Source organism: uncultured Oxalicibacterium sp. (genome assembly GCF_913776015.1).
Taxonomy (GTDB): domain Bacteria; phylum Pseudomonadota; class Gammaproteobacteria; order Burkholderiales; family Burkholderiaceae_D; genus Oxalicibacterium.
Genome location: NZ_CAJYMD010000082.1, coordinates 1 through 50,787 on the forward strand (window position 1 = coordinate 1; position 50,787 = coordinate 50,787).

Sequence of the window (50,787 nt, forward strand, 5' to 3'; positions counted from 1 at the left end):
TTCCGTCATGCGGTCGTGCAGCAGCGCCTGCACCTGTTCGATGGCTTCCGGCGACAGCGTTTTTTCGCCGCCCAGCAAACCGGTTTTCATCTGGATACGGTAGCTGATCCCGCGCTCGATGCGGCGAATGTGCTGCATGCCACAATTGTGCGCGATATCGGTGGCCTTGCTGGCCCAAGGCGAGATCGTGCCAAAACGCGGAATCACCACGAATTCTTCGCCTTCTCCACTGGCGTTAAATGGCTCGCCATAGGTGAGCAAACCGTCCAGGCGCTTCTGATCGTCTTCACTGATTGGCGCGGAAGAGTCGACAAAATGTAGAAAACGGCCACTAATATCGGCGATCGAGCCGTCGATCTGGTGAAGTTGTTGCAGCAGACGTTGGGTACGGAAGGCAGACAGGGCGTTGGAGCCTGGCAGAATGAGCATGGCGAGAAGATGGTTGATGCAGGCGTTCATGAACGTCCGCCCGCGTTGAATCAGAAAGCAGAATTATACCGTGACGCCGCTCTGCCCGCGAACAAAAGCCGGCCTGTGTGCGACCTGTATTTAGCCGGCTTGTGGTCTGTTATTCACGACAGTGAGCACACCGCGACGCCTGCGCGCGAGCGCGGCAATAGTGAAAGCGGAATCGGCCCGGACTTCAGTTCCAGCGGCCGCCACGACCACCGATGCTGAAGCGCCCTGCCCCAAGCAAAACGATTGCCAGCGCCGTGAACAGGAACATGCCCTGCAATTCAAGCGACCAGCCGCCTGTCGAATTCAAGGTCCACAACTGCTTCATGTGAACGAGAAAAACGGCAAAAACCATATTACCGGCGATGATAAGCGCGGCCAGACGTGACCAGACACCGAAGATCAACAGCACCGGTGCCAGCACTTCACCGACATAGACCAGATAGCCAACCGCCGCCGGCAGCCCGGCACTGGTGGCAGCACCGATCACGAAACTCGGCCCGCTCAAGATCTTCGCGACACCGTGCAAGAGAATCATGACGCCGAGCGCTACGCGCAGCAGCAGTTTGCCGAGATCGTCCGTATTGTTCATGGCTGGCTCCTTGGAAAGTGGATGCGATGCCGATGGCACTTGCGGCACATCGATGCATTCTGGCTCGCCATCATACGCTGCAAGCTCGCAATGGCAAGGGGTTAGCCAAATCAAGGAAACGACTATCCCGCGCGTCTACTCCCCAAGCAGTTCGGATACGCCATGAAGCTCTTCTACATGATCGGAAACCACCTTGATGATGAAAATCAGTGGAATGCTGAGCAGCATGCCCCAGATGCCCCACAGCCAGGTCCAGAATAATAGCGAAACGAAAACCGCTGCCGCATTCATCTTTGCCATGCGACCTGTCATCCAGGTGGTCACGAAGGTGCCGATGATGGTGGAAATCACCAGCGTCGCGGCCGACACGGCGAGAATCGAGGAGATGGTTTCAAACTGCATGAATGCCGTCAGGCTCATGGCGACGATGATCAGCACCGTGCCGAAGTACGGAATGATGTGCAGCAGAGCAGCAGCTACCGCCCAGGCTCCGGCATTTTCCAGCCCGATCAGTTGCAATGCACCCCACATCAGCAAACCGAACAGCACATTGGTCACCAGCAGAATCAGCATGTAATTCTGGATCGATGCATTGATGGCATCAAGAATTTGAACCGTGATCTTGCGCGAAGACAGCGAACGACCACTGATGCGTACGATCTTGCGCTTGAACAAATCACCAGAGAGCAAAAAGAAAAACACCAGAAAGATCACGATGGTGGCTTGCCCCACAAATGCCACTGCGCCCATCGAACCGGCCCACAGCCATTGCGTGATGTTGAATACCGATTGATCGGTCAGCGACTTTTTGGGCATGGCGCGCATGCCGGCAACCTGATTGGTCGCCTTCTCGATTTCGGCTGCCGCCGCCTGCATTTGCTGGAAGGTACTGACTTCGCCGTTTTGCGCCTCCTTGAGCGAACGCGAAATCTTTTGCGTGGCTTCAGGCAAATCTTTGAGAATCGAATTGAATTCATCGCGCAGGTTATAGGCACCCGCCAGCGTGCCGCAAACGATGGTAGACAGCACCAAACAGGTTCCGATCAGACGCGGGATGTGGATGCGCTCCAGCCATTGCACCAGCGGGTTAAGCGTGTAGGCGAGGAAAATGCCGAAGACCAGCGGAATGAAAAAACTGTGCCCGGCAGAAAGCGCCACGATCACTGCTACCGTGGCAAGGATCTTCAGGCTCAGGCCACGCGCATCCACGGGAAAATGCATCATTGGCGTGCGCGCATTACCAGCGGTGGCAGTCGCTGGTTCTTGTGTCGAATTCCGCGCTGCTACACTTCCCGCTACCGGGCTCTTTTCTGATTTTTCTTTTGACATGTTGTACTCGAATTGGCGATGTCCACACCTGTCATCGCTGTTAGATAATGCGCCTATGGCAACTGCAATAATGTTCGCTAACGTACAGATTGCAACAGGATCACGGCGATAGACTGGTTTCCAATCTGAAAGGATGTCTATGCATTTCTTCAGATGCACGCCGCCTTCGGACGAGTTGCTTGAAACGGTTTTTTGGTTATCCAGAAGGTCACTTCAAGCCCTTGGGAACGATGGCGCATTCAGGGAAATAACAACCAGGAAAGGAATCGCCATGCTCTACACCATTGCTGTCGTACTGCTGATCCTCTGGCTGCTCGGTTTGGTCAGTTCCTATACCATCGGCGGCTTTATTCATATTCTGCTGGTCATTGCGATCGTGCTGGTTCTGCTGCGCATCATCAGCGGCCGCAAGCCCATGTAGACGGGGTATCTGCTCCTGACAAAAAGCCGCCTTCGGGCGGCTTTTGTTTTGGCTGAAACGTTTATGGAAATACCGACGTATAGAGGGTTCGAATCCCTCCGTCTGATCCAAAGTGCATTCTCAGCTCCTGCACAATCGCGACAGTTGTTGCCATAACGCCCGAAACGGATCGTGGATGACAGACATTGTGCAAAAATTTCCCAACAGCTACTGCGCATCGCGTCCCGGCTTGGTAACATGGCGCCTTGTTTTCAGGAAGGATGTACATGCAGGTCGCGGTTATCGGTGCAGGTGTCGTTGGCGTATGTACCGCTTATTTTCTCGCCGAAGCCGGTCACGAAGTCGTGGTCATGGAGCGCCGCAATCATGTGGCCGAAGAAGCCAGCTTTGGTGATGCGGGCCTGCTCGCCTGCGATGCGGTCGCGCCACTGGCTGCACCAGGCATGCCGGCATCGGCGCTTTCGCTCCTGCGCAAAGCCAATTCGCCCTTCCTGATCTCGCACAAATGGGATACCAGCGTCTGGCGCTGGCTACGGCAGTGGGCACGGGAAACGGATCTCGCGCACTACCAGATCAACCGCGAACGCATGCATCGACTGGCAGCCTATAGCCACCAGTTGATGTTGCAGTTGCGTGAACATTACCAACTGGATTACGAGCAGAACGCCGGCCTGCTGCAGGTATTTCGCAGCGAGCAGGAATGGCAACAGGCACGCATCGCCATCGATTTCCTGCAAGCCGCAGGCGTGGCGCATAGCGCGCTTTCTGCCGAACAGACTCGCGCACTCGAACCGGGACTGCATGCGCATACACCGCTAGCCGGTGCCTTGCATCTGCCCGATGCAGAATCAGGCAATTGCCCCTTGTTTGCACGCCAAATGCGCCAATTGGCGCAAAAGCTGGGCGTGGAATTTCATTTCGGCTGCAATGTACGCAGCATCCGGCAATCGCATCGTGGCGTCATGCTCGAAGTCGATAGCGCACATTATTCAGCGGACGCCGTCGTTCTTGCCACGGGTGCCGATAGCGGGACGCTACTGCGCTCACTCAAACTGTCCGTACCGATAATTAGCGCCCGATATCATGCCGCCACGGCAACGATCCGTAATTTCGATGCCCTGCCCCTGAACGCCTTGATGGATGAACACCATAAGGTCTCGATCACGCGCCTTGGCAACCGACTGCGCGTAGCCGGAATGGCCGAACTCGGCAAACGTAACGACAAGGCACGCGACACAGCCATCAATACCTTGCTCAAGGTTGCCTACGACTGGTTTCCCGATGCCAGCAACTACAACGCAGCGACATTCTGGAGCGGCAGCAGCCTGACGCTGCCCGACGGCGTACCACTGTTGGGTGCCTGCAATGTGCGCAATGTCTTCCTCAATATCGGCCACGGGTCTGCCGGTTGGACCATGGCTGCCGGTGCAGGCAAGCTGGTTGCCGATAGCATCTCCCAGCGCGCCACGGATATCGATGCGGACGGATTGACCGCCTTGCGTTACGCAGGCTGAAAAAGCAACTCGGCTAGAATCAACTAACGGCATTGCATCTGTTTCATTCACCAGCTATGCCCATCTGCCCAAAGTGAGTGCAGTATGCGGGCAGGACAGCCGCTCTCCATTCCGTCGTGCACGAGTTTTCATGATGCCTATTCAAACGCTTTATCCGGTCGGCGCTATTCGACGTATCGAAGAAGCCGCCCTGCGCAGCTTGCCGCCTTTCAGCCTCATGCAGCGTGCCGGCGCTGCCGGCGCACAACTCGCGCTGGAAATAGTGAGCGAACGCATGCAGGGCGCGCAGCGTCCTCCCAACATTCTCATTCTGGCCGGCCCCGGCAACAATGGTGGCGATGCGCTGGAAGCCGCCCATCTGCTGGCTTCGTCCTGCGAAGTCTCGGTAATGCTGCTGGGCGCCGCCGACACACTACCGGCCGATGCGCAAATCGCCTTGCAACGCGCCAACGCCAGTCATCTGCATTGGCTGGAGGCAGACGCACTGCACATCACGGACCAGAAATGGGACCTGATCATCGACGGCGTGTTCGGCATCGGCCTCGCGCGGCCGATCACCGGAACGATTGCCGCATTGATCAATCACGTCAATGCCAGTAATGTGCCTGTACTCTCGCTTGATGTACCGAGCGGGCTCGATGCCGACACCGGCAATGTGGTCGGGAAGGAGAATGGTTGCGCCGTGCATGCCACCGTTACGCTGACGTTCATCGGCGACAAGCCCGGCCTGCATACCGGAGATGGGCGCGATCATGCAGGCGAGGTACGTGTCGCTTCCCTCGATATCGATCCTGCCTACTTGCACGCAACCCGCATGCAAGTAGGCAGCATTGCGCATTTCAGCGAGCAGCTCAAACCGCGTCGGCATAACAGCCACAAAGGTACGTATGGCGATGTCGTCATTCTTGGTGGTGCGCCGGGCATGCTGGGTGCGGCGGTACTGGCTGCACGTACGGCGGCCAAACTCGGTGCCGGGCGCGTTTACATGGCGACGCTGGACCCGCAATTCGCGCTGGACGTGCAACAGCCCGAAATCATGTGTCGTTCTGCAGAGGAACTGACGCTGGACCAACATGCCCTGATCGTCGGCCCCGGTCTTGGCACCACGCGCGCCGCGCAAACCATCGTTGCCAAGGCCTTGCAGGCGAACAGCCCGCTGGTACTCGATGCTGACGCTCTGAACCTGCTCGCCCTTGAACCCGGTTTGCAAAAAAAACTGGGCGTTCGCCATCAGCCAACAATCTTCACGCCGCATCCACTCGAAGCAGCACGCCTGCTCGATTGCGACACGGCCGCCATCCAGGCAGACCGTATTTCTGCCGCACGCACATTGGCTTCGCGCCTGCATGCGACAGTCATTCTCAAGGGTTCTGGTTCGATCACTGCGGAACCGGGTGAAGGCCGCATCGTCATCAATCCGACGGGCAATCCGGCATTGGCAACCGCAGGCGCTGGCGATGTCTTGTCAGGTGTGTGCGGTGCCCTGCTCGCGCAGAACTGGCCCGCCTGGCAGGCTGCCGTTGCGGCCGCCTGGTTGCATGGTCATGCTGCAGATCAGCTGGTGGCGCGCGGCATTGGCCCGATTGGCTTGACCGCAAGTGAACTGATTCCAGAAATCCGTCTTGCACTCAACCAATTGATCGCCACGCAAGGACGTGATTACTCCATCAATCGCTCAGACCAGTCGTCCGGCTGAAATCGTGATGGTGCGTTTGCACAATGCGGCAATCGAAGTATCGTGCGTCACCAGCACCAGCGTCGATTTACGCTCGTGATTCAACTCGAACATCAGATTGATGACGGCCTCGCCGGTTGCCGCATCGAGACTGCCGGTCGGTTCGTCGGCAAATAGCAGAGGGGGTTCGCTGACGAATGCGCGAGCCAGTGCGACACGCTGCTGTTCGCCACCCGACAGATATTTGGGGTAGTGCCGTAGTCGAGACGACAAACCTACGCGTCCCAGCATGGCCTCCGCCTTTGCCTTGGCATTCGGGTCGCCGCGTAACTCAAGCGGCAGCATGACGTTTTCCAATGCGGTCAAATGCCCCAGCAACTGGAAGGACTGAAAGACGAACCCCAGTTGGTTTTTGCGCAAACCTGCGCGGCCATCTTCATCCAGTTCGAAAATATCCGTTCCCGCCAGTCGAACTGTTCCGGCCGATGGTGTATCCAACCCTGCAAGTAGACCAAGCAAGGTCGACTTGCCGGAACCGGAGGCGCCGACGATGGCCAGCGTGTCACCCGCCTCGACGGTAAAATCGACACCACTCAGAATGGTCAATTCGCCGGTCGCATCGGCTACACGTTTGGTCAGATTGATCGCTTCGATTGCAGGAACTTGAGAAGAAAGAAAGGATTCAGGCATGCGTCACAAGATTGGTCGATATTTCTCGATGAAGGAATGGCTGTGCAGCGGTTTGCTGGTAGCGATGATGACACTGTCGATGCATGCCCATTCTGCATCAAAAGTCGTGCTCGTGCTTGGTGACAGCCTGTCTGCCGAATACGGCCTGGCGCGCGGTGAAGGTTGGGTGAGTCTGATGGAAAAGCGCATGGCAACCGAAAAGGTGCCAGCCACCGTCGTTAATGCCAGCATCAGCGGTGAAACCACGAGTGGCGGACGGGCACGGCTGCAAACTCTGCTGGAGCGTCACAAACCGAATGTCGTGGTGATCGAACTCGGTGCCAACGACGCCTTGCGCGGCCTGTCGCTCCCGGCCACACGCGAGAACCTGTTGGCCATGACGCGTAGCGCACAAGCCATCAAGGCCAAGGTGGTGTTGGTCGGCATGCAAATTCCACCGAACTACGGCGGCGACTACACGCGCCAGTTTGCAGCCGTCTTCCCTGCTGTCGCCAAGGAAACCAATGCCGTCTTGGTGCCGTTCATGCTCAAGGGCGTGGCTGAAAAACCGGAACTGTTTCAAGCGGACCGCATTCATCCCGCCCCTGCGGCCCACCCGATCATCCTCGACAATATCTGGCCGAAACTCAAACCATTGCTGCGTTAAACGACATGTGAACACATGGATAGCTGGCAGACCCCTGCGCATAGAGAACGTATTGATGTTCCCCGCACAGTTATCCTGGTTTAGCTAGCCATTGCCGCAATTCATTTGACTGCACAACCCCGAAAACAAAAAGCCGCGTCGAAACGCGGCTTTTTTATGATCTGATCAATCGCGAGTCACGATCGATCATTCGCTTTCGCTGGCCTTCGCCTTGATCGGCTTCACGATCTTCACCTTCGAACGATCTTTCAGTACATCGATGTAAGCCAACGTTTCCTCTTGTGCCAGCACTTCAGTGATCTGCTGCTTCTCAGCCTCACGCTTGGCCTTGTCGATCGTGGTTGGCTGCATCACACGCGTCACACGCACAACGCTATAACCATTCGGCGCTTCGACGCCAACATATGCCGGCAGCTTGCTGGTATCGGCTTTCATCACGGCCAGGAACAAGGTCGGATTCACATTCTGGCTCTTGGCACGCGAGAAGGTCTGCGATGCACTGAAGCCACTGCCATCGTCATGCCCTTTCAGCGATGCCAATTTGGCCTCGCCTGCTTTCTTCGCCAAAGCCATCGCCTCGGCCTGCACGACACGTTCACGGACTTGTGCTTTCACTTCCTCGAACGGACGCTTGCTGGCAGGTTTGTGCTCGGCCACACGACCGGCGATCAGCGTATTCGGTGCAATCTCGACGGCTTCGGTATTGCGCTTGTTACGCAAGGTATCGTCGGAGAACAATGCCGAGAGGAAGCGCTGGTTGTTGTATGGCGCATCGGCTCCCGCAGCCTGGTTGCCCTGACGCGTCAAACCGCTGGCCGACTGGATCGACAGTTGCAGCTTTTCGGCAACCGGTTTCAGGCTTTCGGATTGCTCGTAGACGGTGTTACCAAACACTTCAGCGGTTTCGGCAAATTTCTTGGCAACCAGTTGCTTCTTGATTTCCTTGGTGATCTCGCCCTTCACTTCCGCCAAAGGACGTGCGGATGCGGCCTTGATGCCCGTCACCTTGATAATGTGAAAGCCGAAATCCGATTGCACCAAAGGACTGATCTCGTCCTGCTTCAGTTTGAAAGCGGCATCTTCAAACGGCTTGACCATCATGCCGCTGCCAAAGAAGCCCAGATCGCCGCCACGTTCCGCAGAACCCGGATCGTCCGAATTCTTCTTGGCCAGTTCGGCGAATTGCTGCGGATTCTGCTTCAGCGTTTCCAGCAGCTTTTCGGCTTTCGCCTTGGCGGCCTGCTTGTCCGCTTCCGGCGCGTTCTTGTCCACCGCAATCAGGATGTGGCTAGCACGACGCTGTTCCGGCACGCCATAGTGCGTTTTGTTCTGCTCGTAATACGACGCGATGTCGGCATCGCTGACATTGACCTGCGAGGCAAGCGCATCGGCACTCAGCACCACGTATTCGATCTTGACCTGCTCCGGCACATTGAAGGCATTGCTCTTGTCGTAATACGACTGCAGCATCTCGTCCGTTACCTTTACCTGCGCAACATACTCGGAAGCCTTGAACAGCAATTGCTGCGCGTCACGCTCCTGCTCGTTCAACTCCGAGAGGCGCTGCGCCAGCGAGACAGGCGCAAAGGCCGTCGTCTGGATCGCCGCATTGACTTGCTGGATCGCCATGTCCTGACGCAGACGTGCTTCGAACATCGCTGGCGTCATGCCTTGCGCAGCCAACAGCGCCTTGTAGCGATCGATGTCGAACTTGCCATCAGGCAGCGTCAAACCGGCCATACCGCCAATCGTCTGTTGCAAACCACGATCCGAGACCGACAAGGCATTGCGACGCGCTTCCGCTGCGAGAACACGACGTGCGATCAGATCATCGAGAATCTCCTGCTTGGCTTCCGGCGTATCGAGCATGCTGGCATCGAACTGTGCGCCGAACATCTGGCGCATACGATCGGCCTGCTCGCGTTGTGCGGCATCCAGTTCCGGCTGCGTGATTTCCTTGCCATCGACCTTGGCAACGGTGTCACGCGCATCGCCCATGCTCATGTAGCTTTCAAGACCGAAAAACGCGAACGAAGGAAAAACGATGAGCAACAAAAGCAGCATCATCAAACGCTGGTGGGAACGGATATATTCAAACATGACTAACCAATCACTGATAAAGCATGATGCATGCGTTGGATGTAAAAAAAGGCGAACTTTCGTTCGCCTTTTCTTTTTCTTGGCGGAGTGGACGGGACTCGAACCCGCGACCCCCGGCGTGACAGGCCGGTATTCTAACCGACTGAACTACCACTCCTGAACTGCTTGAAGATTCCTTGCGAGTCTGACGGAGCGTTGGTGGTGGGTGCTGAGAGGCTCGAACTCCCGACCTACGCCTTGTAAGGGCGCCGCTCTACCAACTGAGCTAAGCACCCAAGCGCTTGACCCGTCAAACATACAGCGTTGTCACCACGCCGCAAAGACAAAAGATTTTACAACAGGACTGCGTAATTTGCACTACGCAAATCGCATTAGTTGACGGCGTCTTTCAGAGCCTTGCCTGGTTTGAACTTAGGCACTTTAGCCGATTTGATTTTGATCGCTTCGCCAGTGCGTGGGTTACGGCCGGTACGAGCAGCGCGTTTGCCAACCGAGAACGTGCCGAAACCAACGAGGGTCACGGTGCCATTCTTTTTCAGCGTGGTCTTGACTGCACCAATGATGGAGTCGAGAGCGCGGGTAGCAGCAGCTTTGGAAATATCGGCGGAACCAGCAATGTGGTCGATCAATTCGGTTTTGTTCACTAACGTCCCCTCAAAAAGGTTGAATGCCGCACATCGCCAAACCAATCAGGAATCACGATCGTGCGGTGGCAGCAAAATCTGCAGCAGGTATTAAACAAGCGGCAACGCCATGTGTCAAGCGGTTTGCCGCAGTTTCTCCTCTGAAAACCCGCATGTTTGCGTTTGTTTTTACATCGATTGCGCACCATGCTTTCCTGTCGGTACGCATGGTCAAAAAAAAAAGCGCTCCGAAGAGCGCTTTTTCAGACACAAGAAATCAATGCTTGATCTGCGGCGACTCCGATGTCTCTGCAGGCTTGGCAACGGCGTTATCCACCGCGCTGACTTCCTCTTCCGACAAGGGCTGTGGCGCACGTTCCAAGGCAATTTCCAACACCTTGTCAATCCAGCGCACAGGCACGATTTCGAGCTTGTTCTTCACGTTATCGGGGATCTCTGCCAGATCCTTGACGTTCTGCTCGGGAATCAGCACGGTCTTGATGCCGCCACGATGCGCTGCCAACAGTTTCTCTTTCAAACCGCCGATCGGCAATACTTCGCCACGCAAGGTGATCTCACCTGTCATCGCCACATCAGCACGCACGGGAATACCGGTGAAAACCGATACCATCGCCAGCGTCATCGCAATACCGGCAGATGGGCCATCTTTCGGTGTTGCGCCTTCGGGCACGTGAATGTGGATATCATTCTTCTCGAAAGCTTCCGGCTTGATACCCAGCTTCTTCGCACGACTGCGCACCACCGTACGCGCTGCTTCGATCGACTCCTTCATCACATCGCCCAGCGTACCAGTGCGAATGATGTTGCCCTTGCCCGGCATGCTGACCGATTCGATCGTCAACAAATCGCCACCGACTTCGGTCCACGCTAGGCCGACCACCTGACCGATCTGGTTTTCCTTTTCGGCTACGCCGAAATCGAACAGCCGTACACCGAGGAACTTGTCGATATTCTTCGGCGTGACACTGATCTTGCGATCCTGCTTTTTCAGCAGCAGCATCTTCACGACCTTGCGGCAGATTTTCGAGATTTCACGCTCGAGCGAACGCACACCCGCTTCGCGCGTGTAGTAACGAATGATGTCGCGAATCGCTGCCTCGCTGACGCTGATCTCGTCTTCCTTCAGACCATTGTTCTTGATCTGTTTCGGCAACAGATAGCGCTGCGCAATGCTGGTCTTTTCATCTTCGGTGTAACCCGACAGACGAATCACTTCCATACGATCCAGCAATGCAGGCGGAATGTTGTACGAGTTCGAAGTCGCCACGAACATGACGTCCGACAGATCGAAATCAACTTCCACGTAGTGATCCGAGAACGTATGGTTCTGTTCAGGATCCAGCACTTCCAGCAAGGCCGACGATGGGTCGCCACGAAAATCCATGCCGAGCTTGTCGATCTCGTCCAGCAAGAACAGTGGATTGCGCACACCAACCTTGCTCAGGCTTTGCAAAATCTTGCCCGGCATTGAACCAATATAGGTACGACGATGGCCGCGAATCTCGGCTTCATCGCGCACACCACCCAAAGCCATGCGGACGAACTTGCGGTTCGTGGCACGCGCGATCGATTGCCCGAGCGATGTTTTACCCACACCTGGAGGACCGACAAAGCACAGAATTGGCGCTTTCACCTTGTCAACACGCTGTTGCACGGCCAGATATTCAAGGATACGTTCTTTGATCTTGTCCAACCCGTAGTGATCCGATTCGAGCACTTTCTCTGCATTCGACAAATCGTTGTTAACCTTGGATTTCTTCTTCCACGGCAAACCGATCAGGGTATCGATAAAGTTGCGTACGACGGTCGCTTCGGCAGACATCGGAGACATCAGCTTGAGCTTCTTGAGTTCGCTCTGTGCCTTGGCCAAGGCTTCTTTTGGCATTTTGGCAGCAGCGATTTTCTTCTCAAGTTCTTCGAGATCGGCACCATCTTCGCCCTCACCCAACTCTTTCTGGATGGCCTTGACCTGCTCGTTCAGGTAGTACTCGCGCTGCGATTTTTCCATCTGGCGCTTGACGCGACCACGGATACGCTTCTCGACTTGCAGGATATCCAGTTCGCCTTCGAGCTGACCAAGCAAATGTTCGTAACGCTTTGCAACGTCAAAAATTTCTAGAATGACCTGCTTCTGTTCCAACTTGAGTGGCAAATGCGCGGCGATTGTATCGGCCAGACGACCTGCGTCATCAATGCCGGCCAGCGAAGTCAGAATCTCTGGCGGAATTTTCTTGTTGAGTTTGACGTATTGATCGAACTGCTGAACGATCGCGCGGCGCATCGCCTCGACTTCGGACTCGTCACCCGCTTCGGATTCGATCGGCGTCAAGTCGGCAACGAAATGCGTATCGAGCTCGCTGATGTGATGAATGCGTGCGCGCTGCGCGCCTTCGACCAGCACTTTCACAGTGCCGTCAGGTAGCTTCAGCATTTGCAGAATGTTGGCAACGCAACCGATTTCGTAGATATCGGCAGCGGAAGGTTCGTCCTTGGCAGCCGCCTTCTGGGCCGCAAGCATGATGCTCTTGCCTTGCTCCATCGCAGCTTCCAGTGCCTTGATGGACTTGGGACGACCGACAAATAGCGGTATCACCATGTGCGGAAAGACAACGACATCCCGCAGTGGCAATAACGGCAATTGGGTTTGTTCGAGAGTAGTAGTAGTCGTCATGGCGAGCCTTATCGATAAACGTGTTGATGATGTTGGCGCGAATAGCCCAAACACAAGCCCGGACAGCAAACAAAAACGCAATTTTTCCAACAAAAAAGCCACCTACGAAGGGAAATCTTCGAAGTGGCTCTACGATGGAAGCCTAAATTGTCGTTTGCTGGGTTTATTGTACTGCTTTTCAAAAAAAAACAGGCCTTTTCGGCCTGTTTTTCGCAATTTCCACATGCTTTATAAGGATATTGGTTCGTTTCCTATCATTTCGATCCAGAAACCTTCGGCTGCTCGTGATAAATCAACAAAGGTTTCGCACCGTTGGTAATCGTGCCTTCATCAATTACCACCTTAGCGACATCCTGCTCACTCGGCAATTCGAACATCACGTCCAGCAATGCATGCTCAAGAATCGAACGCAAACCACGTGCACCGGTCTTGCGAGCAATGGCTTTTTTAGCAATTGCCTGCAAGGCGGCAGGACGAATTTCCAGTTCCGCACCTTCCATTTGCAGCAGCTTGGTGTACTGCTTGATCAGCGCATTCTTCGGTTCGACCAAAATCTGGATCAGGGCTTCTTCATTCAGCTCTCGCAAAGTAGCGATCACCGGCAGACGACCTACCAGTTCGGGAATGAGGCCGAATTTGACCAAATCTTCCGGTTCGGTATCCATCATCACGGCGCTGGTCGAGCGCTCTTCGCGGCTCTTGACGCTGGCCGAGAAACCGATACCGCTCTTTTCCGAACGTTCCGAAATGATCTTGGCTAGACCATCAAACGCACCGCCACAGATGAACAGAATATTGGTGGTATCGATCTGCACGAAATCCTGATTCGGATGCTTGCGACCACCTTGCGGCGGCACCGATGCCATCGTGCCTTCGATCAGTTTCAGCAAAGCCTGTTGCACACCTTCGCCGGAGACGTCGCGCGTAATGGAAGGATTGTCGGATTTACGCGAAATCTTGTCGATTTCATCAATATAAACAATACCTTTCTGCGCCTTGTCAACTTCGTAGTTGCAGCTTTGCAAAAGCTTTTGAATGATGTTTTCAACGTCTTCGCCGACGTAACCTGCTTCGGTCAACGTCGTCGCATCAGCGATGACGAATGGCACATCCAGCGTACGTGCCAGCGTTTGCGCCAGCAAGGTTTTACCAGAACCAGTCGGGCCTACCAGCAGAATATTGCTCTTGGCGAGTTCGATATCGTCCTTCTTGCCCAGATGCTTCAAACGCTTGTAATGGTTATAGACCGCGACAGACAGGATGCGTTTGGCCGCTTCCTGCCCGATCACATATTGGTCGAGCAGTTCGCACAATTCATGCGGAGTAGGCAGATCGCTGCGTGGCGAGCCACCAACGGTTTCCACACTCGCCGCTTCATCGCGGATGATGTCGTTGCAGAGGTCGATGCATTCGTCGCAAATGAAAACCGACGGACCGGCAATCAATTTTTTCACCTCGTGCTGACTCTTGCCACAGAACGAGCAATACAGCAGTTTCTCGCCGCTGGAAGATTTCTTGTCTGACATGGTGCGCGTTTCTCTGATTAAGTATGGAATCGATATTACCTGCGAATTGGAAATTCGTCACGCAAGCATCGATTGGCGTTGTTCAACAATCCAAACAAAAACGCCCGAACGTCTGCCGTCCGGGCGTTCAAAAGGCAATCCAACCAGCTTATTCGCGATGTGTCAGTACGGCATCGATCATGCCGTATTGCACAGCCGCTTCGGCCGACATGAAATTGTCACGATCCGTATCCTTGCTGATTTCCTCGATCGTCTTGCCCGTGCGTTCTGCCAGGATGCTATTGAGGCGCTCGCGCAGGTACAGAATTTCACGCGCCTGAATTTCGATATCCGAAGCCTGACCCTGCGCACCACCCAGCGGCTGGTGAATCATGATGCGCGAGTTAGGCAGCGAAAAACGTTTACCCTTCTCGCCTGCCGCCAGCAGGAAAGCGCCCATCGAGGCAGCCAGACCGGTGCACAGCGTCGAGACGTTCGGTTTGATGAATTGCATCGTATCGAAAATCGCCATGCCGGCCGAGACCGAACCACCAGGTGAATTGATGTAAAGCGAAATATCCTTGTCAGGATTTTCACTTTCCAAAAACAGCAATTGCGCAACGATCAGATTGGCCATCTGGTCATTGACTGGCCCCACCAGAAAAATGATGCGTTCCTTCAACAGTCTCGAATAGATGTCGTAGGCACGCTCACCGCGACCGCTCTGTTCGATCACCATCGGAACCATACCGAGCATATCGGTATCGAGAGCGGAAGTACGAATCATGCTAGTGGTCATGTGCTTTCCTCAAAGAGCGCACAAGGCGATCAAGCCTGTGCGTTATTGCCCATCAGTTCATCAAAAGCGACGTTCTTTTCCGCCACTTTAGCTTTGCCAAGCACGTAGTTGACGACGTTTTCTTCCAACACAAGGGCTTCCACTTCAGCCAGACGGCTGCGGTCGCTGAAATAGTACTTCAGAACCTGTTGCGGATCTTCGTAGCTCTGCGCGAATTCCTCGACCTGTGCCTTGACCTGTTCAGGCTTGGCTTGCAGATCGTTGGCTTTCACAACTTCAGCCAGAATCAGGCCCAGGCGAACGCGGCGCTCTGCCTGTTCGTTGAACAATTCGCGTGGGAATGGCGTATCGGAAACCTTCATGCCGCGCTGGATCATGTCCTGACGCGTCATTTCCATCAGGCGTTCAACATCCTGATCGACCAGTGCCTTCGGTACATCCAGTTCGCTGACCTTGATCAGCGCGTCCATCACGCTTTCCTTGGTACGTGCCTTGACGCGGCTGCTGACTTCGCGCTGCAAATTGACGCGAATGTCTTCACGCATCTTGCCCAGATCACCATCAGGAATACCGAGCGACTTGGCGAATTCGGCATCGACTTCCGGCAGATGGGCCCATTCGATTTGTTTCAGCGTGACCTTGAATTCAGCGGTTTTGCCAGCGACATCTGCACCGTGGTAATCGGCCGGGAAAGCCAGCGGGAACGTACGCGATTCACCAACCTTCAGACCCAGTGTGCCAGCTTCGAACTCTGGCAGCATGCGGCCTTCGCCCAGCACGAAAGCGTAGTCTTCCGCTTTGCCACCCTGGAATTCCACGCCATCGATCGTACCGACGAAATCGATCGTCACACGGTCACCATTTTGGGCGCTCAGATCGGCACCGCCATCGCCATGCGCGCTTTGCTCACCTTTGACGTGGTAGTGCACGCGTTGCTTGCGCAGGATATCGATGGTTTTGTCGATTTCGGATTCGCTGACTTCGGCAACGGTTTTTTCCACGTCAACGCTCGACAGATCGCCGAGTTTGATTTCAGGATAAATCTCGAAGGTTGCATCGAAAGCGACCGTACCCTCAGCAGCACCTTCTGCCTTGGCTTCGATACGTGGGAAACCGGCTACGCGCAGGTTGTTCTCGGTTGCAGCATCGTTGAATGCCTTGCCGACCTTGTCGTTCAAGACTTCGTTTTCGACTTGATAACCATACTGTGCAGCAACCATCTTCATCGGCACCTTGCCTGGACGGAAACCAGGGGCCTTGGCCGTGCGAGCACGAACCTTGAGGCGCTTTTCCACTTCAGCCTGTACATCAGCCAGTGGCACCGTGATCGTGATACGGCGTTCGAGTTTATCCAGAGTTTCGACTGCAGTTGCCATGTGTATTGTCCAAAAATAAAAATTCTGTGGTGCGAGGAGGGGGACTCGAACCCCCACACCATTGCTGGCGTCAGGACCTAAACCTGGTGCGTCTACCAATTTCGCCATCCTCGCAGGATGTGCCCGGGCATAGATACAAAAGCAAAGGGCGACCGCGAAGTGAAAAAGGGGTCGCCCGTCTTGCCGTATATCGGCTGCTCGACTTCAACACGCGATTTTAACGGATTTTATTTATCTTGCGCTTATTTTTGACAAGATTGGCTTGCTCACCCTGCTTAACAGATGCCCACAGAAAGTCTTCTCCGCACGAATCCAGCCACTTTTCCTTTACCATGCGCACGGCACACTTGCCTCGCCGATTTCCCCAACATGCCTGTCGACCACTACGAAAATTTTCCCGTTGCCTCCATTCTGTTACCCGCGCATTTGCGCCAGCCGGTACAGGTAATTTACGCGTTCGCGCGCAGCGCCGACGATCTGGCAGATGAAGGCGATGCGACACCTGAACAGCGCCTGACAGCGCTGGAAAACTACGAGGCCGAACTCAGCCGTATTGGCGCCGGGCAAATCCCGGTCACACCTCTATTTAATGAATTGGCAAAAGTCATTCGCCAGCATGCCCTGCCCCTGCAACCCTTTCATGACCTGCTGTCGGCATTCAAGCAGGATGTCGTCACCAAACGCTACGCCAGCTTCCCTGCCTTGCTCGATTACTGCCGTCGCTCGGCCGACTCGGTTGGCATCCTGATGCTGCATCTCTATAACGAAAGCAGTACCGATAACCTGCAAGATGCAAGCGCAATTTGTTCCGCCTTGCAATTGATTAACTTTTGGCAAGACGTTGCCCTCGATTGGCACAAGGAACGTATTTACCTACCCGCCGAAGACTGCATACGCTTTGGCGTCGATGCGCAACAGATTGAACAAGGCAACGTCAATCCATCCTGGCAGGCGTTGATGCAATTCGAAATTAGCCGCACACGACAAATGATGCGCGATGGCGCCTCCCTGGCATTGCGTTTGCCGGGGCGTATCGGCTGGGAGTTGCGACTGGTAATACAAGGCGGGCTGCGCATTCTCGAGAAAATCGAAGCCGTGCAGTACGACGTGTTCCACCAGCGCCCTGTGCTGAACAAACTGGATTGGCTGCGCATCGTCTGGCGTGCACTATGCATGCGTCGTACCTGAATTTTTTGCAAGACTTTATTTGTCCTGCATCGTGGAGTCGGCTAGCATAGCGGCTTGTTTTCGCCGAGGCGCGCCGAATTTCCATGTCACCTGACGAATATTGCCAGCAAAAAGCGGCCCAAAGCGGCTCCAGTTTTTATTACAGCTTCCTGTTCCTGCCACCTGAACGCCGCCGCGCGATCACGGCGCTCTACGCGTTCTGTCGCGAAGTGGACGATACCGTCGACGAATGCACCGACGTGTCGATCGCTCGTGCCAAGCTGGCATGGTGGCGCAGCGAAGTCGGCACCATGATCAACAGCACGCCGACGCATCCCGTCACAAAGGCGCTGCAACCGCATCTGACTGTCTATTCACTGGAAGTCACGCATCTTCTCGCCATCATCGACGGCATGGAGATGGACCTCGACCAGACACGTTATCTGGATTTCGCCGGCTTGCGCAAATACTGCTGGCATGTCGCCAGCGTAGTCGGCATCCTTTCGGCAAAAATCTTTGGTGTGACCGATGTACGCACGCTGGAATACGCCGAAAAGCTCGGCCTTGCCTTCCAGCTCACCAACATCATTCGCGATGTTGGCGAAGATGCGCGCAAGGGTCGTATCTATCTGCCGGTCAACGAGCTGCAGCAATTCAACGTCACTGCCGCCGATATTTTGAATGCGCGCCACACCGAGAATTTTGAAAAGCTGATGCAATTCCAGGCCGAGCGTGCACAGCACTGTTACAGCGAAGCGCTGGCCTTGCTGCCAAAGGCGGACCGTCGCACACAACGACCGGGGCTCATCATGGCGGCCATCTACCGTGCACTGCTCGGCGAAATCCAGCGAGACGGCTTTCACGTTCTGAACCAGCGCATTTCCCTGACGCCGATCCGCAAGCTATGGCTTGCCTGGATCACTTACGTACGCGGCTGATCGCCGATGAATGGGCGACAATCGATTGCTGTCATCGGTGCAGGCTGGGCCGGCTGCACTGCAGCGATGGATCTCACCGAAGCCGGTTTTGCCGTCACTCTGTTCGAATCTGCGCGCACATTGGGCGGCCGCGCCCGTACAGTGAAGATTCAAAATACGCTGCTCGATAACGGCCAGCACATCCTGCTAGGCGCTTACACGCAAACCCTGTCGCAATTGCAAAAAGCCGGTGTCGATACCGCACAGGCATTGTTGCGGCTTCCCTTGCAAATGCGTTACCCGCCCAACGACGACGGCATGACATTCGTCACGCCGCCCTTGCCCGCTCCCTTGCACATGCTGGTGGGACTGTGGCGCGCCAGCGGATTGACTCGCGAAGACAAGATGGCCTTGGCGCGCTTTACGACGACAGCGCGCTGGATGGACTGGCAACTTGATGAAGATTGCAGCGTAGCGACATTGCTGGATCGTTTCGATCAAACCGAACGTCTGATCGCACTGATGTGGCGACCGCTTTGCATTGCAGCACTCAACACGCCAATCGAACGTGCCTCCGCACAAGTCTTTCTGAACGTATTGCACGACAGCCTTGGTGCGCGTCGCACGGCCTCCGACATGCTTCTGCCGCGTGTCGATCTTGGTGCGCTGTTGCCTGACTACGCGGCCCGTTACATCACGCAATACGGTGGAAATATTTCTTGCGGCACGACCGTCAAGACACTTCACAGCACCCAACAGGGATGGTCCGTCACATGCAGCGGCGGTCAGACAAGGTCTTTTGACGGCATTGTGGTGGCCACTTCGGCCTCTGCTGCGGTATCACTGCTGAATGATCTCGACGAAATCACATTGTCGGCGCTGGAGTTCGAACCCATTACCACTTGCTACCTGCAATACGCACCAGACATTCGTTTGCCAGATCCGATGTATGCACTCTGTGACGACGCCGACAACCATCGCTGGGGACAATTCGTATTTGACCGCGGTCAATTGCACAGCGATCAGCACGGCTTGCTCGCCGTCGTCATCAGCACCGCGGCCCAGGCCGCCGATGTGGCACAAGACCAACTTGCTGCCATGGTGGCAAGGCAATTGGCACAGGTGTTCGACAGAAGCGAACTTGGCGCTCCGCTGTGGACGCAAGTCATCACGGAAAAGCGTGCGACCTTTGCGTGTACGCCGGCACTGAAACGGGTAAAGGAAGAAACGGTTTACGATAATCTGGTGCTTGCCGGCGATTATCTCGCAAGCCCCTATCCTGCCACGCTCGAATCGGCAGTACGGAGCGGCCAACAAGCTGCACGATTGCTGACGGAACATTTTTCCTGACACTCAGAATCGCAACCCGAATCTTCCGGCAGGACAATTCAATAAAAAAAACGCCACAACAAATAAGTTGTTGTGGCGTTTTCTTTTTTTACTTAAGGCGGTATGAAATGATGTTTTGGATGTTAGGTGTCTGAACGGGATGCCCACTTTCAGTGAAATCGCGTAGCGCTGTTCATCCAATCGTCATTCATATTCTCGAATCCGGTTCAATGCCTCATCGATACGCTCCACACCGATTATCTTCAGACCTTCGATCTGCTGCTTGGGCGCATTGGATTTCGGGATCAGCGCCATCGAAAAACCCAGCTTGGCCGCTTCCCTTAGACGTTCCTGCCCACGCGGTGCCGGACGAATTTCCCCGGCCAATCCGACTTCACCAAACACGACCAACCCGCGCGGCAAAGGTTTGCTGCGCATGGAAGAATGAATCGCTAGCAGCACAGCAAGATCGGCGGCAGGTTCGGTGATCTTGACGCCGCCCACCGCATTGATGAAAACATCCTGATCGAATGCCGCTACGCCGGCATGCCGATGCATGACGGCCAGCAGCATCGCAAGCCGGTTCTGTTCGAGGCCGACCGAAAGACGGCGCGCATTCGGCAAAGGCGATGAATCGACCAGTGCCTGCACCTCCACCAGCAAGGGCCGTGTGCCCTCTTGCGTCACCATCACGCACGAGCCCGGAACGGGATTGTCATGCTGCGAAAGAAACAGCGCGGAAGGATTGGATACACCTTTCAAGCCTTTTTCCGTCATGGCAAAAACGCCCAGCTCATTAACGGCGCCAAAGCGATTCTTGATGGCCCGCACGAGGCGAAAACTCGAATGCGTATCGCCTTCAAAGTACAGCACGGTATCGACGATGTGCTCAAGCACACGCGGCCCGGCTAGTGCGCCCTCCTTCGTCACATGTCCGACCATGATGATGGTAACGCCGCTTTGTTTGGCTGCCCGCGTCAGTTGCGCAGCGCATTCGCGTACCTGTGCGACCGAACCCGGCGCAGAAGTCAAGGCATCCGAATACATGGTCTGGATCGAATCGATGACCGCGACTTCCGGTTTGAGATCGGCCAGTGTTCCCAGGATCTTTTCAAGCTGGATTTCTGCCTGCAGCTTCAGTTCGTGCGCATCGACAGCAAGCCTTTTCGCGCGTAACGCGATTTGCGAACCAGACTCTTCGCCGCTGACGTACAACACTTTCTTGGCCCGCGCCAGATTCGCCAGTGCCTGCAATAACAGCGTCGATTTTCCGATGCCCGGATCGCCACCGATCAGCACCACGCCACCGGAAACCAGTCCTCCACCCAGTACGCGGTCAAATTCCTCAATGCCCGTACCGAAACGTGGCACATCGATGGCTTCGATATCCGCCAGGCTCAAAACCGGCGCTGTTTGCGCCAATCCCTGAGGTTGGCTGGAAAAGCGATTGTTACCCGCACTTTCCACGACCGTTTCGACCAGCGTATTCCATGCAGCACAGGCTGGACATTGGCCCGCCCACTTGTTGCTGATACCGCCACATTCCGTGCAGGTGTAATTGGTCTTTACCTTGGCCATGAATCCATGTCTCTTGTTAGTGGTCCCATTGGCATTCGCCGTGTTTTTTAGTCGGCATCCACCATGCGCACGCGCGGTGCCACGGCACACATCAGTTCATAGCCGACCGTGCCGGCCGCGTTGGCAACCTCATCGATCGGCAAACCCTCGCCCCACAGGGTGACATGGCTGCCGACTCGCGCATTTTTTATCGGGGTCAAATCAACCGTGATCATGTCCATCGATACACGCCCCACCAATCGCGTCCTGATGCCCTCCACCAGAACTGGCGTACCGGCAGGTGCATGCCGCGGATAGCCATCCGCATAACCGCATGCCACTACTCCAATCGTCATCGGACCATCCGCGACGAAACAACTGCCATAACCGACCGCATCGCCGCGCTGGATGCATTGCATGCCAATAATCTCGCTGCGCAATGTCATCGTCGGCCGAAGGTCGAAAGATGCTGCGGATTGCCTGGATGGCGTAGCCCCATACAGCATGATGCCTGGTCGTACCCAGTCAGCCGCACAATCGGCTTGCAAGAGATCGGCGGCCGAATTGGACAGACAGCGTTCGCCATCCAAACCGAGTGTCGCCTGTTTGAAGCGGCGCACTTGCTCAGCCGGCGGCAAAACGGGATTGGCGGCGTCATCGGCATTGGCGAAGTGGGTCATGAATGCAATGCTGCGTACGGCAGGCAGCGCGCGCAACCGTCGATACACATCCGCAACCGCGGCAGGCATGAATCCAAGTCGGTTCATGCCTGAATTGATCTTCAGATGCACATCGAGTGCATCTGATAATGGCGCACTTTCCAGCAAAGACAGCTGTTGCTCGGAATGAACAACGATATCGATGCGATGTTCAACTGCCAGATGCACATCTGCTGCATCAAAGCAGCCTTCGAGAAGCAGGATGCGCTTGCGCCAGCCCAATTCGCGCAACGTGACGACACCTTCCGGCTCGATCAGCCCCAGCCCATCTGCGGCTGCAAAGCCACGAACGGCGCGCGCAAGCCCATGTCCATAGGCATTTGCCTTGACGATGGCCCACGTCCGCGATTGCGGCGCATGCGCTCGGGCGACATCGAGATTGTGCTGCAGGGCGGCGATATCGATGGTTGCAACGAGCGGTCTAGGCATAAAGCGAAGGGAAAATAGTCAATCAGTCAAGGCTGTATTTTACCGGACACATCCTTGTCAGGCGGGACCAATTCAATCCTTTTGCCTCTCCTTTATATGGTATAAAGCTGGACAGAGACAAAGCTTAGAACAAGATCGATCGGATGAATCGCGGTTTTTACACCATCATGGCGGCGCAGTTTTTTTCTTCGCTCGCCGACAACGCCCTACTTATTGCGGCCATTGCCCTTCTCACAGTGATGCAGTCACCCGAGTGGATGACGCCATTGCTGAAATTGTTCTTTGTATTGTCTTATGTACTGCTAGCCGCCTTCGTCGGTGCCTTTGCCGACTCGCTGCCCAAGGGACGGGTGATGTTTGTCACCAATCTCATCAAGATTTTCGGCTGCGCGCTGATGTTCTTTCATGTGCACCCGTTACTCGCCTATGCCATCGTTGGCTTTGGCGCAGCTGCATACTCGCCGGCCAAGTACGGCATCCTCACCGAATTGCTTCCTGCGGAAAAACTGGTTGCCGCCAATGGCTGGATCGAAGGTTTGACGGTTGCATCCATCATCCTGGGCACAGTCATGGGCGGTGCGCTCATCAATCCGAAAGTTTCTGCCTACCTCCTTTCATTCCAAGGCTTTACCATCATCGGCATCGATACGCCCGCCGAAGCGGCACTCTGCATTATCGCCATCGCCTATCTTCTGGCAGCCCTGTTCAATCTGAAAATCCCTGATACAGGAGCGCGCTACCCGCATCAGGAACGCAATCCGATCAAGCTGATCGGCGACTTTGCCGGTTGCTTCAAGACACTCTGGCGCGATCGTCTTGGTCAGATTTCGCTGGCTGTGACTACCTTGTTCTGGGGCGCTGGCGCAACATTGCAATTCATCGTACTCAAATGGGCAGAAAGTGCTTTGGGCATGGCGCTCGACAAGGCAGCCATTCTGCAGGGGATTGTTGCCGTTGGCGTGGCGCTTGGCGCCGTTGCTGCTGCGCGTTTCGTCCCGTTGAAGAAATCGCTGACGGTAATGCCGTTGGGCATCATCATGGGTTTCGTGGTTCTGGCGATGACGATGGTCAAATCGATCTGGCTGGCGTATCCATTGCTCGTGATCATCGGTGCCTTATCCGGCTATTTTGTAGTGCCAATGAATGCCTTGCTGCAGCATCGCGGTCACGTACTGATGAGCGCCGGTCATTCGATCGCCGTGCAAAACTTCAACGAGAATCTCTCTGTGCTAACGATGCTGATGATCTATGCGCTGATGGTCAAACTCGATCTGAACATCAATATCGTGATCGCCATGTTCGGTCTGTTCGTCTCCGGCATCATGTTCCTGATCATGCGCCGGCATGCCGCCAATCAGCGCGAGCACGATTCGCTGTCATTGATCGGCGAACCCAAACACTGATTCAGACCTGATTCAGGAGCGCGGTCGACTCAAGCCAATGCGTTGTCCGGCTCGCGTGCGCCAGTCATCCGGCACCACGAATCCACGCGCGACTTCCCGCGCCGTATCACCAACAACTTCCATGCAGGCGACCATCACCGGCATCGTATCGTCCAAAAACTGCTGCTGTAGCTGCGCCTCCAAGACAGGCAAGGTGATGGTTTCCTCGATGGCACAACACGCTGGTGCCAACCAGGACAGGCGTGGCAACACCATGTAGCGCAAAGCACTTGCATCCCATGTCGTCATTTCCGCGCATGCGCACCAGAAACCACGGCAATGCGCCGGGTGCAGGCCCTCGATAATGCCTGGCGCATCTTCGCTGTGTCGATAGAATAACCAGCCCTTCACCAAGGCCTGCGCCATGGAAACGGGTGCCGGCAAAAATTGCGCTGCCGCAGGATGCGCCGCCAGATGAAGCTGGCGATCAAAAATCTTGTGCATCTTCGCACCCAGCGTATCTGCCAGATTGGGTCCAACGAAGTAATCCGCATCGTGCCCCGCCCCGCTCGATTCAAGCAGATAAAACTTGGTCGCAAATTCCCAATGCACCAGTTGGCCCGCGATCTGCAGCAGAAAATCGAACTCGCCAACGGTGTGATGTTTGTCTCGCACCTGCAAGCCATGCGCAGTCAACCAACCACGGTCGTGCAGATAGAAAGCCAATAGCGATTCCGCATAGCGACCAAGACGCGTGTAGGGAGTAATGTTGAGAGTGGAAATCAACGGCGCTGGATTGGCATCCAGCTTGGCGAGAAACTCGGCAAGTTGGGATGGCTCGATCAAATCGGCCAGACTGGCAACCCTGCCTTGCCACTTTTGCGACGTTGCATCAAGCAGATCCGGCGCGTCCAGCAACCACGCCAAGCCCCTTACATGCGGGTCGAGCAGATGTCCCCAACGTCGATGAAATTCGCGCTGGCTCCGACCATATTCGCTATTCACGTCAGGCGGTCTGGCGGAAGGTTTCCATTGCCAGACACAGATCAGCCCAGGTTTTCCCCTTGTCCCGCATATTGCGCAACAGATAGGCTGGGTGATACGTGACGATCAATGGTTTGCCAGCGTAGCGATGTACACTGCCGCGCAAACGACTCACGGGGGTCGCCGGATCGAGCGCAAGCAGAGACAACGCCGCCGTCTTGCCAAGAGCGATGATGACTGTCGGATTGATCAGTGCAATCTGACGTTCCAGATAAGGCATGCAAGCTGCAGCCTCCTCCTGAGTCGGTGGCCGATCGCGCTTGTTGCCATCGGTAGGACGACATTTAACGATATTAGCGATATAGGTATTGTCACCTCGCCTCAACCCCATCGCCGCCATCATATTGTCGAGCAACTTGCCAGCCGGACCGACAAATGGCAAGCCTTGCATATCTTCATTACGCCCTGGCCCCTCGCCAACAAACAACCAACGCGCTTTTTGGTCACCCGTGCCAAACACGGTTCGCGTTCTGCCGTGGCACAAACCACACGTCTTGCAACCACTGACCATTTCCTGCAAAGGAATCCAGTCAAGTGGGGCAATCGCATTCTCGCTAGCGTGTGCGATGGCTGGCTCGGACGATGCGGGAGAAATATCGACAATTGGCACGACCTCTACAGGCTGCTCGGGCGCAGCACGCCATGCGAGTTCCTCAGCCATTTCCGGCAATGGATTCTCATTATCCTGTGGCATCTCAGTTGCATGATGGTCGCGCCGCACCCATAACGGTGCCAGGCCCATTTCCTGCAAGAAGGCGTGACGGCGCTCTGTCGTACTCATAGAACCAGCTTCATGACGATCGCGTCTTCACGCGTATTATTGGGTGCCGGATAGTATCCCTTGCGAATCCCGATACGATCAAAGCCGTAACGCAGATAGATTTTTGCAGCACGCTCGTTTGATGGACGCACTTCCAGCAACATCGCCTCCAGCCTGCGTTCGACCGCAATCGCTCTTGCCTTGTCCAGCAAGCGCAAACCGATGCCCTTCCCATGCAAACTGGGATGCACGGTGATGTTGAGCAAATGTGCGTCATCTACAGAGAGCATCAAGAGAAAATAACCGTAGAGCACGCCAGTGCCGTCGCGCAAGACCCAGGTTTCGTATTCGCTGCGAATGGAGTCGATGAAATTGCCACGCGTCCAAGGAAAAGGGTAGACCTCGTTCTCGATCTGCACCACATCATCAATGTCGGCAATCTGCATGCGATAAAAGAAAAGTCCGTGCGAGGAAGCCGGCTCAAGCGAACGAATGGGGCTGGGAACAGAACTCATGCTACGGCACGCTCCGCTTTCTCCTGTCGTTCACGCGTCGTCAACGCCACCTTGTTACGCAAATAAAGCGGCTCGGCATGCGCGGCATCGACATGCACGCCCTGCATAAAAAGCCGCTCGCCAAGAATCGCCACCTGCTTGGCATGCGGCATTAGGTCAGGCCAGGCATGCGCATAAAAATCACGTTCCTGAAATGCCGCACTGTACGCTTTCAAGCCATTCCCGCATGCCGTCACAACGCCAAGCGGCGCAACGTCGTTTGGCGCTGAAAGGGCTGGTTCAATGATTACCTGCCATTCCCCCTCGTAACGATATTGTGCCCAATAGACTTCCCCCATACGCGCATCGATGATGGCAAGCACGTCTTTCGCGCTACCTTGCTCATGGCAAGCCTGCGCCAAGGCAAGCAAAGTAACCAGCGGCACAACTGGCAGCTCTGCACCAAAAGCCAGTCCCTGTGCGATACCGCATGCGGTGCGTACCCCAGTAAATGAACCCGGTCCGGCACCGTAGGCAATGGCGTTGCATTCGGCAAGAGGGATTCCGGCTTCGTTCAGGAGCGATTGCACCATGGGCAAAATGGTTTGCGAATGCGTGACAACACCTTCCACTTCGCGCGAAATCAGCGTTCCTTCACGCAATAGTGCTGCCGATGCAGATTCGGCAGAGGTTTCAATGGCAAGAATCGTGGACATGGGCGGTATTTTACCGTGCCCTACCGGACAAGCGTGCGGAACCTTGCATCCTCGTACCGCCCGCCAAATCACCGAAGCGGCTAAAATACCGCCATGCCTAGCCTCGTTCTCGAAGAAAACAACCGCGCCGCCCTGGTGGCGCAAATGACCGACGATACCTGGGTCGTCGCCTGCCTGTGTGCTGCATGGTGCGACGTGTGCACAGCCTATCGGCCAGAATTTGAAGCACTTGCCGCAAACTATCCTGACACGCTTTTTGTGTGGATCGATATCGAGGATCGTGCCGATATGGTGGGCGACTTCGATGTCGAAAATTTTCCGACTATCCTGATTCAACGCGCAGACGAAGTGGTCTTTTACGGCACTACCTTGCCAGATCCACGCATTGCCTTGCGCCTGCTTGCCGCTCAGGCACAACGCGATCCCGCTGAACGCGTAGCCACGGCATCAGGCAATCCGGACTACCAACTTTGGCAAGAAGAGCGCAACTTGCGCAAGGCGCTAAAGAGCTGAGGCAGCCAAGATTTTTGCCCAAAAACTGAAGGAAAAACGACAATAAAAAAGCCCCGGCATTGCCGGGGCTTTTTGCTTTGAATTCTATTCGGCTATTAGATAGCTTGAATGTTCGAAGCTTGCTTGCCTTTAGGGCCGGTCGTCACTTCGAAAGAGACGCGTTGGTTCTCTTGCAGCGATTTGAAGCCGTTCGACTGGATAGCCGAGAAGTGCGCGAACAGATCTTCGCCGCCTTCATCAGGAGTGATGAAGCCGAAGCCTTTCGCGTCGTTGAACCATTTTACGATACCAGTTGCCATTACTATTCCTAATTTCAGTTAAATAGGCTTACGCCCGAGGATCGTTTCAACCAAGACAAGAATACAGGCATACTGCACAACCAGCTCGAATCTCCACGACAATTGATTATAACCGCATAAAAAATAAAAAAGTAATTTCTATTTTGCTTCGAATGTGAGTCATTTCACATTTCTGCATTCATGAGAGGGCCAAACAGGCATATCGCTGCCCGAGAACGAATTTACTTATCAGTCTGACCAGCTTCATTCTCTGCCTTGCGCTTCGCAACTTCGCGCTGCCGTTCCTCCGATTCGCGCACTTTCTCTTCGTAGCGTTCGACATTGCGTGCCCGCTGACGCGCATCGCTCTCTTCCGAGGCTTTGCGCTGACGCTCGCGCTCCGCGCGCTCGGCATTTTTCTCCGCATGTTCCTGTGCACGTGCCGCACGTTGGGCATCAGACAATCCCTGCTGTTGACGCGGCATGTCGTTGATCTCGGGCACCGGTACGCTGGAACGTTCCGCATTCCTGGCTTCGCGTGCCTTGGCGCTCTCTTCCAGACGCCGATCGCGCTCCGCCACACGTGCGTGACGAATATAGGAATTGGCTTCGAGCTCGATTGGACGAATCGCCATCAGATCGACGCGACGTTGCTCCGTCACCTTGTTCAGGCAGGATGTCGTAAAGAACTTTGGATAGCATGCCTGTTGCTGCGCTTCGAACCGCGCTTCGACACGCAAACGGCTTTGCTCCACATCCTTGATTGCCTGATTGGCACGGTCTCCTGATTGGATGGAGCCAGCCGGATAACGCTGAACGACATCTGCAACTGAATAGTCGAGCACCGATGCATCAACCGGCGGTTTCTGTGCCAATGCCAGCGACGCAGAAAATACACAGCCGGCAACCAAAGTCGTTGTAAAAAGAGATTTCATCACTTTATTTCATTCCAAGACAACTTACATTGCGCCACTCGCACGGCGACGTTCAGCTTCCATGTATTCGTCAGATTGCATTTCGATCAGGCGCGACAGTGTACGCTGAAATTCCATTGACAAGCCGCCCACCGTATAGAGTTCATCCATCGGCACCGCTGCCGAGATCAACAACTTTATGCGATGATCGTACAGTACATCGATCAGCCAGATGAAACGACGCGCCTCTGAAGACATCGAAGCCGAAATTGCGGGCACATCGGACAAAATCAGCGTATGAAAGCGACTGGCAAGTTCTAGATAATCGTTCTGCGAACGCGGACCACCGCACAGCGTGTGAAAGTCGAACCATATTACACCGCCAGCCTTGCGCAAGGCACGTACCTCACGCCCTTCGATATTGACCAGCGGATCTTCATCGGCCACTTCGGCTATCCGCATAAACGCCGTGCGTAATGCTTCCGATGCCTGCGCATCAAGGGGCGTATGGTAAGCCGTTACCTGACTCAAGGCGCGCTTGCGGTAATCGAGCCCGCCATCGACGTTCATGATGTCCAGCCGCTCCTTGATCAGATCGATGGCCGGCAAGATGCGATCGCGATGCAAACCGTCCGGATACAAATCGTCGGGCGCAAAATTGGATGTGACAATGAACGACACGCCACGATCGAACAATCCCTTGAACAGATTGTAGAGAATCATGGCATCGGCAATATCCGTGACATGAAATTCGTCGAAGCAGATCAGTCGATATTTTGCCGCAACGCGTTTGGCGACTTCTTCCAAGGGATCCGCAATCTGTTTCAGTTCATCCAGTTGCCGATGCACACTGCGCATGAATTCGTGGAAATGAATGCGCATCTTGCGATCCATCGGTACCACGGAGTAAAAGCTATCCATCAGAAAAGATTTTCCCCGCCCTACACCACCCCACATGTATAAACCGCGCGGCGCGGGCGATTCGCCTAACAGGCGGGTGAAAATATTTTTCTTACGCGCCGCTAGGCTTTCCCATTCTTCATAAGCCTGCTGCAGACGCAAGACGGCACGTCGCTGTGCATCATCGGCAGTAAAACCACGCTCATTCAATGCATGTTCATAAATTTCGGCTACATTCATGCCAATGCCGTCCTCCTGCAAGCGGATTTGTTTTTATACGTGTACTGCGGGCAAAAAAACGGGCGAGTCGTCGCTCGCCCGTCCTGTTTGATTGCATCTATTCTACAGTCTGTTCATGTTGACGATCACGCGCGCCGGGTAATAACCACCGCCCGAACTCACGGGCACACGAAATCCCAGGCCGACACCCACTGCGCCCGTGCCACCGCCCAATCCCAGGCCGACACTCGATCTGGATTGACCAATTGGTGGCAACCTCACCTCTGAGCTGCGATAGCCGACGCGGTTGCAAACGACGCGTAGCTCGCCGCTTGCACTGCCAATGGCAAGTGTGGTTGGTGTGACGATGTTCCAGCTTTGCGCATTGGTGATGACGGTGCAATTTGCACCGGGAAATTCCTGTCCGTTTTCTGCGGTGGCGATATAGACGCGTCCATCGTTTGGGCCGGTGCTTGCGCAAGCAGCAAGTAGCAAGGGAAAGAGCAAAACGACGGCACGCCACATGATCAACCTCCTAGAAATTCAACGCCCGCTTGTCGACGGCCAGCGCCGCTTCCTTCACTGCTTCCGATAATGACGGATGCGCGTGACAGATGCGTGCAATATCTTCCGAAGAAGCGCGGAATGACATTGCGACCACTGCTTCGGCAATCAGTTCCGACGCATTGGGGCCGATAATGTGCACGCCCAGAATTTCGTCCGATTTCGCATCGGCGAGAAACTTGACGAAACCCGTTGTGTCGCCAAGGGCACGTGCGCGTCCATTGGCCAGGAACGGAAACGATCCGGCGCGATAATCGACCTTTGCCTCTTTCAACTGCTGTTCCGTCTTGCCAACCCAGGCAATCTCCGGCGTCGTATAAATGACCCACGGAATCGTGTTGAAGTCGACATGACCATGCTGACCGGCAATCCGCTCGGCGACCGCGACACCTTCTTCTTCCGACTTGTGCGCCAGCATCGGGCCACGCACGACATCGCCGACCGCCCAGATACCCGGCACGTTGGTCCTGCAATCGTCATCGACAGCGATGAAGCCTCGCTCATCGAGCTTGATGCCTGCCGCATCCGCATTCAGTCCCTGCGTATTCGGAACACGGCCGATCGACACCACCAGCCGATCGAAGCGCTCCTTCTGTTCGCTACCTTTTGCATCGGCATAACTGACCGTGACTTCATTCTTGCCAATGTCGATGCCGGCAATCTTGATTCCCAGTTCGATCTGCAAACCAAGCTTGGCGAATTGCTTGCCCGCCTCCGCCGCGATTTGCGTATCTGCGGCACCGAGCAATGCAGGCAGCACTTCAAGAATCTTCACTTCCGAACCAAGACGACGCCACACGCTGCCCATTTCCAGACCGATCACACCCGCACCGATGATGCCGAGACGCTTTGGCACTTCCTGCATGGCCAGTGCACCCGTGTTCGACAGCACAAGCTTTTCATCGAATGGCGCATCGGCCAAGGCGCGTGGAAGCGAACCCGTCGCCACAATCACGTTCTTGGCGGTGATGGTTTCCTCGCTCGAGCCCGTAACGCGAATCTGATGTCCCGATGCATCCGATTTCTCGAACGAACCACGACCGTGGAAGAAGGTCACCTTGTTTTTCTTGAACAGATAAAGAATACCTTCGTTGTTCTGCTTGACCACCGTTGCCTTGCGATCCAGCATTTTCTTGAGATTCAGGCTCAAGGATTTGATCTCGATGCCATGCTCGGCAAAGCCATGACCGGCATGTGCGAAATGCTCGGACGACTGCAACAGCGCCTTGGAAGGAATGCAACCGACATTGGTGCAGGTTCCGCCCAGTGCCGGGCCGCCTTTTTCGTTTTTCCACTCATCGATACAGGCAGTGGACAAACCCAGTTGTGCGGCACGAATGGCAGCCACGTAACCGCCCGGTCCACCGCCGATCACCACTACATCAAAATTCTTCGACATTATCCAGACTCCCGCAGGAAGGCACGCAAGGATGCCTTCCCTATCGTGTTATCAGAGATCCAGCAACAGACGTGCGGGATCTTCCAGTGCCTCTTTCATCGCCACCAGGCCAAGAACGGCTTCGCGGCCGTCAATGATGCGGTGGTCGTAGGAAAGCGCCAGATAGTTCATGGGTCGGATCACGATCTGGCCGTTTTCAACGACCGCGCGATCCTTGGTGGCATGAATGCCGAGAATGGCCGATTGTGGTGGGTTGATGATCGGCGTGGACAGCATCGAGCCGAAAATGCCGCCATTGGAGATCGAGAAGGTGCCGCCCGTAAGATCGTCAAGCGTCAGCTTGCCATCCTTGGCCTTGGCACCGAACTCGCCGATTTTCTTTTCAATATCGGCAATGCTCATCTGATCGGCATCGCGCAGGATGGGCACTACCAGACCACGCGGTGAGCCAACGGCGATGCCGATGTCGAAATAGCCGTGATAGACGATGTCATTGCCATCAACGGATGCATTGATGATCGGATATTTCTTCAATGCCGCCACAGCCGCCTTGACGAAGAAAGACATGAAGCCCAGCTTCACGCCATGTTCCTTTTCGAACTTGTCGCGATACTTGGTGCGCAGATCGATCACGGGCTGCATGTTGACTTCATTGAAGGTCGTCAGAATCGCGTTGGTTTGCTGGGATTGCAGCAAACGTTCTGCCACGCGTGCGCGCAAGCGACTCATCGGCACCCGTTCTTCAGGGCGATTCAGCAAGGCAGGATTACCAGGCACAGGCACTTGCGGCAGGCTGGCCTTGGCCGCCGGCGCCGATGTAGCAGCTGATGCCGCTTCCGGTTTCTTCTCCAGATGATTGATGACATCACCCTTGGTCACGCGACCATCCTTGCCCGATCCCGATACATCACTGGTGTTCAGATTGTTTTCGGACAGCATCTTGGCCGCAGCCGGCATGGCGATATTCGCTGCGCTGCCAGATGTCTCTGCCTTGGCAGCAATCGGGCGCGAACCGGCATCGTCCACCGGCTTGGCGGCAGGCTCTTCCTTCTTCTCTGACGGTGCAGAAGCTGGCTCGGTCTTGCCGGTCGCAGCGGCATCGGTATCGATGAGCGCAATGACCTCACCTGCCGTCACCGTCGCCCCATCTTCCTTGATGAGTTGCTTGATGACACCAGCACCGGGTGCAGGCAATTCCAGCACCACTTTGTCGGTCTCGATATCGATCAGGTTTTCATCACGAGCAACTGCTTCACCCACCTTTTTATGCCATTGCAGCAGCGTTGCTTCTGCAACCGATTCCGACAATTGCGGAACTTTCACCTCAAGAATTGCCATGTAACTCTCCGTTTCGGGTTGTTCATACGGCAAGCCGGCAGCCGACTTGTCGCAGGGTCTTTATTTTGTTTGCACAAAACCTTTTAATTTGGCAAAAGCCGCTTCAACCAATGCCTTCTGCTGCGCATAGTGCTTGTCGTAGTAACCAACTGCCGGTGCAGCACTGGCCGGACGTCCTGAATAAGCCAGCTTCTGTCCTTCCGCCATGTTTTCCAGAATGTTGTGTTGAATCTGGAACCATGCACCCTGGTTTTGCGGTTCATCCTGCGCCCAGACAAGTTCAGTGACATTCGGAAACTTCCGAAGTTCGGCAGCGAAGGACTTGTGCGGGAACGGATACAACTGCTCGAGACGAATGATGGCGACATCGTTCTGGTTACGCTCCTTGCGAGCGGCCGCCAAATCGTAATAGACACGGCCCGAGCAGGCGATGATGCGCTTGACCTTCTTCGGATCGATCTTGTCATCAACCTCGCCGATCACGGTCTGGAACGATCCCTTCGCCAGTTCGCTCAGCGGCGAACCGGCATCCTTGTTCCGCAACAGCGATTTCGGCGTCATGATGACCAACGGCTTGCGGAACAGGCGAATCATCTGACGACGCAGCAGATGGAAAATCTGTGCTGCAGTGGTTGGCTGCACGACTTGCATGTTGTTGTCGGCGCACAGTTGCAGGAAGCGCTCGGGACGTGCTGACGAGTGCTCCGGCCCCTGCCCTTCGTAACCGTGCGGCAGCATCATGACGAGGCCGGAGACGCGGCCCCATTTCACTTCGCCCGAACTGATGAATTGGTCGATCACAACCTGCGCACCATTGGCAAAATCGCCGAACTGCGCCTCCCAGATCACCAGCGTGTTCGGCTCTGCCGTCGAATAGCCGTATTCGAACGCAAGCACGGCTTCCTCCGACAGTACCGAATCGATCACACGGAACCATGCCTGCTGATCGGAGACGTTTTGCAACGGGCAATACGTGCCGGCATCCCAGCGCTCGCGATTCTGGTCATGCAGAATCGCGTGGCGATGCACGAACGTACCACGTCCGGAATCCTGCCCCGTCAGACGTACTGCGTAGCCGGAACTGACCAGCGAGGCGTAGGCCAGATGTTCGGCCATGCCCCAGTCCAGATTCATTTCGCCCTTGCCCATCGCACGACGATCTTCGAGTACCTTCTCGACCAGCGGATGCACCTTGAAGTTTTCCGGGATGGTCGTGATGCGTTCCGACAAGCGTTTGAGTTCCGTCATCGGCACAGCCGTATCGGCAGCATCGGTCCACTTGCGATTCAGGAAAGGCAGCCAGTCGACGGCATACTTGCTCTTAAAGTTGGAAATGACCGGATCGATCGTATGCTTGCCCGCATCCATCGCATCGCGGAACGCCTTGACGAGTTCTTCACCATCCTCATCCTTGATCGCGCCCTGTGCCAGCAACTTGTCTGCATACAGTTTGCGGGTGCCCGGCAACTGAGCGATACGCTTGTACATCAGCGGTTGCGTCAAGGCCGGCGTGTCCTGCTCGTTGTGGCCAAGCTTGCGGTAGCAGATGATATCCACCACGATGTCCTTGCGGAATTCGAGACGGTAGTCGAGTGCAATCTGCGCCGCCAATACCACTGCTTCGGGATCGTCGCCATTGACGTGCAATACAGGCGCCTCGATCATCTTCGCCACGTCCGAACAGTACAAGGTGGAGCGCGAATCACGTGGATCGGATGTTGTGAAGCCGATCTGGTTATTGATGATGATGTGTACCGTACCGCCCGTGCCGTAGCCACGCGTTTGCGCCAGATTCAGGGTCTCCATCACGACGCCCTGCCCGGCAAATGCGGCATCGCCATGAATCAGCACCGGCAATACCTGCTGCGATGGATCATTGACACCACGGCGCTCGATACGCGCGCGCACGGAGCCTTCCACCACGGGATTGACGATTTCAAGATGCGATGGGTTGAACGCCAGCGAGAGATGCACTGGACCACCCGGCGTACTGATATCGGACGAAAAGCCCTGGTGATACTTGACGTCACCCGAAGGCAAGTCATCGCCATGACGACCTTCGAATTCGGCAAACAATTCCTGTGGCGTCTTGCCGAGGATGTTGACGAGTACATTGAGTCGGCCACGGTGCGCCATGCCGATCACGATTTCCTGCACGCCCTTTTCGCCACCGCGCTGAATCACTTCATCCAGCGCCGCGATGAAGCTTTCGCTTCCTTCGAGCGAAAAACGCTTCTGACCGACATATTTCGTATGCAGATACCGTTCCAGGCCTTCGGCTGCAGTCAAGCGTTCGAGGATGTGTCGTTTTTTCTCGATTCCGAAGGTTGCCTGCGACCGCGTGGATTCGAATTTCTCCTGCAACCAGAGCTTGGGCTTAGGGTCGCTGATGTACATGAATTCCGGTCCGATCGAACGGCAGTACGTATCGCGCAAGGCATTGAGCAGATCGCGCAAGGAGGCATTCTCGGTACCGAAATAGGTATTGCTGATGTTGAACACGATGTCCATGTCCGCATCGGTGAAGCCGTAATAGGACGGTTCGAGTTGCGGAATGGGAGGACGCTCCTGACGCTGCAGCGGGTCGAGATTGGCCCAATTGTTGCCAAGTACGCGATAGGCCGCAATCAACTGCGCGACGGCAACACGCTTGCGCTCCATCTCTGGATCGGCAGCCGCAGTAACTGTACGAATGGGACCGTGTTTGGCGCGCTCGGCAAACGAGGCGATCACGGAAGCATGGGCCACATCGGGACGAGTCGAACCGTCCACTGCCGGCACATGCTGCATGGCGTCGAAATACGCGCGCCAGTTGTCGGGTACGGAACCCGGGTTGTCCAGATACGCCTCGTAGAGTTCTTCAACGTAAGGCGCATTTCCTCCAAACAGATAGGAATTGGAGATCGACTGCTGCATCATCTTTTGCTCACCTTTCTTCGCGCTTCGCGAGATTAGCGGGTTGTTCAACCTTCCGCGACACGGCCTGACCGGTTAGCGGATTGCACACCAAGTTGTGGGGAAGGACTGGGAATTACATAGATGTCTGTTGCAATGGAAAGAGCTTAACTGCAAAACGGGGAGCGTGCACAACACGCTCCCCATCATTTTTTTCAATCCTTGTTCGATACGTCGCGATGTTTTTCGCCGATGTACAACTGACGTGGACGACCGATCTTCTGTTCAGGATCGGAAATCATTTCATTCCACTGTGCAACCCAGCCTACCGTACGCGCCATCGCAAAGATGCCGGTGAACAACTGAACCGGAATACCGAGCGCCGACTGCACGATGCCCGAATAGAAATCGACGTTCGGATACAGTTTGCGCGACACGAAATATTCGTCCTCAAGCGCGATGCGTTCCAGTTCCATCGCCAGTTTGAACAGGGGATCGTCACGCAGTCCGAGTTCTTCCAGCACTTCGTAGCAGGTTTCACGCATCAGCTTGGCACGTGGATCGAAATTCTTGTAGACGCGATGGCCGAAGCCCATGAGCTTGAAGCCAGAGTTCTTGTCCTTGGCTTTTTCCAGATATTCAGGAATGCGATCAACCGAGCCGATTTCCTTCAGCATGTTGAGTGCCGCTTCATTGGCACCGCCATGTGCCGGCCCCCACAGACAGGCAATACCTGCCGCGATACAACCGAAGGGGTTCGCGCCCGACGAACCAGCCAGACGCACGGTCGAGGTGGAAGCATTCTGCTCATGATCTGCATGCAGCAACAAAATGCGATCCAGCGCACGCACCAGCACGTCGTTGATGCGATATTGCTCGCTCGGCGTGGAGAACATCATGTGCATGAAATTCGCGGTGTACGACAGATCATTACGCGGATACACGAAAGGATGGCCGACCGAATACTTGTACGACATTGCAACCAACGTTGGCATTTTCGCGATCAGGCGAATCGCCGACAGTTCACGATGATGGGCATCGCTGATGTCGAGCGCATCGTGATAGAAAGATGCCAGCGCACCGACCGTCCCCACCAGCACCGACATCGGATGCGCATCGCGGCGGAAGCCACGGAAGAAGAACTGCATCTGCTCGTGCAGCATCGTGTGTTTCTTGACGGTACCGACGAAGTCATTTTTTTCAGCCGCGCTTGGAAGATCGCCCTTGAGCAGCAGATGGCTGATATCCATGAAATCGTTGTTCATGGCCAGTTGCTCGATCGGATAGCCGCGATACAGCAGCTCGCCCTTGTCACCATCAATATAGGTAATGGTCGAATCGCACGACGCCGTCGACATGAAGCCAGGGTCATAGCTGAATTTACCCGTATTGCCGTAGAGCTTGCGCATGTCGATCACATCGGGGCCGAGGCTTCCCTTGTAAATCGGCAGCTCCACCGATGGCGAACCGTCGGAAAACGACAGCGTGGCTTTGGTGTCAGATTGTGCTTGTGGCATGGCTCTTCCTTCTAGTAACAAGGGACGATTCCGGGAAATCGCAAATAAACAGACCGAAACGGACAGATTACGGTGTCAGGCAGACCGCAGTCTTTCCAGTAGCGCATGAACATGCGGAAGATCATTTTCACCCTCCGGTTCGCTGCGCGCCAACAGCAGATTCAGCAAATCGTTATCCGGCAATTCCATCAGCAGTGAAAAAGCATCCACCTCTTCATCACTGAGCGTTTCTTCGTGCGCATCCAGAAAACGGGTAATCAGCAAATCGTTTTCCAGCAGACCGCGGCGGCTACGCCAACGCAATCTGGCACGCTTGACGGGATCGGCTTGGTGTTGCATCGGCATGGTCGATCCTGAAAAACGCGACACTATACAGTACGCCGAACCATCAGTTCCTTGATTTTGCCAATCGCACGCGTCGGATTGAGGCCTTTGGGGCAAACATCCACGCAATTCATGATCGTATGGCAGCGGAACAAACGGTACGGATCTTCAAGATTGTCGAGTCGCGCCCCCGTTGCCTCATCGCGGCTATCGGCAATAAAGCGGTAGGCTTGCAGCAAGCCTGCGGGACCGACGAACTTGTCCGGGTTCCACCAGAAAGAAGGACAAGACGTCGAGCAGCAGGCGCACAGAATGCATTCGTACAGGCCATCCAGTTCTTCGCGCTCGGCGGGCGTCTGCAATCTTTCCTTTTCAGGAGGAATTGTATCGTTAATCAGATAAGGCTTGATCGAGTCGTATTGCTTGAAGAACTGCGTCATGTCCACGATCAGGTCGCGAATCACGGGCAAACCCGGCAAAGGTCGCAAGACGATCGGCTCGGTCAGTTCATTGAGATTGGTGATGCAGGCAAGGCCATTCTTGCCATTGATGTTCATGGCGTCCGAACCGCACACGCCTTCGCGGCAGGAGCGGCGCAAGGCGAGCGAATCGTCAACCGTCGCCTTGATGCGTTGCAAGGCATCGAGCAGCATCTTGTCGTGGTCATGCAACTCCACCGTCACATCCTGCATGTACGGCTTGGCATCCTTGTCAGGATCGTAGCGATAGATCTGAAGTCTGAGCGTGCGTGCCATGTTCTGACCTTAGAAAGTACGTGGTTTCGGTTTGAAGGTTTCGACTGTCAACGGCTTGGTGACGACCGGCTTATAGTCGAGGCGATTGCCTTCCGAGTAGAACAGCGAATGCTTCATCCAGTTGTCGTCGTCGCGCTTTTCATAATCGCGATGGGCGTGCGCACCGCGCGATTCCTTGCGTGCCGCTGCCGAGACGATGGTTGCCTTGGCGGTTTCGATCAGATTGTCAAGTTCCAGCGCTTCGACACGCGCCGTGTTGAAAACACGCGATTTATCCTTGAACGACACATGCTTGCGACGCTCGTCGAGTTCCATGATTTTCTTAACACCGCTCTGTAGCAGTTCGTCGGTACGGAACACGCCGCAGTGGTGTTGCATGGTCGAACGGATCGCATTGGCAACATCCTGCACGCGTTCGCTACCTGTGCTGCTTTCCAGACGTGACAAGCGCGACAGCGCCACATCAGCGGCATCCCCAGGCAGCGACTTGTGCTGCCGTTTACGCAGATTGCTGGCAACAATGTGGTTGCCAGCCGCACGACCAAACACGATCAGATCGAGCAGAGAATTGGTACCGAGGCGATTGGCACCGTGCACCGATACGCAAGCGCATTCGCCGATGGCATACAGTCCGTTGACGACATGATTCGGATTGCCGTTGCGCGGCTCGACAACCTGGCCGTGGATATTGGTCGGGATACCGCCCATTTGATAATGGATGGTCGGCACTACCGGAATCGGCTCGCGCGTCGCATCGACGTTGGCGAATTTGTGTGCGATCTCCAGAATCGAAGGCAAACGCTTGCGGATGGTATCGGCGCCGATGTGGCGCAAATCCAGCAAGACGTGATCTTTGTTTGGACCGACGCCGCGCCCTTCCTTGATTTCCTGATCCATCGAACGCGAAACAAAATCGCGCGGCGCCAGATCCTTGAGCGTCGGCGCGTAGCGTTCCATGAAGCGCTCGCCCTGGCTGTTGACCAGAATACCGCCCTCGCCGCGCACGCCTTCGGTAATCAATACACCGGCACCAGCGACGCCCGTCGGATGGAACTGCCAGAACTCCATGTCTTCCAGCGGCAACCCGGCTCGCGCCGCCATGCCGATACCGTCACCGGTATTGATGAAGGCATTGGTTGAAGCAGCCCAGATACGCCCTGCCCCGCCCGTGGCGAAAAGGGTGGTCTTCGCTTCCAGCATCATGACGTTGCCGGTTTCCATTTCCAGCGCAACGACACCGATCACATCACCTTCGGCATCACGCATCAGATCGATCGCCATCCATTCGACAAAGAAATGGGTACGCGCACGCACATTGCGCTGATACAGCGTATGCAGCAAGGCATGGCCGGTACGGTCAGCGGCCGCACAGGCGCGCTGCACCGGCTTTTCGCCAAAATTGGCAGTATGGCCACCAAACGGGCGTTGATAAATCGTGCCATCGCTGTTGCGGTCAAACGGCAAGCCGAAATGCTCGAGTTCGTAGACGACTTTCGGTGCCTCACGACACATGAATTCGATGGCATCCTGATCGCCCAGATAATCCGAGCCCTTGACGGTATCGAACATGTGCCAATACCAGTTATCCTCGGCCATATTGCCCAGCGAAGCGCCAATACCGCCCTGCGCTGCGACCGTATGCGAGCGCGTCGGAAAAACCTTGGACAGCACAGCGACATTCAGGCCGGCTTCGGCAAGCTGCAAGGATGCGCGCATGCCGGAGCCTCCCGCACCAACAATCACGGCATCGAAATGGCGCGAGGGAATCGCAGTTTTGATTGCAGCCAAGTTACGCTCTCCAGAGAATCTGCGCCGCCCAACCGGCGGATGCGACCAGCCACAGAATCGTGGCGACCTGCAAGGCAAGACGAATCGACACTGGTTTGATGTAATCCATCCAGATGTCGCGCACGCCAACCCAGGCATGATAAAAGAGGGAAAGCAAAGCAACGAACGTCAGCAATTTGAACCATTGCTGCGCGAATAGCCCGGCCCAGCCTTCATAACTGATTTCGCTGGCACCCAAAAAGGCCACCAGCAACACGATCGTATAGACCGCCATGACGATGGCAGTCACGCGTTGCGCCAGCCATTCTTTCAGGCCGTAATGCGCACCGACGACAAGTCGATGCGGTCCGATATTGTCCTTTGCCATCAAAATGCTCCAAACAGTTTGAGCGCGACCAATGCGGTCAGCGGCAAGCTCACGGCAAATACGCCAACGGCAGATTTTCTGGCTGACACCTTATCCACGCCTATATGCAAATCCATGAACAAATGACGAATGCCTGCGCAGAAGTGATGCAGATACGCCCACGCCAGTCCGAGAATGATCAATTTAACGAACCAGTGCGAAGCGATGCCCTGAAAATGCGCGAACGATATTTCCGACAGCAGGCTTTTATCCAGCAGATAAAGGATGAAAGGCAAAAGAAGGAAAAGGAATGCGCCGCTGACGCGATGCAGAATCGACAAGATGCCAGCCAGTGGCAACCGATAACGCATGAGATCGGTTACGTGAATATTACGGAACTCTGGCTTGGCGACTTTGCGTGGATCAACCATGGCTTTACTTTCCGAAATGAGAGTAGCCCCACATTCTCACCGATTTTGTTGTCACCCAGCTTACAGCGTTAATTTTTTTCATTGATCGTCTCCGCTTTTCATCTTATCGAATGGGCTGCCATTCGCTCTGCCCCGCTCAACTCAATTCGTTATGGTAGTGATGCCCGTTGGTGACGTAGAAGGAACGGCGCACTTCCACGGGCTTTTCTTCATAGGTATAAGAAACGCGATGCACGCTTAACAATGGGGTATTCAAAGGCACCTTCAACAGCTCGGCAGTTTTGGCGTCCGCCGCTACGGCATGGATACGCTCGGTCGCACGCAACATCTGCATGCCGTATTCGGTCTCAAGCAAGGCATACATCGGCCCCTTGTAATCACGCATACGCTCGACGGAAAGACCCTTAAAGATCGCACTTGGCAACCAGAGTTCTTCGAGAATCGTGGGCGCACCGTCGAAAGACTGGATGCGCAAAAGGAAAATCATGGAATCGCCCGTTTTGATGTCCAGTTGACGGGCGATATCGGCAGGTGCACGCATACGACGCGCCTCGACAATCACATTATCGGGATAATGGGCCAGCCCGACATCGGGCTTCAACCGTAGAAAACGAAATTGCGAACGTGCCTCAAGATGGCTGGCGACGAACGTGCCCTTGCCTTGGCGCCGCACGACGAGATTCTCTGCCGCCAGCGCATCGATCGCCTTGCGCACTGTGCCCTGACTGACACCGAAACGGCTCGCCAGCTCCATTTCACTTGGAATCAGTTCACCGGGACGCCACTCGCTAGCCTGCAAGGCTTGCAGTATCAGCTTCTTGATCTGCTGGTAGAGCGGGCTGAAAGTTGGCGACTGCACTACATCCCCTGACGTCGACGACGTCGTCCGAGAAACGGGCAAGGAGGAATGTGCGGAACTCATGCGAAACATTTGAACATGAAACATCCTGCAACGTCCAGAAAAATCCGGCATAAATATGTCTTATATAAGACATAAGATAAATATTGACAGGTAGATGCAGCGGCACCTACACTCGCAAGCATGCAGTTATCCTGCCGAAGACACCCGCTTCTTACTTATAAGCAGAAAGAAGCCGCTAACCGGCCCGCATCACTAGGCTGACTTATCGCTTGTTCAACGGTATGATGAAGCGAGCAGAATGATTCAACGCACGGCCCCACCACTCACCCACTGTGGAGATCAATATGGCTAAACAACCCCTGCGTGTTGCCGTCACCGGCGCAGCCGGCCAGATCGGTTATTCCCTGCTGTTTCGCATCGCCAACGGCGACATGCTTGGCAAGGACCAGCCCGTCATTCTGCAATTGCTTGAAATCGCGGATGAAAAGCCGCAAAAGGCGCTGCATGGCGTGATGATGGAACTAGAGGATTGCGCCTTCCCGCTGCTCGCCGGCATGAGCGCGCACAGCGATCCGCGCGATGCTTTCAAGGATGCGGATGTCGCCCTGCTGGTCGGCTCCCGCCCGCGCGGCCCCGGCATGGAACGCAAGGATCTGCTGGAAGCCAATGCCAAGATCTTCACTGTACAGGGCAAGGCACTCAACGATGTCGCATCGCGCAACGTCAAGGTTCTCGTAGTCGGCAATCCGGCCAACACCAATGCTTACATCGCGATGAAATCCGCACCTGATCTGCCGCGCAAGAACTTCACCGCGATGCTGCGTCTCGATCACAATCGTGCGCTGTCCCAAATCGCCCTCAAACTCGGCAAACCCGTCGCATCGATCGATCGCATGTTCGTCTGGGGCAATCACTCGACGACCATGTATCCCGACTACCGTTTCGCCACCGCCGATGGCGCATCCGTACGCGATGCGATCCATGACGAAGCCTGGAACAACGACGTTTTTCTACCCACAGTCAGCAAGCGCGGTGCAGCCATCATCGAGGCACGCGGGCTCTCGTCCGCCGCTTCCGCTGCCAACGCTGCCGTCCACCATGTACGCGACTGGCTGCTAGGCACCAATGGAAAATGGACCACGATGGGAATTCCGACCGATGGCAGCTATGGGATTTCGGAAGACATCATTTTCGGCTTCCCGGTGACGACCGAAAATGGCGAATACAAAATCGTCGAAGGGCTCGACATGGACACGTTTTCCAAGGAACATATCGATCTCAGCCTCAAGGAGCTTGTTGAAGAGCGCGAAAGCATCAAACACCTTCTTAGTTGACAGAAACATTGCAAAAAGACGGATGCTCTGCCATCCGTCTTTTTCTTGAACCAGCCATTTTAAGCCAGCCGCAGCCAGCACAAATCATTCATGTATCCCTCCGAAGTCCTGTTCCAGGGCACCCGCCTGCCGGTGTCCATTCCCGTTTGTGATCACTATGCCGGCTCGGAAAAGCTGATGCGCAAATCGCTGGCACTGCAACATGAACTCGGTCCGGTTTTCGATATCACCTTCGATTGCGAAGATGGGGCGGCGCACGGCAATGAAGAAAACCATGCGCATCTGATCGGTAAGCTGCTGGCAGATCCGGAGCAGAATCGTTTCGGCCGCATTGGCGTCCGCGTCCATGATCTCGGCAGCACATTCTTTGAGAAAGACGTCGCCATCATCCTTGAGCATGCTGCGCAACAGCTTGCCTATATCGTGGTACCCAAGGTCAATAGTGCCGAGGATGCGCGCAATGCAATCGAACTCATCAACCGTCTGGCCAATCCCTATGGGCGTCGCAACCTGCCGGTTCATGTGTTGATCGAAAGCCACGGTTCGTTGACAGATGTACACGCCATTGCGGCCTTGCCGCAGGTAGAATGCCTGTCGTTCGGTGTCATGGACTTTGTTTCCGAGCATTACGGTGCCATTCCGGGGGAAGCAATGCGCTCTCCCGGCCAGTTCACCCATCCGCTGGTAAAACGCGCCAAGATAGAAATTGCGGCCGCCTGCCATGCGTACGGTAAAACGCCATCGCATAACGTCACGACCGAAATACGTGATCTATCGGTGGTGAAGAATGATGCGCATCTGGCGGCGACACAGTTTGGCTATACCCGTATGTGGAGTATTCATCCTGAGCAGATTCGCCCCATCGTGCAGGCTTTTTCACCAAAACTCGATGAAGTGAACGATGCGGCTGCCATTCTGTCGCAAGCTCAGGCCGCGCAATGGGGGCCGACGCGCTACAAGGACACGCTACATGATCGCGCCAGTTACCGTTACTACTGGACGATCCTGCAGCGTGCAAAACTGAGTGGCATGGCTTTGCCGGACGCTGCCCAAGCCCTAATTTGATTTGATTCGACAAATATTCTCTTCTGGCGAAAGACTGGAAGACCTCATGGAGAAATGCATGAAAAAACTGATCTGCGCCTTGCTGCTTGCCGGCATGGCATCGGCTGCTCCCGGTGTATTCGCGCAAGCGTCCGCACCGGCAAAAAAGGAAACCACAAAAAAACCGGCAGTCAAGAAGGCGGCGAAACCTGCTGCGGCAGCCGCAGTAGCAGGTGGTGCACTGGTCGCTGACGAGAAAGAAGAAGATCTGGGCAAGGCGAATATCGAAGGTTCGATCGTGACCGAATACATGTGCGAGTTCGGCGTCAAGATCACCGTCTATCACAACGAAGGTGACGATCAATATATCGCATTGCGCTGGAAAAACTCCGTCGAACGCCTGCGCCGCATTGGCACCACGACCGGCGCCAACCGCTTCGAGAATCGCCGCTATGGCATCGTCTGGATCAACATTCCGACCAAGGCCATGTTGCTGGATTCGCGCAAGGGCCAACAACTGGCCAACGAATGCCGCAATCCGGAACAGCAAAAGGCTTTTGCCGCAAAGGGTTGATGTCATCTGGTTCGGGCAAATGTGTTTGGCCCGAACAGCGCTAAGCGCGACATCCCGTCTTGTGGCCGACAGGGGTGATGTCGCTGAAAACATCTGATTTTCGGTCAATCCAGTTCGTCTAGCATCAATTTCGCATCAAGGAGAAAAACATGTCGCGCAACACATTGAATACGCTCAAGGAATTCAATATTTCAGGTTCCCGGAAAGGCGCGTTCTATTCGCTGCCGGCATTGGGCAAGAAACTCGGCGTCAACGTTTCGCGCCTGCCCGTTTCCATCCGTATCGTGCTCGAGGCGGTGTTGCGTAACTGCGATGGCAAGAAAGTCACCGAAGAACACGTGCAGCAACTGGCGCAATGGCAACCGAATGCACAGCGCACGGAAGAAATTCCCTTCGTCGTATCGCGCGTGGTGCTGCAGGATTTTACCGGTGTACCGCTGCTAGCCGATCTGGCCGCCATGCGCGGCGTCGCTTCGCGCATGGGCAAGAATCCGAAGAACATTGAGCCGCTGGTGCCGGTCGATCTGGTCGTCGATCACTCGGTGCAGATCGATCACTTCCGTGAAAAGAAAGCCCTCGACCTGAACATGCGCCTCGAATTCGAACGCAATAACGAGCGCTACCAGTTCATGAAATGGGGCATGCAGGCATTCGATACCTTTGGCGTTGTGCCGCCAGGCTTCGGCATCGTGCACCAGGTCAACCTTGAATATCTGGCACGCGGCGTACACAAGAAAACCGAAGGCAAGCAAACCGTCTATTACCCGGATACGCTGGTCGGTACAGATTCGCACACCACCATGATCAACGGCATCGGCGTGGTTGGCTGGGGCGTCGGCGGCATCGAGGCCGAAGCCGGCATGCTGGGTCAACCAGTCTACTTCCTGACGCCGGACGTGGTCGGCGTGAACCTGACCGGTCAGTTGCGTCAGGGCGTCACCGCGACCGATCTGGTGCTGACCATCACCGAACTGCTGCGCAAGGAGAAAGTCGTCGGCAAGTTCGTCGAATTCTTTGGCGAAGGTACCGAATCGCTTTCGCTGACCGACCGCGCCACCATCGCGAACATGGCGCCTGAATATGGTGCGACCATGGGTTTCTTCCCGGTAGACGACGCCACGATCGATTACTTTAAGGGCACCGGCCGTACCAAGGCCGAAATCGAAGCCTTTGAATCCTACTTCAAGGCGCAAGGCCTGTTCGGCATTCCGAAATCGGGCGAAATCGATTACACCAATGTGGTCGCTCTCGACCTCGGTTCGGTTGCACCATCGCTGGCTGGTCCGAAACGTCCGCAAGACCGTATCGAAATCGGCAACGTCAAGCAGCAATTTGCCGATTTGTTTGTCAAGCCGGTGGCTGAAAACGGCTTCAACAAGAAAGCCGAAGATCTGGATGCCAGCTACACCAATGCCGATGGCGTACCCGTTCATAACGGCGATGTGCTGATTGCCGCGATTACCTCGTGTACCAATACGTCCAATCCGAGCGTCCTGCTGACCGCCGGCCTGCTGGCGAAAAAAGCCGTGGAAGCCGGTCTGAAGGTGGCACCACACATCAAGACCTCGCTGGCGCCAGGATCGCGCATCGTCACCACCTATCTCGAAGAAGCCGGCCTGCTGCCTTACCTAGAAAAACTGGGCTTCGGCGTCACGGCTTACGGCTGCACGACCTGCATCGGTAACGCCGGCGATCTGACACCTGCAATGAATGAAACCATCGTGCAGAACGATGTCGTCGCAGCGGCGGTGCTCTCGGGTAACCGCAACTTCGAAGCACGCATTCATCCGAATATTCGCGCCAACTTCCTTGCTTCGCCACCGCTGGTCGTCGCCTATGCCATCGCCGGTACCATCAAGCGTGACCTGATGACCGAGCCGGTCGGTCGCGGCAAAGGCGGCAAGGATATCTACCTGGGCGATATCTGGCCAACCACGCAAGAAGTCGCCAAGCTCATGAAGTTCGCCATGAATGCCAAGAACTTCAAGGACAACTACGCGCAAGTGAAAACCGCGCCGGGCAAACTGTGGGAACAGATCAAGGGCGTGGCGGAAGGCCAGGTCTACAACTGGCCACAATCGACCTACATTGCCGAACCACCGTTCTTCGCCGATTTTGCGATGGAGCCAGGTTCGACTGCCACCGTCATCAGCGGCGCACGCGCGCTGGGTGTCTTCGGCGATTCGATCACGACCGATCACATCTCACCTGCCGGCTCGATCAAGGACAGCAGCCCTGCCGGCAAATGGCTGACCGAAAACGGTGTCATGAAAGCCGACTTCAACTCTTACGGTTCGCGTCGCGGCAATCACGAAATCATGATGCGTGGCACCTTCGCCAACGTGCGTATCAAGAATCTGATGCTGCCAGCCAAAGAAGATGGCTCGCGTGTCGAAGGTGGCGTGACGCTGTATCAGCCAAGCGGCGAACAGATGTCGATCTACGACGCAGCCATGCGCTACCAGAATGAAGGCACGCCAACCATGGTGTTTGCCGGTGAAGAGTACGGCACCGGCTCCTCGCGTGACTGGGCTGCCAAGGGTACGCAACTGCTGGGCGTCAAGGCAGTGATCGCGCGTTCTTACGAACGCATCCATCGCTCGAATCTCGTTGGTATGGGCGTGCTGCCTCTGCAATTCCTGGGTAACGATAGCGTGACCACGCTCGGCATCAAGGGCGATGAGAGTTTCGATCTCAAAGGTCTGGATGGTGAACTGCGTCCGCAACAAGAGTTGCAATTGGTGATTCATCGCGCCGATGGCAGCACGCGGGAAGTACCTGTGCTGCTGCGTATCGATACGCCGATCGAAGTCGACTACTACAAGCACGGTGGCATTCTGCCCTTCGTGTTGCGCCAGTTGCTCGCTGCCTGATACGCCCCATCACCAACATAAAAAGCCGCATGCTTGCATGCGGCTTTTTTCATTTGTGCAATCTTGCCAATAAGCATTTCACAATTACTCTACAATAGTGAGTCTTGTCCTATTGATATTTTCTATGCGCCGTCCAATCAAACGTGCTCCTCGCAAACTATCCGCCGATGGTCAACGATTAACTACGCTCGCAAAAGCCATCATTCAGGCTTCGAGCCGCGTGGAAGAACGACAATGGGAAGGGCAAATGGATAGCCTGCTGCAGCGACTGCTGCGCACTCGTCATCAGGAAACATTGGATATCGCCCTCGACCAGCTCTTCAATGAAGCGCCAATGGCCTACGATGCGCTGACTGATGCCGCTGAAGCCGCCAGCGAATCCTGTCTGATCGAACAAAACGGCGTACGTTACGATGCGTTGCTATTGGCCGCACCCATCCTGGCGTGGACACGCTTCGCCATCGCTTCCGGCCCGATTCCTGCCGATATGGTCGCCACACTATCTGCGCATTTGCACGCGCATATTCTGGCGAGCGATGCGCGCATGGCGATGGCACCCATGCTGTTTTCGATCGACCAGTTACCACGCACGCACAGTGAAATTCATTTGCTGACCCAGCAAATGGCTCAGGCGGCATTGCATGGCACACCGATCAAGACCGTTGCACAGCCAGCAGAAACCGCTCCCTTCCTCGCCGATACCCGCTACCTGCTCGCCGCGATTGCCGTACCGGTAGGCGAACCGCTCTTCCGCTGGCAGGCTACAAGTAATCTTGCAGATCGCGACGAAGCACTCGCACAATGGAATACGCAAGCCATGCCTAACATCGCACGGCTGTTGCCGGGATGCGGTATCGAACTACTGTTGCCCGAAGCGTATTTCGTCGCGTGTCGCGAAGGCGACAAGCAGATTCGTCCCGCATCGATCCGCGCCGCTGTTCACTATCTGATACATACGTTGGGCGTAGAAGCACCGGCCTTGCAAGCCGTCATAGGCGGTTTTGGCGAAGATGGCGAACGTGTCGATGAATACCGCATCGGCTTTGCGCTGGTCAACCAGTCCGACATTCTGTATGGCGTGATCTGGCCACTCTATGGCGATGAAGAAGCAGAAGAAAATGCATTTGGCATGCTGGAAGCCGAACCGCGCAAATCCCCGCTCGAAGAGATTCACGCCTTGCTGGAAGAGTCAGGCATCATCCGCATCAAGCGGCATCTCGAACAATTCTCGATGGAATCGTGCGACGACTGTGGCGCCCCACTCTTTGCCGATCCCGATGGCGAACTCGTCCATGCCGAAATGCCGGAAGAAGCCGTCAACCCTGAACATCTGCATTAACTAAGTGCTCTTCCGAAGCTACCAGTTTCGGAAAGGATGCTTCAAAAGACTGGTATTGAAATAACGCGGATCTGCCGACACTTCCTGCCCTACCCAGTCCGGTTTGGCAAAAGCCTGCTCCTCGCTTTCCAGCTCGATCTCCGCCACCACCAATCCTTCGTTGTCGCCCAAGAAGGCATCCACTTCCCAAACCATGCCCTTATGGGTAACGCGCGTACGGGTCTTTTCAATCAAGGGACGCTCACATAAGGCATCCAGCATGCGGCTGGCCTCTTCAAGCGGAATGTCGTACTCCCATTCACTGCGACTGATGCCCTGCGCCTTGCCCTTGATCGTCAACATGGCGCGTGTGCCTTCGATGCGTACACGCACGACCCGTTCAGGTTGTGAGGACAAATATCCCTGGCGAATCAGCACAGGTTCACCCAGCGCACGCCAGGCATTTCCCTGCACCAGAAATTTTCTTTCGATTTCCGTGCTCATCGCGCTTCCTGCAGCACGTTATCGAGAATCGGCTTGAGCATGTCGCGTCCGAGACGGGCACTACGCTCGCCATTCCAGCCGACCTTGGGTTCCGGCGTGAGTGCATTGTCCTTGAATGGCATTTCCAGCGTGAGAGAAACGCACTTGAACGTATGGCCGACGTATTTGGAAGCTAGCTTCAACATATCCTCGCGATACTTGCCCGCAGCATAGCCATGTTCAGTCTGGAAATCCTCGCTGGCCTGCAACAGACGATCGACAAAGCGCTGCTGTTCTGCCATCTGTTGCGCGGTAAAGCCCTCAAGCATTTCACTTCCCGCCACAAAGACGTATGGCAATCCCTCATCGCCGTGGATGTCGAGAAAAAGATCGCATCCCGTTTCATGCATGCGCTGCCGCACATGAAACACTTCGGGACTACGCTCCAGCGTAGGTACCATCCATTCACGATTCAGATTGGCCCCGGCTGCATTAGTCCGTAAATTTCCCCGTACGGAGCCGTCGGGATTCATGTTTGGCACGACGTAGAAAACCGCATGCTGTAACGCGGCTTGCGCGGTTTCATTCTGCTCATCAAGCAAGGCATCAAGCATGCCTTCGACAAACCACTCTGCCATGCTCTCACCCGGATGCTGGCGAGCGATAATCCATACCTTGCGTCGTGCAGCCGGATTGCCAACAACAACCATATCCAGATCACGGCCATCTATCGTCTTACCCAGCCAGGCAATACGCGCCTTAGGTGAAAGCTGACAGCGCGACAGCAGATTCAAATGCCGTTCCCATGAATAAGGTTCGAAATAGGCAAAGTACATGCTGTCGTGCTTGGGCGTACAAGTGATGGTCAGGTCGCGCCCATCGAATACGGTAGGCACACGAAACCAGTTGATACGATCGTAACTTGCCGCCGCCTGATAATCTTTCCAGCCGTCCGGATACGTCGCCTTGTCGGCATCGACAATACGCAGCTTGCAGCGCTCCCCGTGCGCTCCTTGCAAACGGAAATAAAACCATTGCGCAAAATCCGCATGGCTGTCGGGGCGCAGACGCAACTCGATGGCTTGCGCTGATTCTGCGCTCACGACCTCGATGGCACCGGCATCGAAGGCGCTACTGATGATAGGAGTCATAGGATTTTTAGAACGAACAATCGCGAGATCAGTAT

Annotated in this window: 45 protein-coding genes, 3 tRNA genes and 1 pseudogene; 14 read left to right on the plus strand and 35 right to left on the minus strand. The window is 55.3% G+C overall.

Annotated elements, in window-relative coordinates; genetic code table 11:
• From QZ725_RS14710 to QZ725_RS14720, 3 genes and pseudogenes are all read right to left on the minus strand, one after another.
• Positions 1–429 (minus strand): annotated as a pseudogene (locus QZ725_RS14710) (phosphoribosylformylglycinamidine synthase); the annotation flags it as partial.
• 214 nt (positions 430–643) lie between these two features.
• Positions 644–1,048, minus strand: coding sequence for a DoxX family protein (locus QZ725_RS14715; protein ID WP_293781290.1), 405 nt, complete (start codon positions 1,046–1,048; stop codon positions 644–646).
• Between the two features lie 135 nt (positions 1,049–1,183).
• The gene (locus QZ725_RS14720) at positions 1,184–2,377 is read right to left on the minus strand and encodes an AI-2E family transporter (protein WP_293781293.1); all 1,194 of its coding nucleotides are present in this window, start codon (positions 2,375–2,377) and stop codon (positions 1,184–1,186) included.
• Positions 2,378–2,648: 271 nt separating this feature from the next.
• Between QZ725_RS14720 and QZ725_RS14725 the strand changes: the two genes are divergently transcribed.
• From QZ725_RS14725 to QZ725_RS14735, 3 genes are all read left to right on the plus strand, one after another.
• Positions 2,649–2,798: a lmo0937 family membrane protein gene (locus tag QZ725_RS14725; protein ID WP_293781296.1), complete on the plus strand. Its 150-nt coding sequence runs from the start codon at positions 2,649–2,651 to the stop codon at positions 2,796–2,798.
• A gap of 266 nt (positions 2,799–3,064) precedes the next feature.
• Positions 3,065–4,312: a D-amino acid dehydrogenase gene (locus QZ725_RS14730; protein ID WP_293781299.1), complete on the plus strand. Its 1,248-nt coding sequence runs from the start codon at positions 3,065–3,067 to the stop codon at positions 4,310–4,312.
• Between the two features lie 130 nt (positions 4,313–4,442).
• Positions 4,443–6,008: an NAD(P)H-hydrate dehydratase gene (locus tag QZ725_RS14735; protein WP_293781302.1), complete on the plus strand. Its 1,566-nt coding sequence runs from the start codon at positions 4,443–4,445 to the stop codon at positions 6,006–6,008.
• Here the strand turns inward: QZ725_RS14735 and QZ725_RS14740 are convergent.
• On the minus strand, positions 5,988–6,677 hold the full coding sequence (locus QZ725_RS14740) for an ABC transporter ATP-binding protein (protein ID WP_293781305.1): 690 nt from the start codon (positions 6,675–6,677) through the stop codon (positions 5,988–5,990). The two genes, QZ725_RS14735 and QZ725_RS14740, sit on opposite strands and share 21 nt — an antisense overlap.
• Before the next feature lie 64 nt (positions 6,678–6,741).
• Between QZ725_RS14740 and QZ725_RS14745 the strand changes: the two genes are divergently transcribed.
• On the plus strand, positions 6,742–7,323 hold the full coding sequence (locus QZ725_RS14745; protein ID WP_293781423.1) for an arylesterase: 582 nt from the start codon (positions 6,742–6,744) through the stop codon (positions 7,321–7,323).
• Between the two features lie 186 nt (positions 7,324–7,509).
• Here QZ725_RS14745 and QZ725_RS14750 read toward each other — a convergent pair whose 3' ends face one another.
• The 9 genes from QZ725_RS14750 to QZ725_RS14790 all read right to left on the minus strand — a co-directional run bounded on the left by QZ725_RS14750 (position 7,510) and on the right by QZ725_RS14790 (position 16,532).
• Entirely contained in the window at positions 7,510–9,423 is a 1,914-nt protein-coding gene (locus QZ725_RS14750; RefSeq protein ID WP_293781307.1) for a SurA N-terminal domain-containing protein, read from the minus strand.
• Between the two features lie 80 nt (positions 9,424–9,503).
• Positions 9,504–9,580 (minus strand) — tRNA-Asp (locus QZ725_RS14755).
• 42 nt (positions 9,581–9,622) lie between these two features.
• Positions 9,623–9,698 (minus strand) — tRNA-Val (locus QZ725_RS14760).
• Between the two features lie 96 nt (positions 9,699–9,794).
• Positions 9,795–10,067, minus strand: coding sequence for an HU family DNA-binding protein (locus QZ725_RS14765; RefSeq protein ID WP_188380012.1), 273 nt, complete (start codon positions 10,065–10,067; stop codon positions 9,795–9,797).
• A gap of 256 nt (positions 10,068–10,323) precedes the next feature.
• Entirely contained in the window at positions 10,324–12,738 is a 2,415-nt protein-coding gene (gene lon, locus QZ725_RS14770) for an endopeptidase La (RefSeq protein WP_293781315.1), read from the minus strand.
• Between the two features lie 254 nt (positions 12,739–12,992).
• Complete coding sequence (clpX, locus tag QZ725_RS14775; RefSeq protein WP_293781318.1) at positions 12,993–14,264, minus strand: ATP-dependent Clp protease ATP-binding subunit ClpX; 1,272 nt, start codon at positions 14,262–14,264, stop codon at positions 12,993–12,995.
• A gap of 148 nt (positions 14,265–14,412) precedes the next feature.
• Positions 14,413–15,042 carry an ATP-dependent Clp endopeptidase proteolytic subunit ClpP gene (clpP, locus tag QZ725_RS14780; RefSeq protein ID WP_293781321.1) on the minus strand — a complete coding sequence of 210 codons (630 nt, stop codon included), beginning with the start codon at positions 15,040–15,042 and terminating at the stop codon, positions 14,413–14,415.
• 29 nt (positions 15,043–15,071) lie between these two features.
• Positions 15,072–16,418: a trigger factor gene (tig, locus tag QZ725_RS14785; RefSeq protein WP_293781324.1), complete on the minus strand. Its 1,347-nt coding sequence runs from the start codon at positions 16,416–16,418 to the stop codon at positions 15,072–15,074.
• Between the two features lie 27 nt (positions 16,419–16,445).
• Positions 16,446–16,532, minus strand: a tRNA-Leu gene (locus QZ725_RS14790).
• A 255-nt stretch (positions 16,533–16,787) separates the two neighbouring features.
• Here QZ725_RS14790 and hpnC point away from each other — a divergent pair.
• The 3 genes from hpnC (at position 16,788) to hpnE (ending at position 19,852) form a co-directional block, all read left to right on the plus strand.
• Positions 16,788–17,606: a squalene synthase HpnC gene (gene hpnC / locus QZ725_RS14795; protein WP_293781327.1), complete on the plus strand. Its 819-nt coding sequence runs from the start codon at positions 16,788–16,790 to the stop codon at positions 17,604–17,606.
• An 83-nt stretch (positions 17,607–17,689) separates the two neighbouring features.
• Positions 17,690–18,523 carry a presqualene diphosphate synthase HpnD gene (hpnD, locus tag QZ725_RS14800; protein WP_293781330.1) on the plus strand — a complete coding sequence of 278 codons (834 nt, stop codon included), beginning with the start codon at positions 17,690–17,692 and terminating at the stop codon, positions 18,521–18,523.
• Positions 18,524–18,529: 6 nt separating this feature from the next.
• Entirely contained in the window at positions 18,530–19,852 is a 1,323-nt protein-coding gene (gene hpnE, locus QZ725_RS14805) for a hydroxysqualene dehydroxylase HpnE (RefSeq protein ID WP_293781333.1), read from the plus strand.
• Positions 19,853–20,035: 183 nt separating this feature from the next.
• On the opposite strand, the gene radA is transcribed toward hpnE, so the two are convergent.
• Positions 20,036–21,409: a DNA repair protein RadA gene (radA, locus tag QZ725_RS14810; RefSeq protein WP_293781336.1), complete on the minus strand. Its 1,374-nt coding sequence runs from the start codon at positions 21,407–21,409 to the stop codon at positions 20,036–20,038.
• 47 nt (positions 21,410–21,456) lie between these two features.
• Positions 21,457–22,536: an alanine racemase gene (alr, locus tag QZ725_RS14815; RefSeq protein WP_293781339.1), complete on the minus strand. Its 1,080-nt coding sequence runs from the start codon at positions 22,534–22,536 to the stop codon at positions 21,457–21,459.
• A gap of 143 nt (positions 22,537–22,679) precedes the next feature.
• Between alr and lplT the strand changes: the two genes are divergently transcribed.
• A complete protein-coding gene (lplT, locus tag QZ725_RS14820) occupies positions 22,680–23,939 on the plus strand; it encodes a lysophospholipid transporter LplT (protein WP_293781342.1) in 1,260 nt (419 codons plus the stop codon).
• 12 nt (positions 23,940–23,951) lie between these two features.
• Here the strand turns inward: lplT and QZ725_RS14825 are convergent, their stop codons facing one another.
• Genes QZ725_RS14825 through tsaB form a run of 4 tightly spaced genes read right to left on the minus strand, consistent with a single transcriptional unit; the run spans position 23,952 to position 26,932 of the window.
• On the minus strand, positions 23,952–24,923 hold the full coding sequence (locus QZ725_RS14825; RefSeq protein ID WP_293781345.1) for a DUF1853 family protein: 972 nt from the start codon (positions 24,921–24,923) through the stop codon (positions 23,952–23,954).
• A gap of 1 nt (position 24,924) precedes the next feature.
• On the minus strand, positions 24,925–25,743 hold the full coding sequence (locus QZ725_RS14830; protein WP_293781348.1) for a uracil-DNA glycosylase: 819 nt from the start codon (positions 25,741–25,743) through the stop codon (positions 24,925–24,927).
• Positions 25,740–26,237 carry a ribosomal protein S18-alanine N-acetyltransferase gene (gene rimI / locus QZ725_RS14835; protein WP_293781351.1) on the minus strand — a complete coding sequence of 166 codons (498 nt, stop codon included), beginning with the start codon at positions 26,235–26,237 and terminating at the stop codon, positions 25,740–25,742. The genes QZ725_RS14830 and rimI overlap by 4 nt, the downstream gene beginning before the upstream one ends.
• The gene (tsaB, locus tag QZ725_RS14840; RefSeq protein WP_293781354.1) at positions 26,234–26,932 is read right to left on the minus strand and encodes a tRNA (adenosine(37)-N6)-threonylcarbamoyltransferase complex dimerization subunit type 1 TsaB; all 699 of its coding nucleotides are present in this window, start codon (positions 26,930–26,932) and stop codon (positions 26,234–26,236) included. Before tsaB ends, rimI begins: the two co-directional genes overlap by 4 nt.
• A gap of 93 nt (positions 26,933–27,025) precedes the next feature.
• Here tsaB and QZ725_RS14845 point away from each other — a divergent pair, with 93 nt between their 5' ends.
• Complete coding sequence (locus tag QZ725_RS14845; protein WP_293781357.1) at positions 27,026–27,445, plus strand: thioredoxin family protein; 420 nt, start codon at positions 27,026–27,028, stop codon at positions 27,443–27,445.
• A 95-nt stretch (positions 27,446–27,540) separates the two neighbouring features.
• Here the strand turns inward: QZ725_RS14845 and QZ725_RS14850 are convergent, their stop codons facing one another.
• The 14 genes from QZ725_RS14850 to QZ725_RS14915 form a co-directional block, all read right to left on the minus strand.
• Complete coding sequence (locus QZ725_RS14850; RefSeq protein WP_293781360.1) at positions 27,541–27,744, minus strand: cold-shock protein; 204 nt, start codon at positions 27,742–27,744, stop codon at positions 27,541–27,543.
• A 221-nt stretch (positions 27,745–27,965) separates the two neighbouring features.
• Positions 27,966–28,658, minus strand: coding sequence for a hypothetical protein (locus tag QZ725_RS14855; RefSeq protein ID WP_293781363.1), 693 nt, complete (start codon positions 28,656–28,658; stop codon positions 27,966–27,968).
• A gap of 24 nt (positions 28,659–28,682) precedes the next feature.
• Complete coding sequence (gene zapE, locus QZ725_RS14860; protein ID WP_293781366.1) at positions 28,683–29,777, minus strand: cell division protein ZapE; 1,095 nt, start codon at positions 29,775–29,777, stop codon at positions 28,683–28,685.
• 102 nt (positions 29,778–29,879) lie between these two features.
• The gene (locus QZ725_RS14865) at positions 29,880–30,281 is read right to left on the minus strand and encodes a hypothetical protein (RefSeq protein WP_293781369.1); all 402 of its coding nucleotides are present in this window, start codon (positions 30,279–30,281) and stop codon (positions 29,880–29,882) included.
• Positions 30,282–30,291: 10 nt separating this feature from the next.
• Positions 30,292–31,719 (minus strand): dihydrolipoyl dehydrogenase, encoded by a 1,428-nt coding sequence (gene lpdA / locus QZ725_RS14870; RefSeq protein WP_293781372.1) that lies wholly within the window; start codon positions 31,717–31,719, stop codon positions 30,292–30,294.
• 51 nt (positions 31,720–31,770) lie between these two features.
• Positions 31,771–33,057, minus strand: a complete 1,287-nt coding sequence (gene odhB / locus QZ725_RS14875) for a 2-oxoglutarate dehydrogenase complex dihydrolipoyllysine-residue succinyltransferase (RefSeq protein ID WP_293781375.1) — start codon at positions 33,055–33,057, stop codon at positions 31,771–31,773.
• A 60-nt stretch (positions 33,058–33,117) separates the two neighbouring features.
• Positions 33,118–35,976 (minus strand): 2-oxoglutarate dehydrogenase E1 component, encoded by a 2,859-nt coding sequence (locus QZ725_RS14880; RefSeq protein WP_293781378.1) that lies wholly within the window; start codon positions 35,974–35,976, stop codon positions 33,118–33,120.
• 191 nt (positions 35,977–36,167) lie between these two features.
• Positions 36,168–37,469 carry a citrate synthase gene (gltA, locus tag QZ725_RS14885; RefSeq protein WP_293781381.1) on the minus strand — a complete coding sequence of 434 codons (1,302 nt, stop codon included), beginning with the start codon at positions 37,467–37,469 and terminating at the stop codon, positions 36,168–36,170.
• A gap of 75 nt (positions 37,470–37,544) precedes the next feature.
• Positions 37,545–37,814: a succinate dehydrogenase assembly factor 2 gene (locus QZ725_RS14890; protein WP_293781384.1), complete on the minus strand. Its 270-nt coding sequence runs from the start codon at positions 37,812–37,814 to the stop codon at positions 37,545–37,547.
• Between the two features lie 23 nt (positions 37,815–37,837).
• On the minus strand, positions 37,838–38,548 hold the full coding sequence (locus tag QZ725_RS14895) for a succinate dehydrogenase iron-sulfur subunit (protein ID WP_293781387.1): 711 nt from the start codon (positions 38,546–38,548) through the stop codon (positions 37,838–37,840).
• A 9-nt stretch (positions 38,549–38,557) separates the two neighbouring features.
• Positions 38,558–40,336 (minus strand): succinate dehydrogenase flavoprotein subunit, encoded by a 1,779-nt coding sequence (gene sdhA / locus QZ725_RS14900; RefSeq protein ID WP_293781390.1) that lies wholly within the window; start codon positions 40,334–40,336, stop codon positions 38,558–38,560.
• Position 40,337: 1 nt separating this feature from the next.
• The gene (sdhD, locus tag QZ725_RS14905) at positions 40,338–40,706 is read right to left on the minus strand and encodes a succinate dehydrogenase, hydrophobic membrane anchor protein (protein ID WP_293781393.1); all 369 of its coding nucleotides are present in this window, start codon (positions 40,704–40,706) and stop codon (positions 40,338–40,340) included.
• Positions 40,703–41,113 (minus strand): succinate dehydrogenase, cytochrome b556 subunit, encoded by a 411-nt coding sequence (gene sdhC / locus QZ725_RS14910; RefSeq protein ID WP_293781396.1) that lies wholly within the window; start codon positions 41,111–41,113, stop codon positions 40,703–40,705. The genes sdhD and sdhC overlap by 4 nt, the downstream gene beginning before the upstream one ends.
• A gap of 136 nt (positions 41,114–41,249) precedes the next feature.
• Positions 41,250–42,035: a GntR family transcriptional regulator gene (locus tag QZ725_RS14915; RefSeq protein WP_293781399.1), complete on the minus strand. Its 786-nt coding sequence runs from the start codon at positions 42,033–42,035 to the stop codon at positions 41,250–41,252.
• A 284-nt stretch (positions 42,036–42,319) separates the two neighbouring features.
• Between QZ725_RS14915 and QZ725_RS14920 the strand changes: the two genes are divergently transcribed.
• The 5 genes from QZ725_RS14920 to QZ725_RS14940 all read left to right on the plus strand — a co-directional run bounded on the left by QZ725_RS14920 (position 42,320) and on the right by QZ725_RS14940 (position 49,139).
• Positions 42,320–43,309 carry a malate dehydrogenase gene (locus QZ725_RS14920; RefSeq protein ID WP_293781402.1) on the plus strand — a complete coding sequence of 330 codons (990 nt, stop codon included), beginning with the start codon at positions 42,320–42,322 and terminating at the stop codon, positions 43,307–43,309.
• Positions 43,310–43,399: 90 nt separating this feature from the next.
• Complete coding sequence (locus tag QZ725_RS14925) at positions 43,400–44,374, plus strand: CoA ester lyase (protein ID WP_293781405.1); 975 nt, start codon at positions 43,400–43,402, stop codon at positions 44,372–44,374.
• A gap of 58 nt (positions 44,375–44,432) precedes the next feature.
• Positions 44,433–44,927 (plus strand): hypothetical protein, encoded by a 495-nt coding sequence (locus QZ725_RS14930; RefSeq protein WP_293781408.1) that lies wholly within the window; start codon positions 44,433–44,435, stop codon positions 44,925–44,927.
• A gap of 149 nt (positions 44,928–45,076) precedes the next feature.
• Positions 45,077–47,800, plus strand: coding sequence for an aconitate hydratase AcnA (gene acnA, locus QZ725_RS14935; protein WP_293781411.1), 2,724 nt, complete (start codon positions 45,077–45,079; stop codon positions 47,798–47,800).
• Positions 47,801–47,924: 124 nt separating this feature from the next.
• Positions 47,925–49,139: a DUF2863 family protein gene (locus tag QZ725_RS14940; protein WP_293781414.1), complete on the plus strand. Its 1,215-nt coding sequence runs from the start codon at positions 47,925–47,927 to the stop codon at positions 49,137–49,139.
• A gap of 18 nt (positions 49,140–49,157) precedes the next feature.
• Here QZ725_RS14940 and QZ725_RS14945 read toward each other — a convergent pair whose 3' ends face one another.
• Together QZ725_RS14945 and QZ725_RS14950 are read right to left on the minus strand one after the other, a co-directional pair.
• Positions 49,158–49,622 (minus strand): CYTH domain-containing protein, encoded by a 465-nt coding sequence (locus QZ725_RS14945; RefSeq protein ID WP_293781417.1) that lies wholly within the window; start codon positions 49,620–49,622, stop codon positions 49,158–49,160.
• On the minus strand, positions 49,619–50,752 hold the full coding sequence (locus tag QZ725_RS14950) for a M14-type cytosolic carboxypeptidase (protein ID WP_293781420.1): 1,134 nt from the start codon (positions 50,750–50,752) through the stop codon (positions 49,619–49,621). Before QZ725_RS14950 ends, QZ725_RS14945 begins: the two co-directional genes overlap by 4 nt.
• Positions 50,753–50,787 lie beyond the last annotated feature (35 nt).

What these genes read in the sequence shown, in the direction of transcription:
- QZ725_RS14715 (WP_293781290.1), bottom strand. Translation starts at nt 1,048, where the DNA reads ATGAACAATACGGACGATCTCGGCAAACTGCTGCTGCGCGTAGCGCTC.
- QZ725_RS14720 (WP_293781293.1), bottom strand. Translation starts at nt 2,377, where the DNA reads ATGTCAAAAGAAAAATCAGAAAAGAGCCCGGTAGCGGGAAGTGTAGCA.
- QZ725_RS14725 (WP_293781296.1), top strand. Translation starts at nt 2,649, where the DNA reads ATGCTCTACACCATTGCTGTCGTACTGCTGATCCTCTGGCTGCTCGGT.
- QZ725_RS14730 (WP_293781299.1), top strand. Translation starts at nt 3,065, where the DNA reads ATGCAGGTCGCGGTTATCGGTGCAGGTGTCGTTGGCGTATGTACCGCT.
- QZ725_RS14735 (WP_293781302.1), top strand. Translation starts at nt 4,443, where the DNA reads ATGATGCCTATTCAAACGCTTTATCCGGTCGGCGCTATTCGACGTATC.
- QZ725_RS14740 (WP_293781305.1), bottom strand. Translation starts at nt 6,677, where the DNA reads ATGCCTGAATCCTTTCTTTCTTCTCAAGTTCCTGCAATCGAAGCGATC.
- QZ725_RS14745 (WP_293781423.1), top strand. Translation starts at nt 6,742, where the DNA reads ATGATGACACTGTCGATGCATGCCCATTCTGCATCAAAAGTCGTGCTC.
- QZ725_RS14750 (WP_293781307.1), bottom strand. Translation starts at nt 9,423, where the DNA reads ATGTTTGAATATATCCGTTCCCACCAGCGTTTGATGATGCTGCTTTTG.
- lon (WP_293781315.1), bottom strand. Translation starts at nt 12,738, where the DNA reads ATGACGACTACTACTACTCTCGAACAAACCCAATTGCCGTTATTGCCA.
- clpX (WP_293781318.1), bottom strand. Translation starts at nt 14,264, where the DNA reads ATGTCAGACAAGAAATCTTCCAGCGGCGAGAAACTGCTGTATTGCTCG.
- clpP (WP_293781321.1), bottom strand. Translation starts at nt 15,042, where the DNA reads ATGACCACTAGCATGATTCGTACTTCCGCTCTCGATACCGATATGCTC.
- tig (WP_293781324.1), bottom strand. Translation starts at nt 16,418, where the DNA reads ATGGCAACTGCAGTCGAAACTCTGGATAAACTCGAACGCCGTATCACG.
- hpnC (WP_293781327.1), top strand. Translation starts at nt 16,788, where the DNA reads ATGCCTGTCGACCACTACGAAAATTTTCCCGTTGCCTCCATTCTGTTA.
- hpnD (WP_293781330.1), top strand. Translation starts at nt 17,690, where the DNA reads ATGTCACCTGACGAATATTGCCAGCAAAAAGCGGCCCAAAGCGGCTCC.
- hpnE (WP_293781333.1), top strand. Translation starts at nt 18,530, where the DNA reads ATGAATGGGCGACAATCGATTGCTGTCATCGGTGCAGGCTGGGCCGGC.
- radA (WP_293781336.1), bottom strand. Translation starts at nt 21,409, where the DNA reads ATGGCCAAGGTAAAGACCAATTACACCTGCACGGAATGTGGCGGTATC.
- alr (WP_293781339.1), bottom strand. Translation starts at nt 22,536, where the DNA reads ATGCCTAGACCGCTCGTTGCAACCATCGATATCGCCGCCCTGCAGCAC.
- lplT (WP_293781342.1), top strand. Translation starts at nt 22,680, where the DNA reads ATGAATCGCGGTTTTTACACCATCATGGCGGCGCAGTTTTTTTCTTCG.
- QZ725_RS14830 (WP_293781348.1), bottom strand. Translation starts at nt 25,743, where the DNA reads ATGAGTACGACAGAGCGCCGTCACGCCTTCTTGCAGGAAATGGGCCTG.
- rimI (WP_293781351.1), bottom strand. Translation starts at nt 26,237, where the DNA reads ATGAGTTCTGTTCCCAGCCCCATTCGTTCGCTTGAGCCGGCTTCCTCG.
- tsaB (WP_293781354.1), bottom strand. Translation starts at nt 26,932, where the DNA reads ATGTCCACGATTCTTGCCATTGAAACCTCTGCCGAATCTGCATCGGCA.
- QZ725_RS14845 (WP_293781357.1), top strand. Translation starts at nt 27,026, where the DNA reads ATGCCTAGCCTCGTTCTCGAAGAAAACAACCGCGCCGCCCTGGTGGCG.
- QZ725_RS14850 (WP_293781360.1), bottom strand. Translation starts at nt 27,744, where the DNA reads ATGGCAACTGGTATCGTAAAATGGTTCAACGACGCGAAAGGCTTCGGC.
- QZ725_RS14855 (WP_293781363.1), bottom strand. Translation starts at nt 28,658, where the DNA reads ATGAAATCTCTTTTTACAACGACTTTGGTTGCCGGCTGTGTATTTTCT.
- zapE (WP_293781366.1), bottom strand. Translation starts at nt 29,777, where the DNA reads ATGAATGTAGCCGAAATTTATGAACATGCATTGAATGAGCGTGGTTTT.
- QZ725_RS14865 (WP_293781369.1), bottom strand. Translation starts at nt 30,281, where the DNA reads ATGTGGCGTGCCGTCGTTTTGCTCTTTCCCTTGCTACTTGCTGCTTGC.
- lpdA (WP_293781372.1), bottom strand. Translation starts at nt 31,719, where the DNA reads ATGTCGAAGAATTTTGATGTAGTGGTGATCGGCGGTGGACCGGGCGGT.
- odhB (WP_293781375.1), bottom strand. Translation starts at nt 33,057, where the DNA reads ATGGCAATTCTTGAGGTGAAAGTTCCGCAATTGTCGGAATCGGTTGCA.
- QZ725_RS14880 (WP_293781378.1), bottom strand. Translation starts at nt 35,976, where the DNA reads ATGATGCAGCAGTCGATCTCCAATTCCTATCTGTTTGGAGGAAATGCG.
- gltA (WP_293781381.1), bottom strand. Translation starts at nt 37,469, where the DNA reads ATGCCACAAGCACAATCTGACACCAAAGCCACGCTGTCGTTTTCCGAC.
- QZ725_RS14890 (WP_293781384.1), bottom strand. Translation starts at nt 37,814, where the DNA reads ATGCCGATGCAACACCAAGCCGATCCCGTCAAGCGTGCCAGATTGCGT.
- QZ725_RS14895 (WP_293781387.1), bottom strand. Translation starts at nt 38,548, where the DNA reads ATGGCACGCACGCTCAGACTTCAGATCTATCGCTACGATCCTGACAAG.
- sdhC (WP_293781396.1), bottom strand. Translation starts at nt 41,113, where the DNA reads ATGGTTGATCCACGCAAAGTCGCCAAGCCAGAGTTCCGTAATATTCAC.
- QZ725_RS14915 (WP_293781399.1), bottom strand. Translation starts at nt 42,035, where the DNA reads ATGAGTTCCGCACATTCCTCCTTGCCCGTTTCTCGGACGACGTCGTCG.
- QZ725_RS14920 (WP_293781402.1), top strand. Translation starts at nt 42,320, where the DNA reads ATGGCTAAACAACCCCTGCGTGTTGCCGTCACCGGCGCAGCCGGCCAG.
- QZ725_RS14925 (WP_293781405.1), top strand. Translation starts at nt 43,400, where the DNA reads ATGTATCCCTCCGAAGTCCTGTTCCAGGGCACCCGCCTGCCGGTGTCC.
- QZ725_RS14930 (WP_293781408.1), top strand. Translation starts at nt 44,433, where the DNA reads ATGAAAAAACTGATCTGCGCCTTGCTGCTTGCCGGCATGGCATCGGCT.
- acnA (WP_293781411.1), top strand. Translation starts at nt 45,077, where the DNA reads ATGTCGCGCAACACATTGAATACGCTCAAGGAATTCAATATTTCAGGT.
- QZ725_RS14940 (WP_293781414.1), top strand. Translation starts at nt 47,925, where the DNA reads ATGCGCCGTCCAATCAAACGTGCTCCTCGCAAACTATCCGCCGATGGT.
- QZ725_RS14945 (WP_293781417.1), bottom strand. Translation starts at nt 49,622, where the DNA reads ATGAGCACGGAAATCGAAAGAAAATTTCTGGTGCAGGGAAATGCCTGG.
- QZ725_RS14950 (WP_293781420.1), bottom strand. Translation starts at nt 50,752, where the DNA reads ATGACTCCTATCATCAGTAGCGCCTTCGATGCCGGTGCCATCGAGGTC.